The sequence below is a fragment of the Paenibacillus contaminans genome, assembly GCF_003285015.1.
In the GTDB taxonomy this organism is placed as follows: Bacteria; Bacillota; Bacilli; order Paenibacillales; family NBRC-103111; genus Paenibacillus_V; species Paenibacillus_V contaminans.
In genome coordinates this window covers 57,672-104,785 of the sequence record NZ_QMFB01000032.1, presented here as the reverse complement: position 1 = coordinate 104,785, position 47,114 = coordinate 57,672, and the positions used below count along the sequence as shown (strand labels likewise).

The 47,114-nt window shown below is 55.5% G+C and carries 46 protein-coding genes and 1 pseudogene (1 of these 47 only partly in view); 22 read left to right on the top strand and 25 right to left on the bottom strand.

The annotated features are described in order from the left end of the window. The 6 genes from DQG23_RS42370 to DQG23_RS34470 all read left to right on the top strand — a co-directional run. On the top strand, positions 1 to 345 hold a 345-nt coding region (locus DQG23_RS42370), incomplete at its 5' end, for a topoisomerase C-terminal repeat-containing protein (protein WP_337589425.1). 66 nt (positions 346 to 411) lie between these two features. Continuing rightward, positions 412 to 900, top strand: a complete 489-nt coding sequence (locus DQG23_RS34490; RefSeq protein WP_113035586.1) for an 8-oxo-dGTP diphosphatase — start codon at positions 412 to 414, stop codon at positions 898 to 900. 815 nt (positions 901 to 1,715) lie between these two features. After that, positions 1,716 to 2,087, top strand: coding sequence for a hypothetical protein (locus tag DQG23_RS34485; RefSeq protein ID WP_146762442.1), 372 nt, complete (start codon positions 1,716 to 1,718; stop codon positions 2,085 to 2,087). Positions 2,088 to 2,308: 221 nt separating this feature from the next. After that, positions 2,309 to 2,821, top strand: a complete 513-nt coding sequence (locus tag DQG23_RS34480) for a hypothetical protein (RefSeq protein WP_113035584.1) — start codon at positions 2,309 to 2,311, stop codon at positions 2,819 to 2,821. A 2-nt stretch (positions 2,822 to 2,823) separates the two neighbouring features. Beyond that, on the top strand, positions 2,824 to 3,579 hold the full coding sequence (locus DQG23_RS34475) for a DUF4184 family protein (RefSeq protein ID WP_113035583.1): 756 nt from the start codon (positions 2,824 to 2,826) through the stop codon (positions 3,577 to 3,579). A 27-nt stretch (positions 3,580 to 3,606) separates the two neighbouring features. Then, positions 3,607 to 4,416: a helix-turn-helix domain-containing protein gene (locus DQG23_RS34470; RefSeq protein ID WP_113035582.1), complete on the top strand. Its 810-nt coding sequence runs from the start codon at positions 3,607 to 3,609 to the stop codon at positions 4,414 to 4,416. A gap of 383 nt (positions 4,417 to 4,799) precedes the next feature. Here DQG23_RS34470 and DQG23_RS34465 read toward each other — a convergent pair whose 3' ends face one another. Beyond that, on the bottom strand, positions 4,800 to 6,638 hold the full coding sequence (locus tag DQG23_RS34465) for a glycoside hydrolase family 127 protein (protein ID WP_113035581.1): 1,839 nt from the start codon (positions 6,636 to 6,638) through the stop codon (positions 4,800 to 4,802). A gap of 134 nt (positions 6,639 to 6,772) precedes the next feature. Here DQG23_RS34465 and DQG23_RS34460 point away from each other — a divergent pair, with 134 nt between their 5' ends. Next, on the top strand, positions 6,773 to 7,666 hold the full coding sequence (locus DQG23_RS34460) for a helix-turn-helix transcriptional regulator (RefSeq protein ID WP_113035580.1): 894 nt from the start codon (positions 6,773 to 6,775) through the stop codon (positions 7,664 to 7,666). Between the two features lie 150 nt (positions 7,667 to 7,816). On the opposite strand, the gene DQG23_RS34455 is transcribed toward DQG23_RS34460, so the two are convergent. Beyond that, positions 7,817 to 8,302 (bottom strand): nitroreductase family protein, encoded by a 486-nt coding sequence (locus DQG23_RS34455; protein WP_113035579.1) that lies wholly within the window; start codon positions 8,300 to 8,302, stop codon positions 7,817 to 7,819. Positions 8,303 to 8,558: 256 nt separating this feature from the next. On the opposite strand from DQG23_RS34455, the gene DQG23_RS34450 reads away from it, so the two are divergent. The 4 genes from DQG23_RS34450 to DQG23_RS34435 all read left to right on the top strand — a co-directional run bounded on the left by DQG23_RS34450 (position 8,559) and on the right by DQG23_RS34435 (position 12,227). Continuing rightward, the gene (locus DQG23_RS34450; protein WP_158560849.1) at positions 8,559 to 9,542 is read left to right on the top strand and encodes a Gfo/Idh/MocA family protein; all 984 of its coding nucleotides are present in this window, start codon (positions 8,559 to 8,561) and stop codon (positions 9,540 to 9,542) included. A 20-nt stretch (positions 9,543 to 9,562) separates the two neighbouring features. Then, a complete protein-coding gene (locus DQG23_RS34445) occupies positions 9,563 to 10,393 on the top strand; it encodes a sugar phosphate isomerase/epimerase family protein (RefSeq protein WP_113035577.1) in 831 nt (276 codons plus the stop codon). Between the two features lie 323 nt (positions 10,394 to 10,716). Next, complete coding sequence (locus DQG23_RS34440; RefSeq protein WP_113035576.1) at positions 10,717 to 11,340, top strand: hypothetical protein; 624 nt, start codon at positions 10,717 to 10,719, stop codon at positions 11,338 to 11,340. 239 nt (positions 11,341 to 11,579) lie between these two features. Beyond that, on the top strand, positions 11,580 to 12,227 hold the full coding sequence (locus DQG23_RS34435; RefSeq protein WP_113035575.1) for an HAD family hydrolase: 648 nt from the start codon (positions 11,580 to 11,582) through the stop codon (positions 12,225 to 12,227). A gap of 383 nt (positions 12,228 to 12,610) precedes the next feature. Here DQG23_RS34435 and mobA read toward each other — a convergent pair whose 3' ends face one another. Both mobA and mobB read right to left on the bottom strand, forming a co-directional pair. Continuing rightward, positions 12,611 to 13,207 (bottom strand): molybdenum cofactor guanylyltransferase, encoded by a 597-nt coding sequence (gene mobA, locus DQG23_RS34430; protein WP_113035574.1) that lies wholly within the window; start codon positions 13,205 to 13,207, stop codon positions 12,611 to 12,613. Then, on the bottom strand, positions 13,204 to 13,749 hold the full coding sequence (mobB, locus tag DQG23_RS34425) for a molybdopterin-guanine dinucleotide biosynthesis protein B (protein WP_238178172.1): 546 nt from the start codon (positions 13,747 to 13,749) through the stop codon (positions 13,204 to 13,206). The genes mobA and mobB overlap by 4 nt, the downstream gene beginning before the upstream one ends. A gap of 452 nt (positions 13,750 to 14,201) precedes the next feature. Here mobB and DQG23_RS34420 point away from each other — a divergent pair, with 452 nt between their 5' ends. The 3 genes from DQG23_RS34420 (at position 14,202) to fdhD (ending at position 17,973) form a co-directional block, all read left to right on the top strand. Continuing rightward, positions 14,202 to 14,582 (top strand): Na-translocating system protein MpsC family protein, encoded by a 381-nt coding sequence (locus tag DQG23_RS34420; RefSeq protein ID WP_113035595.1) that lies wholly within the window; start codon positions 14,202 to 14,204, stop codon positions 14,580 to 14,582. A 199-nt stretch (positions 14,583 to 14,781) separates the two neighbouring features. After that, a complete protein-coding gene (locus DQG23_RS34415; RefSeq protein WP_113035572.1) occupies positions 14,782 to 17,133 on the top strand; it encodes an FdhF/YdeP family oxidoreductase in 2,352 nt (783 codons plus the stop codon). A 39-nt stretch (positions 17,134 to 17,172) separates the two neighbouring features. Next, complete coding sequence (gene fdhD / locus DQG23_RS34410) at positions 17,173 to 17,973, top strand: formate dehydrogenase accessory sulfurtransferase FdhD (RefSeq protein WP_113035571.1); 801 nt, start codon at positions 17,173 to 17,175, stop codon at positions 17,971 to 17,973. 205 nt (positions 17,974 to 18,178) lie between these two features. Here the strand turns inward: fdhD and thpD are convergent, their stop codons facing one another. The 15 genes from thpD to DQG23_RS34335 all read right to left on the bottom strand — a co-directional run bounded on the left by thpD (position 18,179) and on the right by DQG23_RS34335 (position 31,807). Continuing rightward, positions 18,179 to 19,060 (bottom strand): ectoine hydroxylase, encoded by an 882-nt coding sequence (gene thpD, locus DQG23_RS34405; RefSeq protein WP_113035570.1) that lies wholly within the window; start codon positions 19,058 to 19,060, stop codon positions 18,179 to 18,181. A gap of 19 nt (positions 19,061 to 19,079) precedes the next feature. Continuing rightward, entirely contained in the window at positions 19,080 to 19,466 is a 387-nt protein-coding gene (locus DQG23_RS34400; protein WP_113035569.1) for an ectoine synthase, read from the bottom strand. A gap of 34 nt (positions 19,467 to 19,500) precedes the next feature. Beyond that, complete coding sequence (ectB, locus tag DQG23_RS34395) at positions 19,501 to 20,814, bottom strand: diaminobutyrate--2-oxoglutarate transaminase (protein ID WP_113035568.1); 1,314 nt, start codon at positions 20,812 to 20,814, stop codon at positions 19,501 to 19,503. Positions 20,815 to 20,914: 100 nt separating this feature from the next. Continuing rightward, the gene (ectA, locus tag DQG23_RS34390; protein ID WP_113035567.1) at positions 20,915 to 21,427 is read right to left on the bottom strand and encodes a diaminobutyrate acetyltransferase; all 513 of its coding nucleotides are present in this window, start codon (positions 21,425 to 21,427) and stop codon (positions 20,915 to 20,917) included. 3 nt (positions 21,428 to 21,430) lie between these two features. Beyond that, positions 21,431 to 22,294 carry an ectoine/hydroxyectoine ABC transporter ATP-binding protein EhuA gene (ehuA, locus tag DQG23_RS34385; RefSeq protein WP_113035566.1) on the bottom strand — a complete coding sequence of 288 codons (864 nt, stop codon included), beginning with the start codon at positions 22,292 to 22,294 and terminating at the stop codon, positions 21,431 to 21,433. Between the two features lie 18 nt (positions 22,295 to 22,312). Next, positions 22,313 to 22,963 (bottom strand): ectoine/hydroxyectoine ABC transporter permease subunit EhuD, encoded by a 651-nt coding sequence (gene ehuD / locus DQG23_RS34380; protein ID WP_113035565.1) that lies wholly within the window; start codon positions 22,961 to 22,963, stop codon positions 22,313 to 22,315. Then, positions 22,964 to 23,623: an ectoine/hydroxyectoine ABC transporter permease subunit EhuC gene (gene ehuC / locus DQG23_RS34375; protein ID WP_113035564.1), complete on the bottom strand. Its 660-nt coding sequence runs from the start codon at positions 23,621 to 23,623 to the stop codon at positions 22,964 to 22,966. Between the two features lie 3 nt (positions 23,624 to 23,626). Continuing rightward, on the bottom strand, positions 23,627 to 24,529 hold the full coding sequence (gene ehuB, locus DQG23_RS34370) for an ectoine/hydroxyectoine ABC transporter substrate-binding protein EhuB (protein ID WP_113035563.1): 903 nt from the start codon (positions 24,527 to 24,529) through the stop codon (positions 23,627 to 23,629). A 465-nt stretch (positions 24,530 to 24,994) separates the two neighbouring features. Next, positions 24,995 to 25,858 carry an inositol monophosphatase family protein gene (locus DQG23_RS34365; RefSeq protein ID WP_238178171.1) on the bottom strand — a complete coding sequence of 288 codons (864 nt, stop codon included), beginning with the start codon at positions 25,856 to 25,858 and terminating at the stop codon, positions 24,995 to 24,997. Between the two features lie 206 nt (positions 25,859 to 26,064). Next, the gene (locus tag DQG23_RS34360) at positions 26,065 to 26,880 is read right to left on the bottom strand and encodes a sulfite exporter TauE/SafE family protein (RefSeq protein ID WP_113035561.1); all 816 of its coding nucleotides are present in this window, start codon (positions 26,878 to 26,880) and stop codon (positions 26,065 to 26,067) included. Between the two features lie 126 nt (positions 26,881 to 27,006). Further along, a complete protein-coding gene (fabI, locus tag DQG23_RS34355) occupies positions 27,007 to 27,780 on the bottom strand; it encodes an enoyl-ACP reductase FabI (RefSeq protein WP_113035560.1) in 774 nt (257 codons plus the stop codon). Positions 27,781 to 27,918: 138 nt separating this feature from the next. After that, entirely contained in the window at positions 27,919 to 28,911 is a 993-nt protein-coding gene (uvsE, locus tag DQG23_RS34350; RefSeq protein WP_113035559.1) for a UV DNA damage repair endonuclease UvsE, read from the bottom strand. A gap of 201 nt (positions 28,912 to 29,112) precedes the next feature. Continuing rightward, positions 29,113 to 29,433: a hypothetical protein gene (locus tag DQG23_RS34345; RefSeq protein ID WP_113035558.1), complete on the bottom strand. Its 321-nt coding sequence runs from the start codon at positions 29,431 to 29,433 to the stop codon at positions 29,113 to 29,115. 84 nt (positions 29,434 to 29,517) lie between these two features. Beyond that, on the bottom strand, positions 29,518 to 30,645 hold the full coding sequence (locus tag DQG23_RS34340; protein ID WP_113035557.1) for a D-alanine--D-alanine ligase: 1,128 nt from the start codon (positions 30,643 to 30,645) through the stop codon (positions 29,518 to 29,520). A 64-nt stretch (positions 30,646 to 30,709) separates the two neighbouring features. Continuing rightward, entirely contained in the window at positions 30,710 to 31,807 is a 1,098-nt protein-coding gene (locus DQG23_RS34335) for an amidase domain-containing protein (protein ID WP_238178170.1), read from the bottom strand. A gap of 381 nt (positions 31,808 to 32,188) precedes the next feature. Here DQG23_RS34335 and acnA point away from each other — a divergent pair, with 381 nt between their 5' ends. Continuing rightward, positions 32,189 to 34,900: an aconitate hydratase AcnA gene (gene acnA, locus DQG23_RS34325; RefSeq protein WP_113035555.1), complete on the top strand. Its 2,712-nt coding sequence runs from the start codon at positions 32,189 to 32,191 to the stop codon at positions 34,898 to 34,900. Positions 34,901 to 35,113: 213 nt separating this feature from the next. Beyond that, complete coding sequence (locus DQG23_RS34320; protein WP_113035554.1) at positions 35,114 to 35,398, top strand: antibiotic biosynthesis monooxygenase family protein; 285 nt, start codon at positions 35,114 to 35,116, stop codon at positions 35,396 to 35,398. 154 nt (positions 35,399 to 35,552) lie between these two features. Here the strand turns inward: DQG23_RS34320 and mle are convergent, their stop codons facing one another. Further along, complete coding sequence (gene mle, locus DQG23_RS34315; RefSeq protein ID WP_113035553.1) at positions 35,553 to 36,407, bottom strand: alpha/beta fold macrolide esterase; 855 nt, start codon at positions 36,405 to 36,407, stop codon at positions 35,553 to 35,555. A gap of 273 nt (positions 36,408 to 36,680) precedes the next feature. Between mle and DQG23_RS34310 the strand changes: the two genes are divergently transcribed. After that, positions 36,681 to 37,559, top strand: a complete 879-nt coding sequence (locus tag DQG23_RS34310) for an immunoglobulin-like domain-containing protein (RefSeq protein ID WP_113035552.1) — start codon at positions 36,681 to 36,683, stop codon at positions 37,557 to 37,559. 266 nt (positions 37,560 to 37,825) lie between these two features. Here the strand turns inward: DQG23_RS34310 and coaA are convergent, their stop codons facing one another. The 4 genes from coaA to DQG23_RS34290 all read right to left on the bottom strand — a co-directional run bounded on the left by coaA (position 37,826) and on the right by DQG23_RS34290 (position 40,870). After that, positions 37,826 to 38,788, bottom strand: coding sequence for a type I pantothenate kinase (gene coaA / locus DQG23_RS34305; RefSeq protein WP_113035551.1), 963 nt, complete (start codon positions 38,786 to 38,788; stop codon positions 37,826 to 37,828). Between the two features lie 76 nt (positions 38,789 to 38,864). Further along, positions 38,865 to 39,572 carry an LrgB family protein gene (locus DQG23_RS34300; protein WP_113035550.1) on the bottom strand — a complete coding sequence of 236 codons (708 nt, stop codon included), beginning with the start codon at positions 39,570 to 39,572 and terminating at the stop codon, positions 38,865 to 38,867. Further along, positions 39,569 to 39,955, bottom strand: a complete 387-nt coding sequence (locus DQG23_RS34295; RefSeq protein WP_113035549.1) for a CidA/LrgA family protein — start codon at positions 39,953 to 39,955, stop codon at positions 39,569 to 39,571. The genes DQG23_RS34300 and DQG23_RS34295 overlap by 4 nt, the downstream gene beginning before the upstream one ends. A 126-nt stretch (positions 39,956 to 40,081) precedes the next feature. After that, entirely contained in the window at positions 40,082 to 40,870 is a 789-nt protein-coding gene (locus DQG23_RS34290) for an MBL fold metallo-hydrolase (RefSeq protein ID WP_113035548.1), read from the bottom strand. 302 nt (positions 40,871 to 41,172) lie between these two features. Here DQG23_RS34290 and DQG23_RS43235 point away from each other — a divergent pair. The 4 genes and pseudogenes from DQG23_RS43235 to DQG23_RS34275 all read left to right on the top strand — a co-directional run. Next, positions 41,173 to 41,559, top strand: a pseudogene (locus DQG23_RS43235) (GNAT family N-acetyltransferase); the annotation flags it as partial. A gap of 168 nt (positions 41,560 to 41,727) precedes the next feature. Further along, positions 41,728 to 42,708: a S66 family peptidase gene (locus tag DQG23_RS43230; protein ID WP_272949086.1), complete on the top strand. Its 981-nt coding sequence runs from the start codon at positions 41,728 to 41,730 to the stop codon at positions 42,706 to 42,708. Positions 42,709 to 42,764: 56 nt separating this feature from the next. Then, positions 42,765 to 43,625 (top strand): HAD-IIB family hydrolase, encoded by an 861-nt coding sequence (locus DQG23_RS34280; protein WP_113035547.1) that lies wholly within the window; start codon positions 42,765 to 42,767, stop codon positions 43,623 to 43,625. 161 nt (positions 43,626 to 43,786) lie between these two features. After that, entirely contained in the window at positions 43,787 to 44,521 is a 735-nt protein-coding gene (locus DQG23_RS34275) for a hypothetical protein (RefSeq protein WP_113035592.1), read from the top strand. A gap of 57 nt (positions 44,522 to 44,578) precedes the next feature. On the opposite strand, the gene DQG23_RS34270 is transcribed toward DQG23_RS34275, so the two are convergent. After that, entirely contained in the window at positions 44,579 to 45,322 is a 744-nt protein-coding gene (locus DQG23_RS34270; protein ID WP_113035546.1) for an IclR family transcriptional regulator, read from the bottom strand. 328 nt (positions 45,323 to 45,650) lie between these two features. Here DQG23_RS34270 and DQG23_RS34265 point away from each other — a divergent pair, with 328 nt between their 5' ends. Continuing rightward, a protein-coding gene (locus DQG23_RS34265; RefSeq protein WP_113035545.1) for a LuxR C-terminal-related transcriptional regulator crosses the window boundary here: on the top strand, positions 45,651 to 47,114 show its 5' portion. The gene runs 261 nt beyond the window's last position; 1,464 of the gene's 1,725 nt are visible here — the first part of the coding sequence; it begins with the start codon at positions 45,651 to 45,653; its stop codon lies beyond the right edge, outside the window.

The following is a 47,114-nucleotide window of genomic DNA, read 5'->3' as shown; positions in this document are numbered from 1 at the left end:
GCCGCGGGAGGCGCGGCCGGCGGCGCAGGCCGCACGGCGCAAGCGCATGCCGCAGGCAGCGCCGCGGAGGCGCCGCGCGTGATCGCGGCATGCCCGCGGCCGGGCTGCGGCGGCAGCATTTTTATGGGCCGCCGCGGTTACGGCTGCAGCCACTACAAGAGCGGCTGCTCGTTCGTCATCTGGAAAACGAGCTTCGGCAAAACGCTCACCGATGCAACCGTCCGCACGCTCATCGAGAAAGGCAAAACAAGCAAGCTGAAGCTGAACGATGCGAACGGCAATGAAACAAGCGCCCGCATCGTGCTCAAAGACCCTGCCACCGGGGCACTTGAGCTGGAGCCTTAAATGGTTACGACCGGCCGTCATCGGCCGGTTTTTCATCATCGTTATAGAGAAAAGAGGTTATGCCTTATGTCCACCGCAGCGCAGCAGCAAGTCCAAGTCGCGATGTATACGATGTGCCTCGTCCAGGACGGAGACAAGGTTCTCCTTATCAACAGGCCGAACCGTCTAGGCTTCCCCGGCTACATAGGTCCGGGCGGGAAAGTGGATTTTCCCGAAAGCCTGACGGAAGGCGCCGCCCGCGAAGTATTTGAAGAAACCGGCTTACGCGTGAAAGACTTGGTTTACAAAGGGCTCGACGAATTTGTCGACCCGAAGAAAAATTTTCGTTATATGGTGTTCAACTACTTGGCCCGTTCCTATGAAGGAGAGCTGCTACAAAACCCTCCCGAAGGCGAGTTACTCTGGGTCAAGATCGATGAAGCGCTGAATTTGCCGATGCAGGATTGGTTTAAGCGGCGGTTTCCGCTCTTTTTCGAAGAAGGAACGTTCGAAATCCACGAAGTTTGGGACCAGGACGAACAGAAATCGTACCGGTCATCTTTCACAAAGCACTGAAACTCCCACCGCCAGCCCGGCAGCGGCCGCCACTGGAGACATTCCGCTGATTTAGGGCTGATGGGTGTCATCCGAATTCCTCGGTTTTGAGATCGGCCGATGCCGGCATCCGTACTCCTCGGACTTGTGCCCCCTCCGCGCAGTCAATGTCTTCCGGATCTCGCCCATAATCCGAAAAATGCAGCCTCCATGCCGCTGATGACTTGTGCCCTGGAGAAATAGTGAGGAAAAGTTTACTGTTCATAAGGCAAACCTCACTATCTCTCACCGAAAACCCGTGTTCATGCGAGTTAATGAGGCAAACGCAATTATTAGTGAGGTAAACGAAATTGATAGTGGTGTTTGCCTCACTATCTCTCGAGAAGGAGCATTTTACCGGTGGAATAGTGAGGACAGCCTCATGAACAATAAGGTTTTCTACACTACGCGCACGATTCATGCATAACCATTAAGATATCCGCGTTTGCTTTCGTAACCAGGTCTTCATCAATACTTAGTACCTTGACCGCATCAATTGCAAGGTTTGGGTGCTCGTGGCCTTATACGAACCCGCCTTTCCACTGCGGATTTTCTCATGAAAAGCGCGGGCAGAAAACCTTAGACCAGACGCGGTCAAGGCACTAGTTTTAGACTTGATCCTACTTTCATCATCTTTGCCTCGTTACCAATTACCCTTTCGTTACTATCGTCCCCCCAGTAATCGGACAACTCCGTCTCACATCTCACCAAACATAGTTGCCCTCCGTTTGTAAGAAAGTTACAATCCAAAGGAAAGACTGTGAATTGTCTATCGTAGATAGTTGATAGTTTCGGGGGTGTGCGCAATCGTCAAACGTTTTCTAAGGATTAACGGGGTTACCCGCCAAAATCGGCATGAAGCGGTCGATAAGGTCAAAGAAGCCATTTCCGGAAGCGGCGCTTGGGTGCTCGATTTCAAAATGTATGCCAACATCTCCATCTGCATTTTCTTCGAGATATCCGCCAGAGATGTAGCGAAGCTGCACATACTTCTGCTGGAAACGCAAATCAAGCTGAGCGACGAAAGCGTGCAGGCTTTAACGGAAAGCGATAACGCGCAGCGATCGATTCCGGACGATCAGGTTCCCGATTGGAAAAGCTCCCTTGAAATAACTTTCGTCCATAATGAACCCGATCTGATCAGGGACGTTCCGCCTTTGGAGCTCTGACGGACCGCAGCGCGTTGGGCCGCCTTCTCTCGAAAGCCATTGCACCGGCCCGGGGCCGTTTTGGATTTTATGCACGCACCCCCGCCCATTTTGCCGGCAAGCGTTCAGCTTCACTCCGGGATATGGTACGATGGTAAGTACAGACCGACTCAAGCCGTGCTTGACCCGCGGCCCGGAAGGCGGGCGTTCCTACTCTTCTGCTAGCTTGGAGGCGATTCGAGATGAAAAGACGGGACGACGAGAAGCTTCATCTGGAGAGAGAAGCCATTTCAATATTTGTGAATATTTACAATCGCAATCATCCCGTTAAGCAGCGTCTGCTTTATCAGCAAGAAAAACCGGATGCCGTCCTGCAGAACGCAAAGCGTCAAAAGCTCGGCTTGGAGGTAACCCATCTGTTCTTCGGCTCCGAGGAGGCCAAAATGCTGTTCGGCCGTTCGCAGGAAACGTCCTGCTCGCTGGAATCGCTCGACGTGCTTGTCGAGGAGCTGAACAAGCGAATCGCCCGGAAGGAGCAGAAAATAAACGGCTACTCGCACGATTACCCGGTCGCCCTGCTGATCCGCAACGCCTCTCCCGTTTTCGGCATGTCGAACATATTGGCGGTCAAGGACCGCATCCGCAAGCCGCAGCCTTACTTTACGCATACGTGGTTTTTATCGCGCGACGGCTCGGAGGAATGGCTGCTGAAGGATCTGAACGACCTGATCGCGGCCGATGAAGGAGTGAACTAGGTTTGCCTTTTACGTTCGCTCATCCGTTTTATGCCGTCCCGCTTAAGCTGCTTAAGCCTGCCTGGTTTAGCACGACGGGACTTATATTGGGCAGCATGTCGCCCGATTTCGAATATTTCATCGCGCTCGAGCCGTATCAAAAAATCGGGCATACGCATATGGGACTGCTTCTCGAAGCAATCCCCCTAAGCATCCTGTTCGCTTATTCATTTCACCGGATTATCCGGCTGCCGCTCTCTATACATCTGCCTTCGGTAAGCGGCCTCGATGCAAAAGCCGTTCGCCTGATCAAGCCGTGGAACATTCATACGATCGGACAGTGGATCGTTTTTCTCCTGTCGGTCGCGGCCGGCTTTTACACGCATATTTTTCTGGACGGCTTCACGCACGACTCGGGCTTTTACGTCAAGCAGCTGCCATTTTTGCAAAATACGCTTGCGGGAATCCCCCTTTATAAGATCGGCCAGCACTCGCTTTCGCTGATCGGATTGCTCGGACTACTCGCTATGGCGGCCGCCCTGCTCCGCGGGTCGCCACCGGCGGAGGAGCTTTACCGTGCCGGCAATAGGCAAAAGCTTATGTTCTGGCTGATCGCAGCCGCGGTAGCGCTTATGACCGTCGCCCTCAAGCTGATATTGTCGGATAGCACGAATTACATAGGCATCTTGGTCGTTTCCGCATTGTCCGGGGGCATGTTGGGGATAACCATCGCTTCCGTTATTTGGATGACGGCCGATCGGCGGCTCCGAACGAAATAAACGCATGCCGTGCAGGAGGATTGGCGGATGACATCGCTCAATATTCGAAGCCATATCGGTACGTATAACGAAAATTGGTTTGACGAAGGCTTCCATCATCACCCGACCGTGGAAATAAGCATCGTGCTGGAGGGCCGCGGGCTGATTGAATGGCCCGGACACAAAAGAATCGTGGAAACCGGACATATCGTCACCGTTCCGGCCGATTTGCCGCACCGCTATGAAGCGGTTTCCCGGGTGCGCTTCGGCGTCCTGCACTTGATCGACTATTCGGCGGGGACGGCCGAGCTTCTGGAGCAGCTGGTCGACCTGTCCGGCACTTTGCCCAGCATCGTCGCCTTATCGCGGCTCGATAAGGAACGATTCGAGAAGCTGTTTCGGGAATGGCTTCGCATCAAGGCCTCCTCGCTGAAGGACAAGCCTCGCAACTATGCGGCTTGGATCGAGATGATGCTGTTATTCCTGCTGGAGCATTCCCAGTCCGATTTGCAAGCGATGACGGTGACGAAGACGGCCGATTATATACGCGAAAATTTGCAGCAGAACGTCCAAATGTCCGACCTGGCCAAGCTTGCCGGTTTAACGGTTGCGGGCTTCCGCCGGCTGTTCGAGAAAATATACGGGATGAGCCCTAAGCGTTATCAGCAGCAGTGCCGGATGAACGAAGCCAAGTGGCTGCTCAGCTCCACCGACAAAGACATTCAGGAAATCGCCGAGCAGATCGGCTTCGAGCGTCTCCATTCGTTCTCGCAATGGTTTAAAGAATCGGAAGGCGTATCTCCTACGGCATGGCGCAGAAGGCTGCAAATGAGAAACGGCGCCGCAGATCAAGGATAACCGTTCATGCCCCTTCCGTCCGACGGTCACAAGCTATGATGAAATTCAGCCCTGCGCCTGTGCATTTTCGCAAAAAACGGCCGCACGTCAAACGCTTCTGCTGAAAGTGAATTCGCAAGCGTATGCACCGTATACTGGCGTATATGAAAATTCATATAGAATTTGCCCCTACGCATTGAATTCGACGATTCTATATGAAAAATCATACAGAATTTAGGATTTCACGTTAATGTCGACGATCCTATATGAAAATTCATATATCATCTCTATGACCGCGCTGCGAATTTTTCCTTTTGCAATGAAAATGAACCGGGCATGGGGCTCGTCAATCGGAAATCGCCTTACGGGATTCCTTACAAGATTCGGGACAGCGCCGTTCTTTTTCAACCTAGATACAGCGTTTCCTCTCGCCTCTCCCGAAGCCATACCTGCATAAAGCCGGGCTCCCTGTTATCCCAGAAACAGTATGGAATCGCGGTAAACGCCCGTCCGTCAAAGCCGGCTCCCCGAAGCACGGTTACCGGCGGTCCGAAATTGCGGGACAGCACGCATGCCAGAGGCGCATGCTCGGGCACGACCAAATCGTCGAATTGCAGATGGCCGTTATCCGCTTTCTCGACGCAATACAGGAGCGGCCCCCGCTCCAGCGCGACTCTGCCCGCGTTACCCTCCACTTCACTGCGGCTGCGAACGCGCAGAATCGGCATATCCAATCGCACCTCTACTTGGTCTCCCGCACGCCAAACTCTCTCGATGACAAAGTATCCCTTATCCAGCGTATAATCGCCCGCTTCCAGCACTTCACCGTTTACGTGTACGGTCATGCCGCGGCACCAGCCGGGGTAACGGAGCCTCAGCTCGAAGCGGTGCGACGCCGACGGTTGCACGGTTAGTCGGACGTCGCCGTTATACGGATACGCCGTTTTTTGCTCCACCCGGACATCCATACCCGCCGTTCTAACCATAGTTTCCCCCTGCACATATTGATTGACGACGACGCCGTTATCCGCGACCGCATAAATATAACTTCCCACCGAGGGCAAAAATCTGGACAGCTGCGTCGGACAACACGAGCAGTCGAACCACGGCACGCGATGATGATCTCCCCGCGACGCAAGCGGGTTGACGTAGAAAAATCGATCCCCTTTGACCGAAATACCGGCAGCCGCGCCGTTGTACATGGCCCGCTCCACGATATCGGCATATTTGCCGTCCGCGTGCAGCAGGTTCATCCGATGATTCCACAGCACCATGCCGACTGCCGCGCACGTTTCGCAGTAAGCCGTTTCGTTCGGCAGATGATAATCGCGCGTAAAACCCTCATTGTGCCTGGATTGGCCGATGCCGCCCGTCACATACATGTTGCGCTCGGCTACGCTGCTCCAAACCCGGTCCAGCGCGTTTATGTACGCTTTGTCGCCGGTCATCGCCGCCACGTCGGCCATCGCCGCATACAAATACATGGCGCGCACGGCATGGCCGCTTACTTCCGCCAGCTCCCGGACCGGCTTGTCGTCCTGGCAGTATGCGGGCCCCATATCCTCACGGTCCCATATTTCTCCCTTGCCGTGTCCGCGCCCCCGCTCCTCCAGCAGCCAAAGCGCCAGCTTCCAGTAACGCTCCTCCTTCGTCTCGCGATAAAGGGCGACAAGCGCAAGCTCGATTTCCTCATGTCCGTCGACCCAATGCCTCTTGCCGGGACCGAATACGGCGTCGTAATGGTCCGCCAGCCTGCAGGCGACGTCCAGCAGCTTGCTTTTGCCGGTTGCTTGCTTGTATGCGATCGCCGCTTCCATTAAATGGCCTCCGCAGTACATCTCGTGCTTGTTCATATCCGTCCATCGCTGCTCGGGTGTAACGAGCGAATAGTAGGTAAACAAATACCCGTCCTCCTCCTGCGCGGCGGCAATGAGGCCGATGATCCGGTCGACCTGCGCTTCGAGCTCCGGGTCCGGGTGATTCATTAGCGAATAGGAAGCTCCCTCCAGCAGCTTATACACGTCGGAATCGTCAAAATAAATGCCTTGGAACGGCCCTTCGGTCAGCCCGGCCGCCTTGGCGAAATTGGCGATTCGCCCGGTTCTCTCGCATTGCTCCAAGCAAGCGGGAATCGTTGTTTCTTTCAGCGCTTTTAATCTGGACGCCCAGAACGTATCGTCGATCCGGACCCGATTGAACGGAACGGCTTGCAGCTTTCGATAAGAATTGGCGGCGTTCTCCATTCTAAACACTCCTCGTAAAAACATATTATTTCACTCTGTATGCCCTCCATCATATCTGCTATATTTGTTTAAAAATACGCCTTTTCTAAACCATTCAATTGCACGATTTAAACCTTCTAGGGAGGCAGGCGAAAATGGAACCGGGTAACGCGTTATATATGACCGCTCCTCCTATGCCGTTTTATTTGAACGGCGGCAAGGATACGTACGCGCCAGGCAAGGAGCATCCCGACCGGTATGCGCTCGGCGTATTCGACATGCTGCTTGTGAAGAGCGGCACTCTTCGCATGGCTGAGGAGTTTCGCAGTTGGGACGTGGGCGCAGGACAAGCGCTTATTTTACGGCCGGATCTTCATCATTACGCAGCCGAGCCATGCGATGTAGAAACGCATTTTTATTGGATACATTTCTATCCCGCAGGCGAATGGCGGGAAGGCTCGGACGAACGGCTTCCCCCTCCTCCGGACAAGGAGTCAGCGCAGACGCAGCAGGTCCGAACGGGCTTGCCGCTGGAGCGCGTTTATACGATCGCCCTGCCCAAGCACGGCTCGCTTCCCTCTCCCGGCAAAACGTTCGACGCCCTCGAATATCTTTTGCAGTCGGAAAAACAGCCGCAATCCTCGGCGCTTTGGCAGCAGCAGGCGATCTTTACCGAGCTGATAAAGGACCTGCACCTGGGGCAAAAGCGCGCGCACGACACGCAAGCCGTCCGGCTGGCCGAGCAAGCGGAAGCGTTCTTGAAGCAAAACTACCGGCTTCCGGTGACGAACGCGATGCTGGGAGAAGCGCTGCATTTCCATCCCAATTACATTTCGCGCTGTATGCTGAAGGTGCTGGGCATCACCCCGATCGACTACTTGATCCAATATCGGCTGGAGCAAGCCAAGCTGCTGCTTATGAAAACGGAGCTGTCCGTCACGCGCATCGCAGAAGAAGTCGGCTTTCATCAGTCCGCCTACTTCTCGCGCCGCTTCTCGCGCAAGGAAGGGATCACGCCTCTGCAGTTCCGCAAAAGGTTTACGAAGTAAAGCTTTCTTTCGAGCGGCCCCAGCAAAAAGAAGCCTTCATCCCCACGGTTCACGTGGAGTTGAAAGCTTCTTTTCTCGCTAATTCGTATACGCCGGCGGTCTGAAGCAGCCCCTGTCGGCTCATGCATGCCGAGTCGAGCGGTAAGGCGGCTACGGCAGCTCCCGCAGCTTCTCCGCGATCGGCGTCCGCGCTTTGACGGCCGGCACTTCGGCAGGATAGCCGACGCCGAACACGCCGATGACGTCGAAGCCTTCCGGCACGCCCATAATTTCACGGTTTCGCGGAGAGGAGCCGAATGACGCCCACCTGGTCGCCGCTCCGGCCTCATGCGCCAACAGCATGAAATTTTGCACGAAGCAGGAGACGGCCATCACATGCTCGTCGCGATCGAACGGCGTCTGCGCCGGCGTCGAAAGCACGGCGATTACGACCGGAGCGCCGCCGAAATCTTCTTTATGATTCAGCTTCGCCCTCGTTTCGGGTCCTATGACGAGAATTTCCCACGGTTCGGTCATGCGGTGATTCGGGGCGTAGCTTGCCGCTTCCAGCCACCCGTTCAACAGCTCACGTTCAATCGGATCAGGCTTAAATTGTTTCACATTGCGTCGCGTCGTCACAGCTTGCTTCACTTCCACGCTTATCCACTCCCTCATTAGCTAATACAATCGGCGGAGGGTATACTTGCTGAGATTATGAAATAAACGATTCCTCATCCTGCCACCCGTTCCTCTTCTATTATCGGTTTCTCCCGTCAGGTTTGCAAACGGCGTATAACGGAATTGTTGCTTTTTGCGTAAATTGCCAAGCGATTTCCTTAAATACAGACCGTTCCGAATCGACTATTCTGTTCGTGTACAGCTTCAACCGCACAGGACAAGGGAGGATATACGAGTGGATAAGGTTAGAATCGGATTTATCGGCGTCGGCGGCATCGCGGAATACCATTTGGATTCGCTGCAAAAAGTCGAGCACGCCGTTATTACGGCCGTTTATGACATCAACGCGGAGAGAACGCAAGAAATGGCCGCGAAGTACGGCGCAACCGCTTACGAAACGAGCGAGAAGCTGCTCGATTCGGGGCAAGTCGACGCCCTTTTCATTTGTTCGCCGCCTTTTGCCAGGAACGGCATCGAGCAGGAAGCGGCCAAACGCGGCATTCACCTGCTTTCGGAGAAACCCGTCACGCTTAACCTGGAAGAAGCGAAAGCGAATGCCCGCGCCATCCGCGAAGCAGGCATCATTAACAGCTCCGGCTATTGTCTCCGCTACCTGGATAACGTTCAACAGGCCAAAAAATATTTGGAAGGCAAAGAAATCGATATGGTGCTCGGTTACCGGATCGGCGGAATGCCTCCTGCCGCTTGGTGGCGCAAGATGGAGCTGTCCGGCGGCCAACTGGTCGAGCAATCGACACACCAGGTCGATATGATCCGCTACTTGGCGGGCGAATTCGCCGAGGTTCACGCCTTTCACGAGCAGCGGCAAATCCATAAGGAGTACCCGGAATCGACGGTTTACGACGTCGGCGTCTTCTCCTTCACGATGCAGTCCGGGGCAGCCGGAAACTTCAGCAACACCTCCCTGTCGCAGCATTTCGGACGCGCGGATGTGGAGTTTTTCGGAAAAGACTTCTATTTGCAAATGGACGGCAACGGTACCGTCATGAAAATTATCGATAATGAACAAAACATCACGATCAAGTCGAAAATGGACTTCTACTTGGAGCAAAACCGTTCGTTCGTCGAAGCGGTCCGCACCAACCGGCAGGATCTCGTATTGTGCAGCTACGACGAAGCGGTCGCTACGCTCGCCGTCACGCTTGCCGTCAACGAATCGGCTGATCAGCGCAAAACGGTATCCGTACCTAACGTTTAAACGGGAAGGGAGATCTCGACATGCTTAAAGGAGTTAATCAATGGTGCTTTCCTACCGGCACGCCGCTTGAGCAGCTATTCGCGGTCAGCCGCGACGCCGGCTATGATGCCGTCGAATTAAATGTCAATCCGGAGGGCGAAGTCGGACTTACGATGGAGACGACGGCGAGCGAAGCCGAAGCCATCGCCAAGCTGGCCCGCGACAATGGTCTGCAGCTGCGCAGCATATCGACCTCTCTGTTGTGGCGTTCGCCCTTATCCGCGGACGACCCTGCCGTGCGCGAGCAAGGACGCCGCGTCGTGATCAAGCAGCTGGAGCTTGCCGAAGCGATCGGCGCAGACACGGTGCTTGTCGTTCCGGGCGCCGTCAACGAGCAAACGTCTTACGACGTTTGCTACGAGCGCAGCCGCGGCGAGCTGGAGCTTCTCGTCAAAGAAGCGGAGAAACGCAACGTCCGCATCGGCGTTGAGAATGTGTGGAACAAATTTTTGCTCTCCCCTCTCGAAATGAGAGACTATGTCGACTATTTCCGCTCGAAGCATGTCGGCGTCTATTTCGATGCCGGCAACATTCTCGCCTACGGCTTCCCGCAGCAATGGATCCGCATTCTCGGCGAGCGCATCTTCAAGGTTCACGTCAAAGACTTCCGCCCTAGCGTAGGAACCGGACACGGCTTCGTGCCGCTGCTTTCGGGCGATGTGAACTGGACAGCGGTTCGCGAGGCGCTTCAGGAAATCGGCTACTCGGACACATTGACGGCCGAAGTGGGCATTTACAATGAAACGCCGCTGCAAACGGTATACGATACCGCAAGACATATCGGCGTCATTATCGGCGAAGGCGCAAGATAAGCGAGCCTTCATGACAAGAGGCAGATACCCGTAAAGGGTGTCTGCCTCTTTCGTCTATTAGCGCGCAGCTCATTGCGGACTTGAAAGCGCTTCAAATATAACTCGAGGAGGAACAAAATCCCGATTGCCGGCTGTGCGTTATGTGCCGAAAGACCGCCGGCACCACGAGGATGCATTTTGTCAACGTCGCGCACTCTCCCGCCGCGCTTTGCGCCGTTGTAAGACGGCAGCCGTATCGTATGCGACTGCCTTTGACAAGCAGGAAAAACGAAGCCTCCCCGAGAAAGTAAGGGGGATGACAGGAGGACGAAAGGGGCAACCGGATGGGAACGAAATTCGGCAATTTGCAAGTGCGATCCGAGGATACGGAGGCGGTTATTGCGGCATTTCGGGAGCTTCCCGCAGCTGTAGATTGGGTGCCTAGCCGCTACTATATCGGGAGCTTCACGCCGGGTTGGGTTTCTATTTTGGGAGACGAGTACGGCTGGGGAAATGTCGTCGAAGAAGCGGAGAACGTCTCCTCGCTGACAGGCTCGCCCGTGCTGTCCGTCGGCTACTTCGACGACGATGTACTGGAGCTCACAGTGGCGATAAACGGCGAAACGATCGTTTCCCATGTGGCGGGACCCGGCCTCGACGTCTACGGGCTGGACGCAGAGTCGGCCGATGCCGACACGCTCGTCCGTTCGCTCAAACTGACGGTCGATGCCGCGGAGCTGCAAGATATTTTGGCCGATCCGTCAATCGAGGAAACGGTCATGCGGCTGGAGGAAGCTTTGAACGTGCCTCTATGGTTCATGTACGACGCCGTCCAACACGAGAAGCAATTAGGCGCATCGCTTGAGCATATAGTTAAAGGCGGTGCTTCGAAACAGTCGGAGGATAACGGAGACGAACTCGGCATCATCGACCGATACGTCAATCGAAATACGCTTAAGCGCAAGTAGCGGAAATATCGGCCGGCGGCATTCTTGAACACGAAAATTGCTGATCGAACGGAGTGCCAGAGGATCACGGCATATACGCGCTGACGACCAAACATGGTGGGAGCGCAAGATGTGAAACATGCAACCTTTCGCTCGTCGAATTCTAAAAATTGGAATATTATTTCCGGGGAAATGCTCGAACCAAGTCATTATTTGCTAACCGGGCTTTCCGACATTTCTGACGAAAAGAGGCTGATATTATGACGATAAAAACGGTTTTATTCGATTTCGACGGAACGATTGCCGACACGCTGCCGCTATGTTTTCACAGCTTCCGCCGATTGTTTCGCCATTATGACGGGAGACATGTTACAGATGAAGAGGTGGTCTCCATGTTCGGTCCTTCGGAAGCCGGCATTATCCGGATCAACCTTGCGAAGAGAGACGGCGTCGAACAAGCGATCGAGGACTTTTACGCTTATTATGAGGAACATCACACGGAGATGGTGAAGCCGAACCGGGAAATCGCCGACCTGCTCGAGCAGTTGAAAGCGAACGGAATGAAGCTGGGCATCGTGACGGGCAAAGCTCGCAGGAGCCTCGACATATCGCTGAAGCACTTGCAGCTCGAAGGGTTATTCGACGTGACGGTTACCGGAGACGACGTGGAGGAGCCGAAGCCTGCGCCGGAAGGCGTTCTGAAGGCATTGTCGGCACTCGGCGCGGATAAGGGCGAGGCGCTGTTCGTCGGAGACAGCGATGCCGACATCGCAGCGGGCCGAAGCGCAGGCGTAACCGTCATCGGCGTTCGCTGGCTGGATGTCGTCCAGTCGCCCGTCTTTGCAGTCGAACCCGATGCGACGGTTGCAAGCGCGGACGAGTTTCGGCGTTACATGGAAACGCGTTGAACTGCAGGGGTAGTTGCCTTTTCGGATCGTTGAACCCGTGAATGGGAGTCCGTATTGCAGGCATTTGATTACTTTACGGATAGTCGCCGCCATCAATCCGAAGCTTCGGATGTATACGCCATGCTGTCGATGACCTGTGTTCTGGTGAACTAGTGAGGAAAAGACTACTGATAGTAAGGCAAGCCTCACTATCTCTCGTCGAAAATCCGTGTTCTGGAGGCATAATGAGGCAAAGGCAACTATTCGTGAGGCAAATGAAATTGATAGTTGCGTTTGCCTCACGAACGGGCGAAAACGAGCATTTTACCGGTGGAATAGTGAGGACAGCCTCATGAACAATAAGGTTTTCTCCACTAATACAGCATCACCGGAACGCCTCCGTCTTAATTCGAGCGGCCGCCGCGTTGCTTGCGCGCATAAGCTTCATACTCGGCCGGCGTGTTCAGGTTTTCGAAGCAGCCGCTATCGTCTGGCGTTACGTAGACGGCGTGCAGCGCCTCGTAAAAAGCTTGCAGCCGCAGCTTTTCCTGCATCAAGAAAGCCTCAGCGGCCCGTGTCGCCCGTTTATGGTAAAACGCATGAAACGGCTGTCCCGCGCATAATACGGCATCGGCTTGTCCGTCCAACCGCCCGGCCATCGTCCTGAACAATGCCGGAGACAAATAGGGCATATCGCAAGCCATAACGAAGCCGTAGCCTTCATCGGGCATCGCCGACAGGCCCGCATGAATGCCGGCGAGCGGGCCTTTGCCCGGGAACATGTCTTCGGCGAAACGGATGCGGCTGTGCGGCCCGGCCGCCAACGCCTCCGCATAGCGATATTCCTGCAAGCTTGAGACGACCACCGTCACATTTTCACATAGCGTCAGCATATTTTCGCAAATATGCCGGATCAGCGGCTTCCCTTCAACGGGCAGCAGCGCTTTGTCGGTACCCATGCGCGAGCTTCGCCCGCCGGCAAGCAGGATGCCGTGTATCATCCTCTATCCCCTCCGCGCTGTCCATTCGAACGGATATGATCAAGCAACAGCTGAAAAATGCCGTCGGCATCGTCGATCGCAAAGCGAGGCACCTCCGCCTTTCCCGGTTCAGCGACCGCATCCGCCGCGTCCGTTTCGTCATACCAACAAACAGCCGCAATCGGGAAGCTCACCCGCTCCAGCAGCTCGCGGTGCTCACGATCCTTCAGCAGCACGATTTTGGGATAATGCTCGGCTTTAAAACCCTCCGCCAGTACGATGTCCGCGCTGTTCATACGGCCGATCAATTCCTGCAGCGTTGCAGGCCGGCTCTCAATCATCGCCGTTTGGAAGGCCGACGTAATCGCCACCATATCGGCGCCGGAAGCCCGATGCTTCCACGTATCCGTACCCGGCTTATCGATCTCAAAATCGTGCCCGTCATGCTTGATCGTCCCGACACGGTAACCGCTGCGCTTGAATGCTTGAACCAGCCGGCAGATCAGCGTCGTTTTGCCGGTATTTTTATATCCGACCACTTGAAACACGCTTGGACCGCTCACCCGCATCTCTCCTTCGCACTTATTTTTTTAGCCGCCGCGCGAAGCGCTCCTCTGCAAACCTCGAATAGGCATTGTATGCATACGCTTTCTTTGTTAAGATTAGCATAGATCGGCTGCAAGGATAAGCGGCTTCTTTTTAAGGATTGGCGCGTTAACCGGGGTTGAGAGCAGCCTCCACGATTTACTTTCTGATAAACGAAGGACAAACGCCTTTCAGCGTATTTTGGCGCTGCACCAGCGTTTACCGTCGAAATGCCAATATTTCAAAATGGCCTGTGAAATGACGCCGAGCTTTACTGCATAATGATAAAAGGGCGGCGATTTCGGCCGTTTGCCCGCAACCAGAAACGATTGCCCCGCTCTGCACCGACTCGTTTGACACGGAATAGCGCAACCTGTCACCGGTTAAACGAACGCAGAAGCTAACGATAATGCCGGCGGAGTTGAAGACGATGAACAAAACGGAAGCCGAGTTCAGCAACATCGTAAAGGCGTTTCGCAAACGTCATATGGGCAAAGGCCCGCGCGAAATCCGAACGACCTTTTGCAAAAACTGGGCGATCTGCGAAATATCCGGCAACCTCTCTCCGGTAGAGAAGTTCATTTCGACGTCGGACGACGGCAAGCATATTTTACGGCAAGCCAGAACGCAAATGGTCAAGGACATGTACCGGAACCACCACCCTGTCGAGCTCGAAGAGCTGCTGGACGCAAAATTCGTCGACTTGTACGTCGATATCGATATCGAGAAAGACTTCGGTATGTCTATTTTTGTTTTCGATCAGGATATCGGGCAAAAATTCGGCGAAAGCGACAAATCATCCAACCGGTAATACGCTGCAGACCAAACGAAAATATTGGCTCCCGGGATCCCCGAGAAGCGAATCAAAGCACGAAGCCGTTGGCGCTTGGCAGCGAACCTGCCGGAGACGAACGCTGTGAATGACGATTGCAAATGAATCCGTCATGTCGCGGCGTTTTTTTAATTGCAGCCGTTTATCTTGTTTCTACAGAAATGAAAGAGGTGAAAGCATGGGCAGCACGAAGCATACCGGTCCGATCAAGCTGCCTTCCCGCCCCGAGCCGAGCTTGTGGGTGAGCAAGGTGCCGTTCGGTCTTGGCAAAATCAAACCGCATCACATCCGCGACACGATGAAGGTCGTCTGGGAAAACCGCGACAGTCTGCCTTACGCATACCGGATATTGACTCAAGGCGTCTGCGACGGCTGCGCGCTAGGTGTGTCCGGCTTATACGATCAAACGCTGGAAGGCCCGCATTTATGCACGACGCGCCTGAATGTGCTGCGCTTGAACACGATGCCGGCGATCGCGCCGGAAACGCTGCACGCCGATATCGGCGAGCTGCGCAAGCTCGACAGCTCCGCGCTGCGCAAGCTGGGACGTATCCCCTACCCGCTTATCCGCCGGAAGGGAGAAGAACGCTTCAGCCGCATTTCGTGGGATGAAGCGCTCGATCTGATTGCGGATAAAATACGCAGCATCCAGCCGAAGCAGCTTGCTTTTTACTTGACCGCGCGAGGCATCACTAACGAGTCGTATTACGCCGCCGGCAAAGTCGCCAGGCTGCTTGGGACGAACAATATCGACAATGCGTCCCGCATTTGCCACTCTCCTTCCAAAACGGCGCTGAAGCGTTCGCTCGGCATCGGCGCTTCTAGCTGCAGCTACAAGGACTGGATCGGAACCGACGTGCTCGTTTTCTGGGGCAGCGTGGCGGCGAACAACCAGCCGGTGTCGACGAAATACATGTATGCGGCGAAACGCAAAGGAACGAAAATCATCGTCATCAATCCGTATCACGAGCCGTCCATGGACAGCTACTGGGTGCCTTCTATTCCGGAATCGGCCCTTTTCGGCACGAAAATTGCCGACGATTTTTATCAGGTCAACATCGGCGGCGACATCGCTTTAATGAACGGCATCATGAAGCATTGGTTCGACATGGAAGCGCGGCAGCGCGGCTCGGCGATCGACAGGAGCTTTGTCGAAGCGCATACGACAGGACTTGCTGCGCTCGAGGCGCATGTGACGAAGCAGGACTGGAGCCTGCTGGAGCGCTCCTCGGGACTGACGCGGGAGCGGATATGCGAGTTCGCCGAGCTGCTTGCCCGGGCTAAATCGGCGGTTTTCGTCTGGAGTATGGGACTGACGCAACACCGGTTCGGGACGGACAATATTTCGCAGGTTGCCAATTTGGCGCTGCTGCGCGGCTTTATCGGCCGCGAGCACTGCGGGGTCATGCCGATTCGCGGGCATAGCGGCGTTCAAGGCTCCGGTGAAATGGGAGCGGACCCGTTCAGCCTGCCGGGAGGCGACTTTAACGAAGACGACATTCGCCGAATCGAGAACATATGGGGCTTTTCCTTGCCGCGCTGGCAGGGCGATATCGTCGGCGTAACGCTCGAGAATGCCGTGCTGCCCGAGAATCACGAACGGAAGCTGAAGCTGTTTTATACGTCGGGGGGCAACTTCCTCGAGACGATGCCCGATCCGGCTTTTATCGGGCGCTGTCTGGAATCGGTCGATATCCGCGTCCACCAGGACATCATTCTCAATACGTCCACGCTCGCGGACGCGAAGGAAGCGGTCCTCGTGCTGCCCGCGATGACCCGCTACGAGCAGCCGGGCGGCGGAACGTCGACATCGACTGAGCGAATGGTCTACTTCTCGCCCGAAATCGCGGGCGGACGCATGGGCGAAGCCCGCGCCGAATGGCGTATTTACGCCGATCTTGCGGCGAGGGTAAAGCCGGGGCATCCTGCGCTGGACAGTCTTTCGAGCGCACAGGCCATCCGCGACGAGATCGCAACCGCCGCTCCTTATTACGACGGCGTCCAGCATCTGCGCAAGAAGGGCGACGTTTTCCAATGGGGCAACGCCTATCTGTGCGAAGGAGGCGTCTGCCCGACGCCCGACCGGCGCGGCCGGCTGCTGCCCATCGAGCTGCCCGAGCTCCGCAAGCATGAGGGGCATTTCTTCGTCACGACGCGCCGGGGCAAACAGTTTAATTCGATGGTGTACAGCGATACGGATCCTTTCAATGCCGCAGACCGTTTCGACGTGCTGCTTCATAAATCCGACGCGCGCGCGCTCGGCATACGCGAGGGGGACGCTATCGTCGCCTATAACCGGTACGGGGTTTTCCACGGCCGCGCCAAATTCGACATGATTCGCGAAGGCAACATCGCCTTATACTGGCCGGAGGGGAACGCTCTGCTTCCGAAGGGCGTTTACGAGCCTTTCGCCGGCATCCCGGAATATAACACCACGGTCATTCTCGAAAAGGCCGAAACGTTTCACGCCTTTAAAGATACGAAGTACGTGGAACGGCGCATCGCCGAGCTCGAAACGGAGCCGGAGTAACGGCTGCAGGATATCGCACGCAGGCAAGGAGGAACCGGAATGAGCGGGAATCGGGAAGAAACCGTCAAATGGACGATCCATAAATACGGCGGCGGGACGTTTACGGAAATCGACGATGAAATCGCTGCCGAGCTGCCATTGACGATTCGGCTCGACGGCGAAGAATTCGCTACGATCGTCTGTACGCCAAGCGACTTGACGGATATGACGATCGGCTTTCTCGCATCCGAGGCGGTTATCCGCCGCATGGACGATATCGCCGGTCTGCGGCTTGACGAATCGCGGGGATTCGTCGACGTAGAGCTGACGCGCAAGCAATCCATCGGCAAAGACTATTATGCCAAAAGATTTATCGGCTCCTGCTGCGGCAAAAGCCGGCAGTTTTATTTTCACAATGACGTCCGAACGGCCAAAACGGTCATGACCCGGCTGCAAATATCGCCCGAGCAATGCTTCGACTTGATGGCGAAGCTGCAGAACGGCTCCGCGGGCTTTCAGCGAACCGGCGGCCTGCATAATGCCGGGCTCTGTACGCCCGATGAGCTGCTAGCGGCGCGCACCGACATCGGCCGTCATAACGCGCTGGATAAAATATTCGGCCATATGCTGCGAAACGGCATACCTGCGGCTGATAAAGCGCTCGCATTCAGCGGCCGCATTTCGTCGGAGGTCGTGCTGAAGACAGCCAAAATCGGCGCAGGCATCCTGCTCTCCAAATCGGCGCCGACGGATCTGGCACTCGAGCTTGCGCATGACTTGGGCATTACCGCAGTCGGCTTTATCCGCAGCGGCAGCATGAACGTTTACACGCATCCCGAGCGGATCGTCGCGAAGCTTTAACAATCCTTGTGTATCGTAAGCCACCGCGTGGTGCGGTTTCCTTCAGAACACTTTTAACGCTGTATTGATTTTGCACAAAAAAAGAGAGTCCGGCCGTAATCCGGCTGGACCCTCTCTTTTGCATTCCTCATCTCGCCGCCCGCCTACGCCTACCCCGCAGCAGCTGTTTCAACACTGCCAATGGCAGTCCGCAGACAAAGGCTCTTCAGGAACGCGTCGCAATGAAATCCGGTCTAGGCTGCTGCCCCGAGTAAGGCACGGTCAGTTTATTTTCAACGCTGTTGTAAACGATGAAAATATTGCTTCGCGGATAAGGGGTAATATTGCTGTTCGAGCCGTGCATCAAATTGCAATCGAATAGGATGATAGACCCCGCTTTCCCTGTCGGCGCTACAATTCCGCCCTGCTCGACCAGATGCTTCAAGCTTTCCTGATCCGGGACCCCGTACTCTTGGCGGCGGAGCGACGACTTGTAATGATCGTCCGGAGCCTGCCCCACGCAAGAAACGAAGGTTCGATGCGAGCCGGGCACGACCATCAACGGGCCGTTGTTCGCATTGTTGTCTTCCAGCGCAATGGAACAGCTGAGCGCTCTCATCCTCGGCATGCCGTCCTCGGCGTGCCACGTTTCAAAGTCCGAGTGCCAATAGAACTCTTTACCCGTAAATCCTTTTTTCACGTTGATGCGGGACTGATGGACGTATACTTCACTTCCCAGTATTTGTCGCACCACCGCTTGAATACGCGGCTGAAGCGCAGCCTGCCGGAAAACCGGATAATCCCGGTGCACCGCAAAAACGGATCGGATCTCGTCGCCGCCGGGCTCCCGAATCACCTCGGGTTTAGCGGCGGTTTTGTTTTGCTCCAGAATAGCCGCAAGCTCCCGCTTCCATACCGCTATTTGGGCTTCCTCGAAGAACGAATCCAGAAACAAATACCCGTTTTCTTCGTAAAACGCCAGCTGCTCCGCGCTAATTTCCGACTGGCTGATCTCGCGGTTATAAATGACGGGATCCCGGCGCTCCAGCAGCTTCGGCTGCGGATAAATTCTCGACGGATACAAATCGTTTGAATGGGAAGTTATCATACTCGCATACCCCTTTTCCTTAATTGTCCATAATCGGATACGTACCTTCCGCGTCGTGCACCTCTGTCCCCGTACAAGGCGGGTTAAACACGCACACCATTCTCATCCGGCTTTTTCCCCGCAGCAAATGTTTTTCGTGGCCGTTCAGCACATAAAGCGTTCCAGGCCTGATGGGATAAACCGTTCCTTCGCCGATAACCTCGATTTCTCCCTCGCCTTCGATACAATACACGGCTTCGATATGGTTTTTATACCAAATCTCCGTCTCGGTCCCTGCTTTAATAAGCGTATCGTGCAGCGAAAAACCGGCCCCGTCCTTCTTCAGCAGCAATCTTCTGCTGTTCCATGTGTCGGTATCCACATCATGCTCGGTCCCGACGATTTCCGACAATTGCCTGACGATCATAGAATCGCCTCCCGTTCCGTTGAAAGTTGTAGGATTACTTGCTTTCCCGCTTCATCCCGCTCGTGTCCCGTTCTGCCGCCGCTTCGCGCATGCTTTGCCGTAATATGTCCAAGCCCTTAGCCAAGCCGGGTTCGTCGATCGTAAGCGGCGGCATGATTTTGGCGACCTCGCTGTCCGTCCCGGACGTCTCCATAATCAGTCCCTTGGCGAAGGCTGCTTTGCTTACTTCATCAGCCAAACCCGGGATGGAGAAGGCTATACCCTGCATAAGCCCTCTCCCCCTGACTTCTCCCCGCAGCTGCGGATATTCGGCAACCAGCTGAAGCAAGAACCGGTGAACGATCTCCCCTTTTGCGGCAATCTCCTGGGCGAAATGCTCGGTTTCCCAGTAACGCAGCGCTTCCGCCGCCGTGACGAACGCCAAATTATTGCCCCGGAACGTCCCGTTATGCTCCCCGGGCTCCCAAATATCCAGGTCCGGCCGGATCAGGGTTAGCGCCATCGGAAGCCCGTAGCCTCCGATCGATTTCGACAAGCAAACCAAATCGGGCGTAATCCCCGCATGCTCGAAGCTGAAAAAAGTCCCCGTTCTGCCGCAACCCATCTGCACATCGTCGACGATCAGCAAAATATTTTTCGCTCTGCAAATCCCTTCAAGCCGCTGGAGCCACCCTATACTCGCTTCGTTGATGCCCCCTTCGCCTTGAATCGTTTCCACGATGATCGCGGCCGGAAGCGAAACCCCGCTGCCGCTGTCATTCAGATAACTCTCCAAGTAATCGAGCGTATCGCTGTCTTTGCCCATATACCCGTCATACGGCATGGAAACGGTATGGTGAAGAGGGATTCCCGCCCCTCTACGCTTGAATTTGTTGCCCGTGACGGACAAGGCGCCCAAGGTCATTCCGTGAAAAGCATTCGTAAACCCGATTACCGTCGAACGCCCCGTCGCCTTCCGGGCGAGCTTCAATGCGCTTTCCACCGAGTTCGTGCCTGTCGGGCCCGGAAACATGACTTTATACGAAAGCCCTCTGGGCTCCAAAATAACGCTCCGGAACCGCTCCAAAAACCGCTCCTTCGCCTCCGTAGCCATATCGAGACTGTGCGTGACGCCGTCTTCCAGCAAGTATTCAAGCAGCTTCTGCTTCATCGACGGATGATTATGCCCGTAGTTCAGCGCACCCGCGCCGGCGAAAAAATCGATATATTCGTTCCCGGCGGCATCCCACAGCCGATACCCTTTCGCTTTGCTAAAAACAGTGGGGAACGACCGGCAATAGCTGCGAACCTCCGACTCCAGCGTATCGAAAACATGCAAAGACGGCATAGCCGTATTCAAAAGTTTCATCGTTCTGCTCCCTCCGTCAATCCGTAATTCATAACCTTCAGCAATGAATTCAGCCTGTAATCCTGCAATTTATTCGGTAGCCCATCCGCCCGCCTTCTCCCTAATGCCGCAAAATCGGCCCGATCCGGATCAGCCGCTCATCCTCATGCGCTTCTCCGGGGAATAACGAAGCGGCGAATCCTTCGCCTGCCGCAAGCGGAGCGCCGAGTTTCCGAGCCAGCTTCTCGAAAAGCCTCTTGGACGGCCTATTATCTGGCGAAACGGTAGCTTCGACAAAGCGCACTCGTCTGCAGCATTCTTCGGCGACAAGCGCGGAAAGCAAGGAATCGGCGATTCCATGACCGCGGTGCGCATCCGATACGGCGATCTGCCATACGAACAGCGTCTCCGGCTTCGCCGGCTGCAGAAAGGCGGAAACGAAGCCGACCGCCTCGCCGCCCATTTCCGCAACCAGACAAGTGTCCTTGAAATATTCGGTCAGCATGATATAGCAATAAGGCGAATTGACGTCGAGCCTCCCGCTTTCGGAGACAAGTCTCCATATCCGTTTGCCGTCATGAACGTTTGCCTTTCTGATCGTAAACCTGCAAGCTTCTATCGCATTGTGTTGCATGAGTCACCTCTTCTCCGCGGATATCGACGCTTCTTGCACGCCGCCCATAAACCATGTTTGTCTGAACCGGCTTAGAAATGCCTGCAGCCTCGGGCTTTGCGGACGTTCGAATATTTGTTCGGGCGTCCCCTGCTCCACGATGGAGCCCGCATCCGTAAATATAACGCGATCCGCTATTTCGCCGGCAAAATCCATCTCATGCGTAATTAGCATCATCGCCATGTCTCCCGCTGCGGCCAAATCCTTAATGACGCTTAACACCTCGCCCACCAATTCGGGATCGAGCGCGGAAGTCGCCTCGTCGAACAGCATGACTCTCGGCCGCATGACGACGGCTCTGGCAATGGCTACCCGTTGTTTTTGGCCGCCGGACAGACGGGAAGGGTATTCGTCCACCTTGTCGGACAGTCCGACCTTCTCCAGCATCTCCAATGCGCGTTCGGTCGCTTCGGCCCGGCTCATGCCCTGCACATGGATCAGCGCTTCCGTCACATTCCGCAAAATTGTCATATGGGGAAAGAGATGAAAATGCTGAAACACCATGCCGATCTTGCTTCGCACATTGTGAAGATGCTTTTCGTTCGCGGGGACCAGCTTGCCTTTAACCTTCTGATGCCACAGCAGCTCCCCGTCCACCTCGATCGTACCGGCCGTAGGCTCCTCCAGCGTCATCAGCATCCTCGCCAGCGTCGTTTTGCCGGAGCCGCTCGGGCCGATGACCGCTACCTTTTCGCCGGGATAAATATCCAAGTCGATTTCGTTCAAAACAACCGTAGAGCCATACGATTTGCTTACCTTGCGATACTTGACCACAGGCTCTTGATGCACGCCGTCAGGCGTTCCCCCGCCATGTACCTCATCGTCCATTTTTATCGCTCCTCCCTCCTATTTTCGCTGGAACCGCTTTTCCAGTCTGCCGACAAGCAAGGATGAAGGGTAACTCAACAGGAAAAATAAAAGACCGACAAGCGTAAAGGCCTCCAAATACCGAAACGACCCCGATCCGATCGCTTTCGCCGTTTGTAAAAGCTCGACAAGCGTAATAGCCGACAACAGCGGCGTTTCCTTAAACATCGTAATGAAATAATTGCCCATGACCGGAATGATCGGCGGTACCGCCTGCGGCAAAATGATGTTGGTCCAGGTTCGCCTCTTGCCGAAGTTGAGCGCCTTCGCCGCTTCCCACTGCCCTGCCGGAACGGCATCGATGCCCGAACGAAACACCTCCGACATGTAAGTGCTGTAGTGCAAGCCCAGCCCGAGCACCCCTGCCGCAAACGGCGAGAACGAGATCCCGTACAAGGGAAGCGCGTAAAACAGGAAGAACAGCTGTACAAGCAATGGCGTACTTCTGATGAACTCGATCCAACCCAGAGCCAGGTAAGAGACTGCCTTGTAATTAGATTTTCGAGCCAGCGATAAAGGCAAACCAAGCACGCACGCCGCCGCAAATCCGACGACTGTCGCCGCTATCGTAATCGGCAGCACGTTAGCCAGCTCGGGCAAAATTTGAAAAGCATATGACCAATCCCACATCTACGCTCTCCCCTTTGCGCTTCTGCGTTCCAGGAAACGAATCACCCACGTGAAGGAATACGCAAGAATGAAATACAAGAAGAGCAGCATAGCGAATATTTCCGGCGTCTTCGAGCTGTCGTACGAACGAAGTATCATGCCTTGATAAGTCAAATCCGTTAATGTGATCAAATATACGAGCGAAGTTCCTTTAAGCAGCTCGATCTGCAAATTTCCGAAGGACGGAAGCATAAGCGGCAGCGCTTGCGGAAGAACGACCCGCCGCATCCGCAGCCAAGGGTTCATATTCAGAGCGGTTGCCGCCTCGTATTGGCCTTTGGGCACCGAGACGATCGAGCTGCGCACCACCTCGGAGCCGTAAGCTCCGTAATTCAAGCCGATGGCCGCAATCGCCGCGCTCATGGCCGAAATATGAATGTCCAGCAGGATCGGCAGCGCGAAATAAAGCCAAAACAATTGAACAAGCAAAGACGTCCCTCTAAAAACCTCCACATATACCGTTCCGATCAGCCGCAGGAAACGGGATTTCGACAATCGGAGAAAGCCGGATAAAAATGCGCACAGGACAGCCGCTACGGTAGCCGCCAGCGTAACTTCGATCGTAATAAGCGCGCCGCGCAATAACAGAGGCGTAAATTCCCAAATCGACGTTTGCAGCATCCTTTATTCCTTGGCAAGCTGTTCGGCCGTTTTATCGCCCGGCAGCTCTTGCTCCGTGAAGCCGAATGTTTTCAAAATCTCCAGCAGCTCGCCCGATTCCTTAAGCTTCTCGAGCTCCGCATTAAACGCCTCTCTAAACGCATCGTCCTCCTTGCGGAATGCTGCGGCTCCGTAACCTCTTACGCTCTTGCCGTCGATCTCCGGCTGCGTAAAGTCCATCACGCGCTCGATTCCGTCGTCCTTCGCCGAGTCCAGGACAGCCTGTATGGAAGGCCCCGTCATCGTAACGGCGTGCACGCGCCCCGCCTGCAGCGCCGATATGGCGGACGGCTGATCCGGTACGGTCACGATTTGATTTTGCGCTACGCCAGACTTGGTCAAGTACTCGTTCTCGATAGCTCCGACCATGACGGCTACCTTGACTTCTTTGCTAGCTGCGATATCTTTGTAGCTATGTAAACGTTGAGGATTTCCTTTCTTCACGGCGATCGCTTCGCCGATGCTGTATTCAGGGTTCGCGAAGGAAACTTCCTTGCTGCGTTCCGGGTTGATGAACATGCCTGCGGTAATCACATCGAATCGTTTGGCCTTCAAGCCCGGGATCAAGGACCCGAACTCGGTCAAAACGCCGTTCATTTCGCCGATTCCGATGTTCTTAAGGATCACTCTGGCAATCTCAACGGCCTCACCTGTCAGCTTCCCGTCCGGCGTGGCGTAAGCGTAGGGCTTCTCATTGGCGAAACCTACTGTAACGAAACCTTCCCTTTTGGCTTTCTCGAGCGTGTTTTCCTGATTGGTTGGCTTTTCACCGTTTGCATTTGTTTGGCCGCTTGTGTTTTCGGCAGAGCAGCCCACCAGCATAATGCCCAGTGTTAAACATAGCGCGTACGAAAACAACTTCCTCATCGAAAAACTCCTTTTTACCTTATTTTCGGGGCCCCATATAAGGGTAGCATGATCTTTACGGTTCGATCATCCCGGGTAATCCCTCCTGAGCCTTCCTCAACCCCGCTCTCCTCCGGTGAGGAAAGATTAGCGGATTTATCCAAAAAATCCCTCCCATATCCTCCCCTATGCTGACTAATTCGCAATTTTCAGAAAAATTAGATCGGTGAAGATAATCATAAATAATTAATAAAAGTGAAAGATAAACCTGATTAAATTAATGATTTTGAGCTTTTTTGAATCTTTTTAACGGAAATCGACTGAATTAGGCCAAACAAAAAAAGAGCGCCTTCCGCAGACACGCTGCAAGAAGGCCGCTCTATTCTTTTTCTCCGGTATTAGCTGCCAACGCTATCCCCGATTACAAGTACTTCCCTGTAAAAAAAAGCAGCCCTTCCGCGCAATGCGGTCGGTCTGCTTTTGCACTTACAATCCGGTTGCTTTCGCGTCTGCAAGGACGGTCTGCAGCTCACCGTGAATGCTGCCGTTCGTCGCGATTACGCTGCGGGCTTCAAGCGTGTAAGGCTTGCCCGCCGTATCCGTAATGCGGCCGCCGGCCTCCTGCACAAGCAGGGAGCCTGCCGCTATATCCCATGCGTGCAGCCCGATTTCCCAGAAGCCGGTCAAGCGTCCTGCCGCCACATAAGCCAAATGCAGCGCCGCCGCACCAGCCGTGCGAATATTGCGTACCTTCGGCGCGACCGCTTGAATCCCTGCCAGATTGCAAGGAAGGTTAACCTTCTGGTCGACCGGGAAGCCGGTTGCAATCAAGCCTTCGGAAAGCTTGAGCTCCTGCGAAACGGTCATCCGCTTGCCTTTCACATAAGCGCCCTTCCCTTTCTCCGCTACGAAAAGCTCGTCGCGCGTAGGGTCGTAAACGACGCCGACAATAATCTCGCCCTTATGGGCAAGCGCGATCGACACCGCATAATAAGGGAACCCGTGCACGAAATTCGTCGTGCCGTCCAGCGGGTCGACGATCCACAAATATTCGTCGTCGCGCACTTCCTTAAGCGCTTCTGCGGAAGCCTCCGGTCCCGCCTCGACGCCCTCCTCCCCAAGGAAGGAATGATGGGGAATATGCGTCATAAGCAAGTTGCGTATCATCTTCTCCGAGCCCTTGTCCACTTCCGTAACAAGGTCATGGGAGGAATATTTCAAATCGAGGTTATTGTAATCGCCTAATTTGCTCTTTATCCATTCTCCGGCTTTTGCCGCCGTATTGATGGCAACCGCCGTAAAGCTTTTGCTGCTGACCGTATATGCCGATTTGCCTTCATTCGTCGTCAATGGTATCCACTCTTTCATTCATACTTGCAGAGATGGGCTTTATCCGTCTGCCGCGGCCTTTCCGTTCTATGGAAAATGCCCGAAACTAGTACTGGGAAAGCGTTTTTCCACACAAGTTCAGTATAGTCAAATTACGCTATAATTGCTACGGCGTTTCAACCAAAATTGATCGTAACATGTGACAAATCGGGAAAATGCTCGTAAACCTAAAGACCCGCCGCGATCATCCGGACCGCCAGCACGAACAAAGTAATGCGCAGCAGCCAAAGCAGCCCCTTGCCGCTCATCCGCGATGCGATACGGGCGCCTAGCTTGCCCCCGAACCAGGCTCCCGGCGCCAGCGCGGCTACGGCCAGCCAGTCGACCTCTCCTAATGCGACATGCGTCGCGCTGCCGAGTATGGCCGACAAAAAAATGACGAACATCGAAGTAGCCGTCGCCACATGAGGCGGATACCGAAACAACAAAACCATAAGCGGCACGAAAAGCGAGCCCCCGCCGATACCGAACAAGCCGGAAATAAGCCCGACGCCGACGCCGACTAGCAGCGCAGAAATCACATTATAACCGTAGCGGTGCTCGGTCCCGGACGCATCGACGAGTACTCGTTGTATGCTCCAATCGATATGAACGGGCTTTAAATAATCGCGTGCGACCATCAAGCCGGCCATAAAAAGCATAAAAAAACCGAACGTCAGCTGGAAGGCCGGACCGTTGAACGCCCCGGTGAACGAAGCGCCGAGGATCGAAGCCGGACCGCTTGCGGCAAAATACAGCCATCCGCTGCGAAAATCGACTTTGCCCTGTTTGACATAAGTAACGGTCGAGGCGAGTGCCGTAACGATCAGCACCGTTAACGACGTGCCTACGGCAACGGGACTCGAAATCGTTTCGTTCAGCAGGGCAGGCCCAAGCAGCGTGAGTGCAGGCACGATGATAATGCCGCCCCCGAGACCGACGATGCTGCCGAATGTGGCGGATACGAGACCGATGAGGAACAAGATGACGAAGCCGATGAACAATGGGCTCTACCCCTTTACTGCGCAATGTCTTGACTAGTAGAAAAAGACGAAACCATCCGGTCAAGGGCTCCCCCTCGATAACGGATGGCTCGTTTGCGGTTCGCCATGCTCCCCGCGATCTTATCCTTATACCCCTACGATATGATACCCGTTATCTACATAAATGACTTCGCCGGTAATGCCGCGGGACAGGTTGCTCATGAGGAACATCGCGGTGTCGCCCACCTCGGCGGTTTCGGTCGTGCGGCGAAGTGGCGCTTTTTCTTCGACGGTTCTCAGAATTGAGTTGAAATCCTTGATGCCCTTCGCGGCCAGCGTACGGATCGGACCCGCAGAAATCGCGTTGACGCGGACGTTGTACTGGCCGAGGTCGTTGGCCAAGTAGCGGACGCTCGCCTCGAGCGCGGCTTTGGCGACCCCCATCACGTTATAGTTTTTCATCGCGCGCTCCGCTCCGAGGTAGGTCATCGTCATGATGCTGCCCCCTTCGGTCATAAGCGGATAAATGCGGTTGCTGACGGCAACGAGCGAATAGGCGCTTATATCGTGCGCAAGCGCAAAGCCCGCGCGCGAAGTATCGACGTATAAGCCTTCCAGCTCTTCCGTTTTGGCAAAGGCGATGCTGTGAACATATCCGTGAAGGACGCCGAACCGCTCTTTAAGCGCTGCCGCAAGCGCGTCGATCTCTTCATCGACGGTAACGTTGCAAGGCAGTACGAGCGTTTCGCCCGGAAGCGTTTCCGCAAGCTTGCGCACCCGCTCCTCCACCCGTTCGCTTTCGTATGTAAATGCAAGACGGGCGCCTTGCGCCGCAAGCGATTGTGCAATCGCCCACGCGATGCTGCGATCGTTGGCCACACCCATGACGAGAATATTTTTGCCGGTTAACAATTGACTCATACGAACCGTTCCCCTCTCTCACCAAATTGCCCTCAAGATATACATTCCAGCAAATGAAAAGTACAAGCACGTTCTACCCATCAACGTACCCCATTTTTAACCATTTTTCAAGAGGGAAAGCGGTATTGCAGGCCAAACCTAGCAAATTTCCACCGACGCGTCTCCAAGCGGCCTTACGCCCGGACATCCGCTTACATCACGCATGAGCTGCAGCAGCGCGGCATCTTTCTTTTTGGCCTCCAGCATGACATCCAGCCTCGGCGTTTGCGGGGCGACGGCTTGCAGAAAAGCAAGCAGCGGCTGAGCATCGACATAATCCGCATGTGCGCGAATATCCTTATCGTTCTTAGGGCTCGAGACATGAATTTTGGGCGGGAGCCATGCTTGTCCCGTATCATGCGGATCTGCTCCATCTTCTCCCCACGTTTTCAATATCCGTGTCCAAAGCTCCTCGGCCGACGCGCCTTCGTTATTGACCGCGTGATGATGCAGATCGAGCACCATGGGAACGCCGAGCCGTTCGCAAGCCTCCAGCGTTTCGAGCGCCGTATACGTCTTATCGTCGTTCTCCAGCGTGATTCTCCGCTTGATTCTGTCGTCCAGCTCCTGAAACTGCCGGCAAAACCGTTCGAACGATGCCGTTTTGTCGCCGTAGGTGCCGCCGATATGAATATTGCACTTGGAAGCCTCGTTCAGTCCCATCGCCTCAAGCATCCGCACATGCGTATTCAAATCCTTCACCGAATTTCGCAGCACTACTTCGCGGGGCGTACTTAATACCGTAAAATGATCCGGATGAAAGCTTGTCCGCATGCCGTGCTCGCGCGCATAAGCGCCGATTGCCGCAAACTCCTCCGCCAGAACGGGGAACGGGTCCCAGCCGGCGAGCAGCTCGTGGCCGATCAGCGGGATCAGCTTGGACGAGAAACGGTAAACGCGGATATCATGCGCCCGGTTGTGGCGAAGCAGCCGCAGCGTGTTTTGCAAATTTTCGGCGGCGATCCGTTCCAGCTTGCGAACAGCCGCTTCCCTGTCGGGCAGCTGAGCGAAGCGCGTCGCCGTCATCGTTTTGGACGGGGACGCATTCTCGACTATCGCGGACATAGCAACGTAACCGAATCGTACGATCATCTGGTGAGTGCTCCGTTTCCCGCTTCCGTATAACACCGCCGCCGATCCTTCACAGACACCGGCCATTACTTCAGACGCAGCCTGCGCTCTCGGACGGCAGCTTATTTACGCCAGCATGAAGCCGTTATGCCGCGCATAACGTTAACATCCCCAGACCTGCAAAAATTATGGCTTGTCGCCCGTCAGCCACCATACGCTCGATTACCCCTGCCGTTCGCCGAAAAACATTTCGTGGGCAAGCGCGCTTTGCACTTCAGCCTCCTGAGCGGTCAGCTTGCGCACAAGCTCCATTTCAACCTGCGTCACTTCCTCGCCCTGAAAGTTGATCTCGGCGATCGACGCGATAATGCGCACGATAGCGATCGCTTTGTTCTCGGGCGTATACGCGATGACCTTCTGTCCGGTCGGAAATACGCGGAAGCCGCTTTTGACCATTTTGCCGCGGCCGTATTCGAGCAAATCGTCGAGCTCCTGTTTAGACTTGAATTTACAAACGGAATTGAATTCGGTCTGAAATCCCATTCCAACACCTCCATGGTATATTATCCCGCAAGTACGGGCGGATTAACGCTGCAAGCCGGTCCAGTCATCTTCCGAAGGGCGTAACTACTCGACATCGAAGCTGTAGCGGATCGCTTTCTTCGCTTCATGACGCTCGAGCGCAAGCTCGATCAAGTCGTTCAGCAGCTCGCCGTAAGGCTTGCCCGATTCGGCCCAAAGCATCGGATACATACTGAATGGCGTAAAGCCGGGCATCGTATTGATTTCATTGATGTAGACGCTGCCGTCCGTCTTGTCGAGAAAGAAGTCGACGCGGGACAAGCCCGATCCGTCGATCGCCTCGAATGCGCGAATAGCAAGCGACTGCAGCCGTTCCTTCGTTTCGTCCGGAATTTCTGCGGGGATGATCATTGCGGATTTACCGTCCACATATTTTGCCTTGTAATCGTAGAACTCGTTGGACGACACGATTTCCCCCGGAACCGAAGCTTGAGGCCGGTCGTTGCCGAGCACGCTGACTTCCACCTCGCGCGCATCGATCAGCTCCTCGACGATAACCTTCCTGTCGAATTGGAACGCCTCGGCGACCGCCTTCAGCAGCTCCTCCTGATTGCGCGCCTTCGAAATGCCCACGCTCGAGCCGAGGTTGGCAGGCTTCACGAAGCACGGGTAACCGAGTACCGTCTCGATTTCCATCAAATAAAACGACTGGTTTTTCTCCCACTGCGCCTTCGTAAAATGACGGAACAAGCATTGCGGCAGCCCTTCCTGCGCAAACAGCTTTTTCATCATCACTTTGTCCATGCCCACGGCCGACGCCAGCACGCCTGCTCCTACGTATGGAATGTCGGCCATTTCCAGAAGTCCCTGAATCGTTCCGTCTTCCCCGTACGTTCCATGCAGCAAAGGAAAAACGACGTCGAGCGGACGCCCTTCAGACTTATCGTTTGCGCCCGCCGAGCCGAAGATCGGCGCGATCGCCAGCGGCGACGCTTTACCCGGTTGTCCGCCGCCGTCGGGCAGCGAGGCGAAGGTCAGCTCCTCTTTGGATGCGGCAGGTGCGGTCAGCGCCGGCCCTTGGCGCCATTCGCCCTGCTTTGTAATGTAGAAAGGATGAATTTCATATTTGGCATGGTCAAACGCCTTGATCACGGCGAGCGCGGTTTGCAGCGATACGTCGTGCTCCCCCGATTTGCCCCCGTACACAAGTCCAACCCGGATTTTCTTCGTCATCGGTGCTCCTCCTGTAGGCTTTCCGGCGGAAAGCCCCTGCAATTATGTGGTTTCTCTATTTGCCTCACATTTTGTCGGCGATATGATAGAAGCTGTATTTGGTCCGCTCCGTCCAAGCATAGGAATCGCGGTAATCCCAATAGCGGTGGCGGCTGTTGACCGTATGCGCGTTAACGAGCGGCATGCCGTCGCCGTCGAAGGCGGTAACGATCGTACTGTGCTGGTAGGGTCCCCCCTCCCAGCTGTAGCTTACGACATCGCCTATTTCCAGGTCGCGCGGCGAATCGACCGCCTCCGCGCTAAGTCCGACACGGCTCTTGGAGCCCAAATAGCGGGCGAGCCCGTTGGCGACAGCCCAGCTGTAGCTCCACAGCTCCTGATACCCGTACTTCCCCCGGTACCACCATCCCGAACCTCTTTTTCCAGTATAGTTCATTGGCGCTTCGCCTGCAAAGATGCACTGCGAGACGAAGCTCGAGCAATCCACTTCAAAATGCTCATACTGCGGATTCGCCCCGTTCCACCAGGTTTCCGCGTATTGCCGCACTTTCTCGCGATCGTACGCAATTTGACGGCGCTGCTTTTCCAACTGGGAATTTACGTACCGGTTGTTCAGGAACGGCGTCGATTTGACGACCGTCAGCTCTTCCGAATCGACGGAAAAGACGTCCGAATAAGAATTTCCCGCCCTTGCCCTGCTTTTATTCCCTTGAATGGGAGCTCCGAATTCCATGCCCGCCGCGTCGTCTTCCTGACCGGAATCCGGCCAAGGTGCCGGACGGCTGGACTCGGTTTGCAGAGGAGTCACCTTCGCAATGATCCATCCGCCGCCCCGAAACGACAGCTGAAGACGCTCCCGATCCGACCGGTCTTCGCGGCTTCGGCGCGAGCGGCATTCGTACTGCAGCATCCGGTTCATCTCGATATCGGCGTAAATATGTCCGTCCGCCTCGTTGACGGCCAGCAGCTTCAGCCTCGTTTCATGGCGCAGCGGCTTCAGGTTGCGTTCCATGTGCAGCAGCATCGTCCGGCTTGCTCTCAGGCTCAGCTTCTCCGCGAACGCCTCGTCTCGCACCAAGGACAGAACGGGAGCCGCAGCGTAGTCGAGCTCCATTTGGCTGCGGTTGTGAACATAATCGTACAGCACCGTTTTCCAGCTCAAAGAAGGCACCTCCATAGCGCGCGGGCAGCACATGGCATGCAAGCTCGCCGCAAGTCGTTCTCATCATTATATAAACCATATGAAACCGCACGGCAAAAAATGTTTAGTTCGCTCCCCTTCGGGGGAAGCTATGCTCCGATGCGCAACGAGCCCCTTTGCCGCACCGCCGGCGAAAGCGTCCGCCGCATGCCGCGGCGCGGGTTCCAAAAGCCCGCCGCTGCAGGATTTAGGACGAAAAACAGCCCTTCCGGAAGGCGAAAAGGGGGTTTACGGGACAGCCGTAAAACGGTATACTTATAGTATGGAAATTTGAAATTCGGTTTCATCTGTTGAAACGCCAATATTTCAAATGACTTCATTTCATAAAGGAGGCCAATTGAGATGTCAAAGAAAGACCATTTTTCAGTTAAAAGCTCGCTGGCGGTAAACGGCAAGGATTACGTTTATTACAGCCTGCAAGGTTTGGAAGAAAAAGGACTTGGCGCTATTTCCAAACTTCCTTTTTCCATTAAAGTTCTGCTTGAAGCGGCAATCCGCCAATTCGACGGCAGAGCCATTACGAACGAACATGTAAAACAAATCGCCGGCTGGGCTGAAGGCCGCGACGAGAACAAAGAGATTCCTTTTATCCCTGCACGTATCGTTCTGCAGGACTTTACCGGCGTACCGGTTGTCGTAGACCTCGCGGCAATGCGCGCCACAATGAAACGTACCGGCGGCGACCCTAAACGGATCAACCCGCTCGTTCCAGTAGATCTTGTTATCGACCACTCCGTCATGGTTGACGCTTTCGGCTCCAGCACGGCGCTTGAAACAAACATCAACCTGGAGTTCCAGCGTAACGAAGAACGTTACCGCTTTTTGCGCTGGGCGCAAACGGCGTTCGATAATTTCCGCGCCGTTCCTCCGTCAACGGGTATCGTTCACCAAGTCAACCTGGAGTACCTCGCTTCCGTAGCTGCTACGAAAAATGTAGATGGCGAAACGGAAGTTTATCCGGATTCCCTCGTGGGTACGGACTCCCATACGACGATGATCAACGGTCTCGGCGTAGTCGGCTGGGGCGTCGGCGGCATCGAGGCGGAAGCCGGCATGCTCGGACAACCGCTTTATTTCGTAGCGCCTGAGGTTATCGGCTTCAAGCTGACCGGCAAGCTGGCGGAAGGCTCCACGGCTACCGACCTTGCTCTTACAATTACCCAAATACTCCGCAAAAAAGGCGTAGTAGGCAAATTCGTCGAGTTCTACGGCTCCGGCCTCAGCAACATCAGCTTGGCTGACCGTGCGACGGTTGCCAACATGGCTCCGGAATACGGCGCGACAATCGGCTTCTTCCCTGTCGACAGCGAAACGCTGAACTACCTGCGCGGCACCGGCCGTGAGGAAGAGCAAGTCGCGCTCGTCGAAGCTTACTATAAAGCGCAAGGCATGTTCCGTACGGACGAAACGGCCGATCCGATCTTCACCGACGTGATCGAGCTCGACCTGTCCACAGTCGTGCCTAGCTTGGCTGGTCCTAAACGTCCGCAAGACCGCGTTGAGCTGACTTCGATGAAAGAATCGTTCAACACGATCGTCCGCACGCCGATCGACAAAGGCGGATACGGCCTGAGCGAAGAGAAGCTTGCCGAAACCGTGCAAGTCGAGTACGCGAACGGTTCCGTTCCGATGAAGAACGGCGCTGTCGTCATCGCGGCGATTACAAGCTGTACGAATACATCCAACCCAAGCGTAATGGTCGCTGCAGGTCTTGTAGCGAAGAAAGCCGTCGCGCTCGGACTCCAAAAGCCGGCATACGTGAAGAGCAGCTTGACGCCAGGCTCGCTCGTCGTTACCGACTACCTTACTAAAGCAGGCCTGATCGAGCCGCTCGAAAGCCTCGGCTTCCACGTTGCGGGTTACGGCTGCGCAACTTGTATCGGTAACTCCGGTCCGTTGCCTGACGAAGTAAGCAAAGCGATCGCCGACAACGACATGACCGTTGCAGCCGTCCTTTCCGGTAACCGGAACTTCGAAGGCCGCGTTCATGCTCAAGTGAAAGCCAACTACTTGGCATCGCCGCCGCTTGTCGTCGCTTACGCGCTGGCAGGAACGATCGATATCGATTTGACGAAAGAGCCGATCGGCTACGACGGCAGCAACAACCCTGTTTATCTGAAAGACATCTGGCCATCCAACCAAGAGGTTGCCGACGCCGTTAGCAGTTCCCTTAACGCTGATATGTTCCGCGATAAATACTCGAACGTATTCCGCGCCAACGAGCGCTGGAACGCGATCGACGTACCGGAAGGCGAACTGTACGAGTGGGACGAGAAGTCCACGTACATCGCAGAGCCGCCATTCTTTAAAGATCTTGACACGACTGTAGGCGACATCGCCGAAGTACACGGAGCCAAAGCTCTTGCACTTATGGGCGACTCCGTAACGACCGACCATATCTCCCCTGCCGGCAACATCAAAGCCGACAGCCCGGGCGGTAAGTACCTGATTGAGCACGGCGTGAAGAGAGAAGACTTCAACTCGTACGGCTCCCGTCGCGGTCACCACGAAGTGATGATGCGCGGTACGTTCGCAAACATCCGTATCCGCAACCAAGTGGCTCCGGGAACGGAAGGCGGCGTTACGACATACCTGCCGACAGGCGAAGTCATGTCGATCTACGACGCATCGATGAAATACCAAGCGGAAGGCACGCCGCTTGTCGTTATCGCCGGCAAAGAGTACGGAACAGGCAGCTCCCGCGACTGGGCGGCTAAAGGAACGTTCCTGCTCGGCGTGAAAGCCGTCATCGCCGAAAGCTTCGAGCGTATTCACCGCTCCAACCTCGTCGGCATGGGCGTTCTGCCGCTGCAATTCGCGAACGGCGAAAGCTGGAAATCGCTCGGCATTACGGGAACGGAAACGTTCGACATCGCCGGCATCAACAATGACGTGCAGCCTGGCCAAAAAGTATCCGTTACGGCTACCCGCACGGACGGCACTAGCTTCACGTTCGAAGTGATCGTACGTCTCGACAGCTTGGTCGACGTCGACTACTTCCGCAACGACGGTATTTTGCAAACCGTCCTGCGTCAAATGATGGCTAACAAGTAATCGTACTCCGCAATAAGGCGTTCCCTCCAGCAGAGCTTTCTGCCGGAGGGAACGCCTTTTGTCATTTGTTTGAACGGAAAATGTGACGATTTTGTTGAATCGTTTAGTCACGTTTGACTATATAAGCGGCGATTTGCTAAACTTGTTTTACGGACAGATAGTCACGCATGACTAAATGCTCGCAAAAACTATCATAAAGCGAGGGCGATCCTTATGTACATTGCCGTTAATACGATTGAAGTGCCGAATCCAGACATGATGAAGCCGATGTTCCGCCAAAATGCCGGAATGATGAAGCAATTCGCGGGTTTTGCCGGACTTGAGCTGTGGAGCGATGCAGGCAGTCTGAAGGTCGTTACGCGTTGGGAAAATAAAGAGGCGTTCGAGGCGTACTTGAACAGCGAATTTTTCGCGAAGTCGCATGGCGGCACGCGCGGAGAAGACGCACGGAAGCAAGCGCGCGTAGAATATTTCGACGCGGAAGTGCTGGCAGAATAACAAGCCCATCAGGCGTCATCAGACGTCAGCCGCATGCTATGCGGCAGTCGTCGATCCGTTCGCGCCATAATTGCCTGTCGATGCGAAAATCCCCGTTACAGCCAAGCACTTGGCCGCAACGGGGATTTTTTTAGATTGTCCGGGAGTATTCGGTCTAGCGTTCCGACGATTGCTTCGCAATAGCGGCAATGATAGTGTCCCAATCGTCAAAATGAATCTCATGCCCCGTTCCTTCGAGGGTTAAAAGCGATGCGCCGGGAATGATGCCGGCAAGCGCCAAGCCATGCTCGTAAGGAAGCACGGTATCTTCCGTGCCGTGAATAACAAGCGCGGGCGCCTCGATACCTTCTATTTTTCCCTCATAGTAGGCATCGCCTTTAAGGAGAGCGTGATTAAACATGCTGAGCAGGTTGTTCGCCCTTTTTATTTCCGCTCTTACCTGACGATACGCCCTCTTCTCGTCGAACGTATGCTTCGAGCCGCAGAGCAGCCGCGATCCTGCAACGAGGTAATGCGCGACCGCTTCTTCATCGGACCAGTCCAGCGACGCTCCATTGGCATGGTAAGCCAAAATGCGCTCATCCATCGGCGGCAGCCCGCGGTCGATGTCGTCAGATCCGAAGATGCTCGACATCATCAGCGTGACGGATCTGACTTTGTGCGGATAATTTACCGCCATAATTTGCGCGATCATACCGCCGAGCGACATTCCGACGATGTGGGCCCGTTCGATCCCGTAAGCATCGAGCACGCCGACGGCGTCATCCGCCATGTCGGCTACTTTATAGCCTGAGGTTCCAGGTTCGTAAGCCACGGACCGCCCTACGTCCCGGTTATCGTACCGAATGACGTATCGCCCCGTATCGGCCAGCCGCTCGCAAAACTCCTCGTCCCAGTAAACCATCGAACACATGGCTCCCATTATTAGCAGAACAGCCGGATGCTGCGGATTTCCGAAGCTCTCGGCGCATATATCGATTCCGTTGATGTTGATCATTTTTTCGCTCATGGCGCAATCCCCGTTTCATTCGAATTTGGTTAAAGGCAAACATGCACACTCAAATAAGCCCGTACTCCTCTTATCAAAAAAATGGAGGGGCATAATGAACGCAAACACATCCCATTAACGCAACCGAATGAACTTGATAATCAAAGCAAGCACGCTCCCATGCACATCAAATACGGGCGAGTCGGCCCACTCCTAGTATAACAGGACTTTTACGAAAAAGGTGTAACCAATTCATTTACAGAATCGTCTGTAAAGGAAAAAGGGGGAATACATGTGCGAAGGTTTCTTACGATTGTTTTACTGGGCGTTGCGCTCGCAGGCTGCGGAAGCAAATCGAATCCGAAGCCGCCCGAGGCTGTTCCATCCCCCGTCGCGGATACGACTGTCGGGCAATTGACGGACACCGTCGGCGATCCGGATACGGTACAAAAATCCGCTATGCTATCGCGAGATATGGCGCTAGCCGCCGCCGAAGATTACGGTCCCCGGACCGGCAAATGGTTCGAGGGGGAAAACGGCTTTTCGCTCATTATGTCGATTTCTGCAGGAGAACAGCAGGCAGGCGGCGAGGCCGGAGTCGGGATAGGGAAAGTGCCGGAGGGGCGTTCCGTCCGTTTTCAAATAACAAGCCGGGATCCGAACGGAAAAAGAAAAGAGCTTCTTAAAGAATACGCGGCCGACATCACAAACGCCGTTAACGGGCGGCTTGACTTCTCGTATAAAATGCCTGAGCAGCCGAACGTCAACTACTTGCTCAGCGTAGAAATGTTGTCCCCGGAGAACGCCGTAGAGGACACGCTGATCTCGCCTCTTTTCGTGCCGGCGCATGAGCTCAATGCCCGCCTCGAGGTCGAACAGCCTGCTGCCGGCTCCGAACAAACGAAATTGAAGCTGTACAACGCCGGACCGACCGAATTGTTTTTCGGCTACGGATACGCGATTTTCCGCAAAGAACAGGACGGATGGATGCCTATCCCCGATAACAGAGCGGTTCCCGCCATCGGTATTCATGTAAAACCGGGAGAATCGTTCGAAGAGAATGTTGAGTTCCAACGCAAGCTTGAGCCGGGACAATATCGGCTCGTCAAGCAATTCGACGGGTATATGACCGATCTGAAAGCAAGACTCGCGGCTGATTTCGAGATTCGCTAAGGAATAGCGGCAGTCGGCTTAGGGCAGCTATTGCCCAGCCGGATGCGCGAGCGGCGCCTTTGCCCCCGGGTGCTGCCCTACGGCAAACGCGAAAGCGGCTTCGGAACGCGGGCCTCCGGCTGCTGCTGAGCGGCCGGAAGCAAGACCGGGCACGACCTCCCTGCCTCCCATTAAACCGGGCCCAGGAAGGCCGCCATTTCCGCATTCACCCGATCGGCTAATAGCGAGAACCTTCTCGTTTTACAATTATATTTGCCGGATTTCAACTACAGCTTCCGCAGCAGCACCGATTCGACGGAATGATCCGCCTGTTTTTTGAGGATAAGATGGGCGCGGTATTTCGTCGGCAAAATATTCGCCCGAAGATTAGCCAAGTTAATTTCCTTCCAAATACTTGCGGCTACCGCCTCGCCCTCCTCCTTAGTCAGGCCGCTGTAGCGCTTGAAGTAGGAGGACGGCTGGCGGAACGCCGTTTCGCGGAGCACGTTAAACCGCTCGATATACCAGCGCTCGATATGTTGCTCCCCGGCATCCACGTAAATCGAGAAATCGAAGAAATCCGAGACGAACAGCTGCGGCGCCGAATCCGATTTCCCGACCCGCGGCCCTTGAAGCACGTTCAACCCCTCGACGATCAGGACGTCCGGACGGTCGACCACCTGCTTCTCGTCCTGCAAAATATCGTAGGTCAGATGCGAATATAACGGGCATTCGAGCTGCGGCTTGCCGGATTTGACGTCGATCAGAAAACGAAGCAGCCGCTTGGTGTCGTAGCTTTCCGGAAACCCCTTGCGCCTCATGATGCCGCGCTCCTCCAAAATCCGGTTCGGATATAAAAACCCGTCCGTCGTGACGAGATCCACCTTCGGATGATTCGGCCACCGCGACAACAGCGCTTTCAAGACGCGCGCCGTCGTGCTTTTGCCCACCGCCACGCTGCCTGCAATACCGATAATGTACGGAACCTTCTGCGCTTCGCTGCCGAAAAACGTTTGCGCGGCTCCGTGGAGCTCCTGCGTCGCCTTTACGTACATGTTCAGCAGCCGCGAAAGCGGCAGGTACACATCCTGCACCTCATCCAGCGAAAGCTCGTCGTTCACTCCCCGCAGCTTGCATATGTCATCCGCAGTCAAACTCAGCGGCGTTTGGTCGCGCAGTTTCGCCCAATCTTCCCTCATAAACGCCATATACGGCGTAAAAATTTCATTGCTAATCGGCTTGCCGGCCATCGTTTTTTCTCCCCTTACCCTTCGGACCTTCCGCCCGTCTTCTATTTACGCTTCCTTATGTTGTCTAATTATCCATTCAAGGATGCAGCCAGCCGTACAGCGGCATAAAAGCCAGCGCCGTCACGATGCCTGCGATCGCCATCGCCAGCCCGCCGAGACCGCCCTGCGTCTCGGACTCGCGGATAAGCCGCGCGGTGCCGATGCCGTGAGCGGCCGTTCCGACTGCGACCGCCACAGACAGCTCGCCGCGAATGCCGAGCAGCCTCAGCAGCTCGGGTCCGATCATGCTGCCGAGCAGCCCGGTCAGCACCGTAAAAACGGCCCCCAGCTCCGGAATGCCGCCCGCCTGGCGCACGATTTCGATCGCGATCGGGCTTGTCGCCGATTTCGGCATCATCGTCGCCATCAGCTCCCGCGATCCGCCGAGCAGCCACACGAGAAAGCCGGCGCTGGCGATCGAGCTGAACGAGCCGATCGTGACCGCGGACAGCACCGCGGCCGCATGCCGGCGTATCCGATCGGCTTGCTTATATAGCGGGACGCCGAGCGCGACCGTCGCCGGTCCGAGAAAAAATGCGACGAGGTCGCCGCCTTCTCGGTACGATTCGTACGGCACATCCAGCGCGAGCAGCAGCACGATGAGCCCGCCGGCGCAAACGAACAGCGGATGCAGCCATTTCCAGCGGCGGTGCAGCCGCTGCGCGCCCGCATAGGCGAGAACCGTCGCGGCGACGCCGAACAGCGGCTCTGCGGCCGCAGTCTGCAAAGCAGCGGGCAAGCTCATAAGCCCGGCCCCTCTCCGCTTTGCCCGGGCGTCGGCGTTACGACCCGGCGCTCCCCGCGCTGGAGCAAGGAAGCGACGCCGCCCGTCACGATCAGTCCGACGAACGCGCTGACGACAAGGCTCAGGACGACCGCAAGCCAGCTGCTGCGTATATATGGCATAAACGCCATCGTGCCTACGACGACAGGGGCAAAAAACAGCATCATATGCTTAAGCAAAAACTGCGCCGAAGCCTCGACCCATTCCAGCTTGACGATCTTCAGAAACAATGCGGCCGTAAACAGAATAAGCCCCAGCACATTGGCCGGCAGCGGGATATGAAGCCCTTTTTGCAGCAGCAGTCCGAATAAATGAAAACCAAGCAGAATTGCAATTCCCCGCATTCCCTTTTCCCCTTGCCATCCGAAATTTGCTTCGTCCTTAAGTCTATCAGAATTTCGGAGGAAACGGGGCGTTGATTACACGTTAAGGTTTTCTCCACTATGCGCACGGTTCAGCCCGTAAAGCGGCTACAGCGGCTGCACGTCCGCTCCCAGCGTCACTTGCATGCCGCGGCGAGACAGCTCCACTCCCTCCGGCAGCGGATACGCCTCGCGCACATCCACCCCGTGCGACAAGTGGGTCAAAATCGTCCGTTTCTGCCCCGTCTCGCGAATCAGCTCGAAAGCTTCGGTCATATCGTATACGGAACGTGTTGGCATAGGCGCTTCCTCGTGATAAAAATTCGTTCCGAGCACAAGCAGATCGAGATCGGCCAGCGGCGCTTTTTCCTCCCCCTGCAGATTGATCGCATCGGAGCAGTACGCCCACGCATACCCGCCTTTCTCGAACCGGTACGCGTACGAAAAACCGTTCTTTCCGTGGCATACCTTCCACGGCTTGATGCTCCAGCCGCCGAACGTCATGCCGCCGTCATTCGGATGAACGTTCAGGTTGCGCCGGAGCCAAGGAAATTGCGCGGCTATCGTCTCCAGCACCTCCGAAGGGGCATAGACGTTTCCTTTGCTCCCGAGCCACCGGCAGGCGTCGGCCCACTCCGGCAGGCCCCCAATATGATCGAAATGCGCATGCGTAACAAGCGCGTGATCAATGCCTCTGCAGCCGATCCCTTCCATTTGCCCGGTCCAATCCGGTCCGCAATCGAGCAGCAGATCGCCGGCTTCGGTGTGTATCATGACGGACGAGCGAAGTCTCCGGTTCAGGCCGGTCCGCCTCGCCTCCCCGCATACTCCGCAAGCGCAGTAAACGCGGGGAACCCCCATCGAATCGCCGTTTCCCAGAAACGTAAAGCTTTCCATCGCAAACCCCCGGGTTCATATGTCGTTGGTTATCGTTCATTTTAACATGCAAAAAGCGTCTAATTTTCATTACCCATTCCATGATCGGCGGTAACGCTTCACCGAGACGAACTTCATACCGTATGCCGCTGCAATAACGTACAGCCGCTTCCACGTTGACTCGGATTAACTTTTTTCCACCCGGAGGTGCGTAATTCCTCTATTTTTCACAAAAGCGGCCGAAATAATGGTATTATCTTGGAAAACGGCGCAAGTCCGGCATAGCCTCGGTGCCTTGGCCAGGAGATTGGAGGGGTAACGCCATGCAATATGCAATCGAGCAGGCCGCTATCGGGCACAAGCTTGTCCTCCGGCATCTGCTGGAGCTTTATACGTACGACATGAGCGGCTATGAGGCGCTAAACGTCGATGAGCACGGGCTGTACGGCTACCGCTATCTGGATCATTACTGGACGGAGACGGGAAGGTTCGCCTTTCTGCTGAAAGCGGACGGCCATTGGGCGGGGTTCGCCCTCATACGATCGATCGGCGAGGAAGCGGACGGAGCGGACATATATTCGATGGCGGAATTTTTCATCATGAAACATTACCGTCATAAAGGACTTGGCGAAAGGCTCGCCGTCGCGATGTTCGACCGTTTTCCCGGCAAATGGAAGGTCGGCCAGATGGAAGCGAATGTGCCGGCCCAGGCTTTTTGGCGTTCCGTCATCGGCAGCTACACGAACGGCAATTACGCGGAGATCCGGGAGAGCGGCTGGGACGGCCCTATCCAGACGTTCATAAGCGGCTCTCGAAGCGAGCGGACCGGCGGCGGACACCCTACTCCAACCCCTCCGTCGGCCAGAACGACCGAAACGATTCCCGCCAAGCTGAAACCGTGGGATGAAATCCGCATCGTCGCACCGTCCAAAAGCATGTCGCGTCTCCTTCCCGAGCACGTCGCACTGGCCAAACAGCGGCTCGAGCAGCTCGGCTTGCGCGTCACGTTCGGCAAACACGTCATGGAAACGGACGCCTTCGATTCATCAACGGTCGAAACCCGGATCGCCGATCTGCACGACGCCTTCCGCGATCCGAACGTCAAAGGTATATTAGCCGTTCTTGGCGGCGAAAACTGTAACCAGCTGCTTCGCCGCCTCGATTATGCGCTTATTCGCGAAAATCCCAAAATCCTTTGCGGATATTCGGATATTACGGCGCTCGGCAATGCGATTGCCGCCAAGGCCGGACTCGTCACCTATTCCGGCCCCAACTTCTCGAGCTTCGCCATGCCGGAGGGACTTTCCTATACGAGAGAAGGCTTCGTCAGATGCCTCATGCAGGAAGCGCCCTTCGAGATCCGCCCCGCTGCGGTTTGGAGCGACGATCCTTGGTACCGTTCCGACGCCCCGCGCACGTTTATTCCAAACGACGGATGGACCGTCATCCAACCGGGAGAAGCGACCGGCAAAATAATCGGCGGCAATCTGTGCACGCTTAATCTGCTCCAGGGAACCGAGTTTATGCCTTCGCTTGACGGGAGCGTTCTATTCGTGGAGGATGATTATATCGTGTCTCCGGAAACGTTCGACCGCGATCTCCAGTCGCTCATCCATCAGCCCGGCTTCGAGGGGGTTAAGGGCATCGTCATCGGCCGCTTCCAAATCGGCTCCCGCATGACGCCGGACAAGCTGGCCGCAATCGTCCGGAGCAAGCCGGAGCTGGCCGGCATTCCGGTCATCGCCGACGTCGATTTCGGACATACGACGCCGCAGCTCACCTTCCCGATCGGCGGGACGGCGGCGCTCGCCGCTCCGGACGGGGAAGAGGGAGCGAAGCTGACTATCGTCGATCACTAAGACAGTTTGAAAAGCGGCCTTTTTACACTCGCACTACCATAGAGGAGGTCCCCGGCATGCGGGAAAGCTCAACGATCGTTTTGACCGATCTGGACGGTACGCTGCTTCGTTCGGACGCGACGCTTTCCGAATATACGAAGCGGACGCTGACTGCGGCCATCCGGCAGGGAATCCCGGTCAGCTATGCGACGGCCAGAAGCTATACAAGCTCGAGCAGCGTCGTCTCGGCCATTCCATGGAACGCCCCGCTCGTTCTTTATAACGGAGCGCTTCTGTTCGATCCGGTTCGCAGAAAGGTTCTGGAGGGCTTCTGGCTGGAGCCCGCAACGGCGAATGCGATCATCGGGCTGGGCAAGCGGCGGCAGCTGACGCCTTATTTGTTCGCGCTGGACCATGAGGATACGGAACGCGTTCTGCACGAACCGATCGTCAGATGGGGCGAGCGGCAATTTTTCAACAGCCGGCAGGGGGATCCGCGCTTTCGGGAGGTGGAAACGCTGGCCTGTCCGGAAACGTTCCGGACGCTCGGCGTCACTTACATCGGGCTCCACGAAGAGCTGGAGCCGCTTCGTCAGGAGCTCTCGGAAACGTTCGGGAAAGGCCTGCATCTCCATTATACGAAGGACCCCTACATCGATAATCATTACTTCCTTGAGGCCAGCCACCCGAAAGCGAATAAACGCGAAGGCGCCGCCTTATGGGCTCGTTACATGAACGTCGATCCCGCCCATATTACGGCATTCGGCGACAACCTGAACGACGTCGGCCTGTTCGAAGCGGCAGGAACGCGCATCGCCGTAGCCAATGCGCAGGAACGGCTGAAGCAGATGGCCGACCGGATCGTCGAGAGCAACGATGAAGACGGCGTAGCGCGCTATATCGCCGGGCTGCTGCTTGACGGCGAGCAGCCGGAGTAAGCGGAAGCGCTAAACATATTTTGCAGACGGCCCGGCATCGCAGCAAACGGCACCGGCTCCCGGCTTCCACGTGCCGCAGCAGCGGTACGGGGCTGCGAAACTGCCGCCTCGTGTTCAAGGCGGCATCGGGTACAACCTTTACAAGAAAGGACGGAGAAGCTATGGCATATGCATTCGCCATCGAACCAAGCACGTACAACGCCTTCGAGAACGAGGAGGCGCAAATCGATCAATGCAAGGAATGGGGCTTGCTATCGGAGAAGGCTGTCAAGACCAAAGCGTTCTTCTATAAAGGAAACGGAATGAATATCGCCTGCAGCATTATCGGGCTTGTCGATCATATAACGGCGGTCATCCAGTTCGACAACAAGCAGCTGCACTGCATCCACCCCTCGTTCCTGAAGGAGATGCAGGCGGCGAATTATGGCCAGAAGCTCGCGGCTGCAGCCGATGAAGCCGCCGATCAGGAATCGGAGCCGGCCGAGCCCGAGACGGCGAAGGAAGAAGCGCCGCCCGCAGCGGCAGCGGAAGCAAAACCCGAGAAGCCGCAAACCGACAAGCCTGCAAAGGAGAAAACCAAAAAGGAGAAAACGCAGAAGCTCCAGCTTCCCGAGGAAAAAGTCAAAATGACCGCGATCGTCAAGGAATTTACGACGGTTCCGAACCATTTCTCCGATACCGACGATGAAGTCGTCATCTACGAAGCGGTTTGCATCGAGGAGCCTGCCGTCGAAGTCGGCGCCGCCTGGTCCAGCCATAGCGCCACGCTCAAAAAACAGGAGCTGGAAGTCGGGGACAAAATAACGTTTGAGGGCAAAATCGTAGCCAAAAAGCTTACGAAAAATCCGGTTCCTTACAAAATCAACAATCCGGCGAAAATCCAAAAGCAAAACTGAGGGTCCGCCGCTGCCGCCGACCAATCCGATTGTGCGCCGGCAGCGAACCGGCTCCCTCTACATAAGCATCGCGCCCATGCGGGAAGCAAACTCCACCACTTGCGGGGCATGCTCCCGCATTTTTTCCGCCGTCAGCCGGTTGGCCGGCCCGGAAACCGCGATCGCCGCAACCAGCTTATGCGCGTGATTGAAGATCGGCGCCGCAATAGCCGCGGCGCCGGGCTCGCGCTCCTCGATGCTCGTCGCGAAGCCGAGCTCGCGCGTCTCGTGCAGCTGCTGAGCGTACGCTTGCCTGTCCAGCCACGCCGGCCAATCGGCAGCCTGCAGCACATGCGCTTCGATGTTCGACTCAGCGAACGCGACAAGCACCTTGCTCGACGCGCCGACGTACAGCGGCAGCCGGGCCCCGACCGGCGCGTAACGCCTGATCGGCTGGTTGCTCTGCACGGCCTGCACCCGCACGCGCTCCAAGCCGTCGCGCACGTACAAGCTGACCGTCTCGCCGATCAAGTCGCGAAGCTTCTCCATCTCCGGCAGCAGCAGCACCTCTGGATCGTTGCTCTGCGACATATTGGCGCTCAGCTCAAATATGCGGAAGCCGAGCTTATACCGCTCCGTAGCCGCATTGCGGATGACGAAGCCTTTCCCTTCAAGCGAAGCGAGCAGCCGGTGTACCGTACTTTTATGCAAATCTACGCGTGCCGCAATTTCCGTCAAACTTAAATCCGTCGTTTCCCGGAAGCAAAGCAATATATCAAGGGCGCGTTCCACCGCCCGTACCGTTAATTTGGCGTCTTCCATCCGCGCCGCCTTCCTCTCCATCCCGCAATATGTTTCATCACATGAAACTCGGTTTACATTTAGTATACCCGATCCGGCGGCAAAGCGTAAAGCTTATTGCAGCATGATACGGGTAATCCCGCAAACCCATCGCATGAACGGCGAAATCGCCGTCAAAGCCCTCTTCAAAGACGCTCCCGGCCCACGCTCGATTTGCCGTAAACGCCGTTAATGAAACCGTATAACTATACCGATATAAACTCTTATAGGGTTAATAGGAGAACGACGGCTGGTCAGCTATTTCACATTCGCGGTACAACTTAGACTTCACAAGCAAAGGGCGGTGTAAATGATGGAACAGCAGCTGCTGAATCAACTGCAGCATTTGCAGGACGCTTACTCGAATGTTTGCGGATTGTGCATGACCATTACGGATGCAGGCGGCAGGTGCTTAACGGAAAGAACGGTGCCTCAGATCGCAGCTCATCTTCTGGCGGAGCATTTTCTGCCTCAGCAGCAGCCTCTGATGCATATTTTGAAGGATGTTTCGAACATCAACAAACCGATCGTCTACCAAATCCAGTCCGGCTTCAAGATCATGATCTCCCCCATTAAAGTAAACGGCGTGAACGAAGCATACATATGGGCGGGCGTCATCATCGAAAAGCAAAACAGGGCGCTTATCCAGCGCGCGCTTATTAGCGGCAGCGCAAACGCCGATCAGCTCAGGGAGGCCGTTGCACTAACCCCCGATACGTCGGAGGGCCAGAAGCAAGCTATGCTGGAGAAGCTCGCGCAAATGACGGAAATTGCCTCCACCCTCCTTCATCAAGCGTACTTATTGGAGACGTATGACGATCACATTCACAGAATCAACGATTTTTTGCACCGCGAATGTACGACCTTGCAGCCTCGCGTTCTTCTGGAGCAGATGACGCAAACCTTAAGCTTGGATTTCGCCGGATATGCCGGATTCCTGGAGAACGAACGCTTTCGCATTACCGATACGGCAGGCGGCACCTTGTACGAGCAGCTGAACGGCGGCGAATTTTCCCTTGGCGAAGGCTTTCTCGGCCAAGCCGGGCTTACGGGAACGATGCGGCGCTGGGAGCATATCGCATGGGACCCGCGAACGGACTTTTTCACGGAGCGCGGGGTGCATCCCAACGAGCTGATCTGTTTTCCGGTTAAAATCAAAAACAAGCTCAGAGGCGTTCTCTTCGGCGGCATCGTTTCCGAAGCGGCGGCTTCCCCCCACAGACTTGCCCTCGGCAGCCTGCTGATGAATGCGTTCACGGCCAAGCTGGATGCTTTTCTTCAGGAAGAAATGAAAAACAGGCAGACGGCACGCCTCTCGCTGCTGCTCGAAATCGCTCAGGCGATGGCGGAAAGCGTCGATCTGCGCACGATTTTGCACATGCTGGCCGATGTAAGCGTCACCCTCGTACAGGGAACGTATGCTTGCGTCGTCATCAAACGGCCCGGCGAGTCCAATCAGGCGCATGTCGTATCCAAAAAGCTAAACGCCGAGCAAATCGAGAAATACGCCAAGTCGATATCGAGGCGATATTTTGCCAAGCAGCCGCAAGCTCTTCCTTCCCGCACGCCCGTTTTGTTGGAAAATGAATGGAGCCGATTTATTTTTGAATTCCCTCTTATTTGCAGAGGAGAAGTGATCGGCGTTCTCGCCGTCGGGCTGGATGACGCGGAGACTTGCGAGCAGCAGCGCCCCTTCCTTACCGCTCTATCGCTCATGGGGGAGGTTTTCCTTCAGCGAAGCTGGGCCGACTCCGCCAAGGATCACTCGCATAAT

Coding starts and splice junctions, on each gene's coding strand:
- ectA (WP_113035567.1), bottom strand. CDS start 21,427: ATGCAACACAATGCGATAGAAGCTTGCAGGTTTACGATCAGAAAGGCA.
- DQG23_RS34340 (WP_113035557.1), bottom strand. CDS start 30,645: ATGACGAAGAAAATCCGGGTTGGACTTGTGTACGGGGGCAAATCGGGG.
- DQG23_RS34415 (WP_113035572.1), top strand. CDS start 14,782: ATGGGCAGCACGAAGCATACCGGTCCGATCAAGCTGCCTTCCCGCCCC.
- DQG23_RS34400 (WP_113035569.1), bottom strand. CDS start 19,466: ATGATCGTCAGGCAATTGTCGGAAATCGTCGGGACCGAGCATGATGTG.
- thpD (WP_113035570.1), bottom strand. CDS start 19,060: ATGATAACTTCCCATTCAAACGATTTGTATCCGTCGAGAATTTATCCG.
- DQG23_RS34465 (WP_113035581.1), bottom strand. CDS start 6,638: ATGGAGAACGCCGCCAATTCTTATCGAAAGCTGCAAGCCGTTCCGTTC.
- ehuD (WP_113035565.1), bottom strand. CDS start 22,963: ATGTGGGATTGGTCATATGCTTTTCAAATTTTGCCCGAGCTGGCTAAC.
- DQG23_RS34435 (WP_113035575.1), top strand. CDS start 11,580: ATGACGATAAAAACGGTTTTATTCGATTTCGACGGAACGATTGCCGAC.
- coaA (WP_113035551.1), bottom strand. CDS start 38,788: ATGGCCGGCAAGCCGATTAGCAATGAAATTTTTACGCCGTATATGGCG.
- DQG23_RS34420 (WP_113035595.1), top strand. CDS start 14,202: ATGAACAAAACGGAAGCCGAGTTCAGCAACATCGTAAAGGCGTTTCGC.
- DQG23_RS34480 (WP_113035584.1), top strand. CDS start 2,309: ATGAAAAGACGGGACGACGAGAAGCTTCATCTGGAGAGAGAAGCCATT.
- DQG23_RS34320 (WP_113035554.1), top strand. CDS start 35,114: ATGTACATTGCCGTTAATACGATTGAAGTGCCGAATCCAGACATGATG.
- mle (WP_113035553.1), bottom strand. CDS start 36,407: ATGAGCGAAAAAATGATCAACATCAACGGAATCGATATATGCGCCGAG.
- ehuC (WP_113035564.1), bottom strand. CDS start 23,623: ATGCTGCAAACGTCGATTTGGGAATTTACGCCTCTGTTATTGCGCGGC.
- DQG23_RS34345 (WP_113035558.1), bottom strand. CDS start 29,433: ATGGGATTTCAGACCGAATTCAATTCCGTTTGTAAATTCAAGTCTAAA.
- ehuA (WP_113035566.1), bottom strand. CDS start 22,294: ATGGACGATGAGGTACATGGCGGGGGAACGCCTGACGGCGTGCATCAA.
- DQG23_RS34280 (WP_113035547.1), top strand. CDS start 42,765: ATGCGGGAAAGCTCAACGATCGTTTTGACCGATCTGGACGGTACGCTG.
- DQG23_RS34445 (WP_113035577.1), top strand. CDS start 9,563: ATGCTTAAAGGAGTTAATCAATGGTGCTTTCCTACCGGCACGCCGCTT.
- ehuB (WP_113035563.1), bottom strand. CDS start 24,529: ATGAGGAAGTTGTTTTCGTACGCGCTATGTTTAACACTGGGCATTATG.
- DQG23_RS34470 (WP_113035582.1), top strand. CDS start 3,607: ATGACATCGCTCAATATTCGAAGCCATATCGGTACGTATAACGAAAAT.
- DQG23_RS34275 (WP_113035592.1), top strand. CDS start 43,787: ATGGCATATGCATTCGCCATCGAACCAAGCACGTACAACGCCTTCGAG.
- fabI (WP_113035560.1), bottom strand. CDS start 27,780: ATGAGTCAATTGTTAACCGGCAAAAATATTCTCGTCATGGGTGTGGCC.
- ectB (WP_113035568.1), bottom strand. CDS start 20,814: ATGAAACTTTTGAATACGGCTATGCCGTCTTTGCATGTTTTCGATACG.
- DQG23_RS34295 (WP_113035549.1), bottom strand. CDS start 39,955: ATGCGGGGAATTGCAATTCTGCTTGGTTTTCATTTATTCGGACTGCTG.
- DQG23_RS34300 (WP_113035550.1), bottom strand. CDS start 39,572: ATGAGCTTGCCCGCTGCTTTGCAGACTGCGGCCGCAGAGCCGCTGTTC.
- mobA (WP_113035574.1), bottom strand. CDS start 13,207: ATGATACACGGCATCCTGCTTGCCGGCGGGCGAAGCTCGCGCATGGGT.
- DQG23_RS34270 (WP_113035546.1), bottom strand. CDS start 45,322: ATGGAAGACGCCAAATTAACGGTACGGGCGGTGGAACGCGCCCTTGAT.
- DQG23_RS34460 (WP_113035580.1), top strand. CDS start 6,773: ATGGAACCGGGTAACGCGTTATATATGACCGCTCCTCCTATGCCGTTT.
- DQG23_RS34490 (WP_113035586.1), top strand. CDS start 412: ATGTCCACCGCAGCGCAGCAGCAAGTCCAAGTCGCGATGTATACGATG.
- DQG23_RS34290 (WP_113035548.1), bottom strand. CDS start 40,870: ATGGAAAGCTTTACGTTTCTGGGAAACGGCGATTCGATGGGGGTTCCC.
- fdhD (WP_113035571.1), top strand. CDS start 17,173: ATGAGCGGGAATCGGGAAGAAACCGTCAAATGGACGATCCATAAATAC.
- uvsE (WP_113035559.1), bottom strand. CDS start 28,911: ATGATCGTACGATTCGGTTACGTTGCTATGTCCGCGATAGTCGAGAAT.
- DQG23_RS34440 (WP_113035576.1), top strand. CDS start 10,717: ATGGGAACGAAATTCGGCAATTTGCAAGTGCGATCCGAGGATACGGAG.
- acnA (WP_113035555.1), top strand. CDS start 32,189: ATGTCAAAGAAAGACCATTTTTCAGTTAAAAGCTCGCTGGCGGTAAAC.